The organism is Alloacidobacterium dinghuense, assembly GCF_014274465.1.
In the GTDB taxonomy this organism is placed as follows: domain Bacteria; phylum Acidobacteriota; class Terriglobia; order Terriglobales; family Acidobacteriaceae; genus Alloacidobacterium; species Alloacidobacterium dinghuense.
This window is the reverse complement of record NZ_CP060394.1, coordinates 865,071-922,741: the sequence shown is the minus strand read 5'-3', so window position 1 is coordinate 922,741 and position 57,671 is coordinate 865,071. Positions and strand designations below refer to the sequence as shown.

The window sequence follows — 57,671 nt, the reverse complement described above, 5'->3', positions numbered from 1 at the left end:
GCTGAAATCCAGCCATGCCTGCCCAGATGCTGTTTGGAAACTGCCGGATGAAAGTGTTGTAGTCCTGCACCGTCTGGTTATAGCGGCGACGCTCCACCGCGATGCGGTTTTCCGTACCCTCTAGCTGGTCCTGCAACTGCAAAAAGTTCTGATCTGCCTTCAGATTGGGATAGTTTTCTGAAAGCGCAAGCAATCGTCCGAGAGCTGAGTCCAACTGGCCATTTGCCGCAATCTTTCCCTGAGGATCGTGCGCATTGAGCAACGCGGAGCGTGCATTTGCAATGTCCGAAAACACGGTCTCTTCATGCTGCGCATAGCCCTTTACCGTGTTCACCAGATTCGGAATCAGGTCCGCGCGCCGTTGCAGCACCACATCCACCTGCGACCACTGCGCATGGACGGCCTCCTGCTTCGCCACCATCTGATTCTTCGCACTCACGTAGCTGCCAAAAACCAGCAGCACTGCCAAAAAGATCACGACCACAACCGCAATTGCGATCCACAACCCACGTCTCATCACGGGCAAATTCTCCTTGCAAAACCTGTGCTCTTCATCCAGAGACTACACGACTCAAGCCATTAGCCGAAGAGGTGAAGCACCCTACCAATCTCCGCCGGCGCCGCCACCACCGGTACTTCCGCCGCCGAATCCGCCAAACCCGCCATCACTGCCGCCGCTGCCACCACCACCACCCCAGCCGCCGCGACCGCCGCCGCCGAGAAACATCCCCAGCAGAAAACCCAGCAGTCCTGAGCCGCCGGCACGAGCCAGAAACAGAATGACGAGAAAAATAATGACGGCGAAAATAATCAGCTGGCCAAGGCTTAGTCGAATCGCCTGCTGCTGGGGCGGCCTACGTTTCTGAATCGACTGCAGCGTGACTCCCGCATCGCGCGCAATGATCTGCGAGATCTGGTCCACAGCCAGCGACACAGCATCGTCGTAATCGCCTGAGCGCAGATACGGCACCATCTGCCTTCCAATATTCCCTACCCTGGCATCCGGCAGAATCGCCTCAAGCCCATAACCAGTCGCAATCCATCGCTTGTGTTCCTGCACTGCCAGCAAAATCAGGACGCCTCGATCCTTCTGGCCAATCTTCCACGCATCCCAAAGCTGAACCGCGTAATCCTGAATCTCCTCGCCATCGAGCGTCTTGACTGTTACAATGGCGATCTGCGCATGCGCCTGATGGTCCACCTGTCCGCATAGCTGGTTCAGTTGCTGCTTTGTCTCCGGGGACAGAACATTGGCAAAATCGCTGACGTAATTCGTTGGCTTGGGAAGGTCTTTCACCGCCTCCGAGCGTCCCGTTGCTTGACCCGCAGCCATCGCAAACAAGATCAGAGCTGCAGCGGTCAGGAATTTTCGGATAGCGAGAGACCTCATCTCCGCTATTCTAAATGCCTGTCGGCGATCCCCATTCTTTCAACGTGCAAAAGGTGCATCGTGCATCTAAACTTGGCAGCAAAGGGAGTGCTCTCATGCGCCGCCTTCTCATCCTCCTGAGTGCTGTCCTGCTTCTATCCCCCCTCACGCTGCGGAGTTGGGCCCAATCACAAAGAGATCCACTCAATGATGAAGAGATCGATCAAGTGCGTGAGTTCGGTGATCGGCCCAACGAACGCATCAAGCTCTATTCGAAGTTCATCGAACAGCGCGTCACAGCCATCAAAGAGCTTTCTACCAACAAGAGAGCTGAAACCCGCGCCACCGAAATGCGCGCGAAGATCGAAGAATTCACCCGCCTCGTCGACGAACTGCAGGACAACCTCGACACCTATGATGGCCAGCACGCCGACGTTCGCAAGGCCCTGAAAGACTTGGTTCCGGAATCTGACAAATGGCAAGCGGCTCTCGTCCAACCACCTCCCGATCCAACCTATGACTTTGCCCGCAAGACCGCGATTGAAGCAGCGCAGAGTATCAGCGATCAGGTAAAGACCCTGCAGAAAGATCAGGAGAAATACTTCGCCGAACACAAGGACCAGGCAGGCAAGAACGGAACCGGCCCCTCGTAAGCCAGAGCGCAAAGGTCACGAAAAAAATCAACGCGTCTGTGCTACGCTCAGCTTAGGTGAACCCCGAGCTTTCGCGTTTGTTTGAAGAAGAGTATCGCGCCATCCGTCCGCGCGCTCCTATTCCACCTATCCATGTTCGCTTCTACCGATTCACGAGCCTGAACACAACCATTCGCCTGCGTGAAGGCCAGATCAAAGTCCACCTTTCCGATCTTCTCGAAGGTGCGCCCGACACAGTCCTGCGAGCAATCGCGCACATCCTGCTTGCCAAGCTCTACCGCAAGCCGCTCGATCCGTCTCATAACGCGCGATACCGCCGATTCGCATCGAGCGAAGGAGTGCTCCGGCAGACCGAGCGCATCCGCCAGACACGCGGGCGCAAAAAAATCTCAACCGCCAAAGGTGACTACTACGATCTCGACGAAGTCTTCGAAACGCTGAACCGCCGTTTCTTCCATGGCTTACTCGGCAGGCCTCTTCTCACTTGGAGCGAGCACAAGGCGCGCCGTCTCCTCGGCCACTATGACGCCGCCCACAACACCATCATGGTCAGCCGCGTCTTCGACCGCAAAAACACCCCACGTTACGCAATCGAGTACCTGATGTACCACGAGATGCTGCACCTCAGGCATCCCGTCAAAGTGCGCCGCGGACGCCGCTGCGTACACCCCCGCGAGTTCCAGGCAGACGAAAAACTCTTTCCAGAATTGGAACAGGCAAAAGCCTACCTGAAGATGCTCTAGTCTTTAAAAGCTGTCATCCTGACCCTGACTCTGAGTGCAACGAAGAGGAAGGGGAAGGATCTACTTTCTTCGGCGGAAGCACGAAAATGGGTGCCCCATCCTGTCGCGCCATTTGCGACAGGGTGGGAAAGCAAGACCCCAAAACGGCCGTCGAACGCTCACCCTCAAGGTCAGTAAAGCAAAGCCGCCTTCCGCTTCGCCTCAAACGCCTCCAGCTCTCCGCGCCAATCCTCAGCAATCTTCGAAGGATCATCCCCACGCATCAAGGCCTCCAGCACATGCTGGTTCGCAAGCAGCCTATTGATCCGCTCCAGCTTGTACTCCTGCGAATAAAGCTTATGCAAAACCGACGCGAGCACAATCCCTAATTCCGGCGCATCCAGCACATTGCGATCCATCAGCAGCACACGCACACCATGGCAAAGCTCACTGGCATAGGGATAAGGCTTCTGCGGCGTAAAATCCACGGCAACAAAACGCACACCCGGCAGGAACCGCGCATTCAAATCGTGCGCCAGCTTGCGCCCATCGACCCAGGGAGCGCCCAGAATCTCGAACGGCGTGTCCGTTCCGCGCCCCACCGAAATATTCGTTGTCTCCACCAATCCCAGCGCGGGATACAGCATCGCCTCCTCCAAGTCGCGCAGATTCGGCGAAGGATTGACCCAACTCAGCCCAGTCGAGTCATACCAGTCGCCGCGCTGCCATCCCTCCATCTTCACCACGGTCAGCGGAGCATGCAGGTCACGCTCGCCATTGAAGTAGCGCGCCAGCTCACCCATGGTCATACCGTGACGCACAGGAAGAGGCATGTAATCCACATAACTTTCCCTTCCCTTATCTGAAAGCGGCCCCTGCACAAACGCGCCGTTGATCGGATTCGGCCTGTCCAGCACAACGATCTCAGTCCCTGTCTTCGCAGCAGCTTCCAGAAAATATCCCATCACCGTCTCATAGGTGTAGAAGCGCACGCCCACATCCTGCAGATCAATGACGACCGCATCGAGCGAACGCATTACGTCGAGCGGTGGCCTGCGCTGCGCGTCCGTCGCCCCATAGAGACTCACAACCGGCAGTCCCGTCTGCGCATCCCTTCCGTTGCCGATATTTTCCGTGTCCTCGGCTCCTCGAATCCCATGCTCAGGACTGAAGAGTGTCTTCAATTCAATCCCATCAGCATGGGCAAGAATGTCGATCGTCCTGCGCCCGCTCGCGTCCACGCCAGTCTGATTTGTCAGCAGCCCAGCGCGCAGATGCCCGTCATGCTTCTTCGCCAATGCATGAAGCTCAGAAAAACCATCCGCCTCCAGAACATCAATCCCCGTCTTCACATCACCATTGCGCGCAACCCAGCGATGCATGCCGCTCAGCGACTCGTTATAGCCCGTCAGCTTCGCTGAAAGTTTCCCACCATCAGGAACAATGCCCAGCGCTGCCGCAGCAGCATCTGCAAGCTGCCTGCGCAGCGCAACTACGCTCTTTCCTCCATCCGGATGTACAGCATTCGTCAGCACAATCAAATACGAATCGGACACTGGATCGATCCAAAGCGAAGTACCCGTAAACCCCGTGTGCCCAAACGACCCCACCGGAAAAATCTCTCCGCGATTACTCGAGTATGGCGACTCAATATCCCAGCCAAAGCCGCGCAGCGCCGTGCCGGTTGCCGGCTGCTCCGGCGTCACCATCTTCTCGAGGATCGCGCGCGATACCGGAAACTTGCTCGGATTCCCCGCAAGCCGGTCCAGAAGATTCTGCGCATACACCGCAACATCATCAGCCGAGCTGAAGAGTCCCGCATGACCGGCAACTCCACCCATCCGCCGTGCCGTCGGATCGTGTACCACTCCACGCAGCATCACGCCATGTTCATACTGCGTCGGCGCAATGTGGTCCCGCCACTCCACAGGAGGAAGATAGCGCGTACTCTGCAAACCAAGCGGCGCGATGATATTCCGCTCAACATACTCATCTTCCGGCATGCCGGAGAGCTTCTCGACCAGTGCGCCCAGCACAATGTAATTAATGTCGCTATAGACAAAGCGAACACCCGCGGGCGTAGCCGGCTGCGTAGCGAGAGCCTGCCGAAACGCCTCGCTCTTCCCTTCCCAGGGCTGCTCCAGTGAAAGATCCGGCGGCAGACCGGAATAATGCGTAAGCAGTTGCCGAATCGTAATGTCCTGCTTCCCATTCGCAGCAAAATCGGGCAGATACTTTGCCACCGGATCGTTGAAGCTCAGCTTCCCCCGCTCGCAAAGCTGCATCACCGCCGTCGCCGTCATCAACACCTTCGTCAGCGACGCCATATCGAAGACGGTATCCACCGTCATCACTTCTCGCACAGGCTCAAGCGAACGCTGCCCATACGCCTTGCGGAAAACCGCATGGCCGGCATGACCAACCTCAACCACCGCGCCCGGAATCTGCTTCTGCTCTACCGCCTGATCGACAAGCGCATCAATCGAAGAAAAGTCGGGCGAAGAAAGGTCGGGCCGCTGCGCGAATAACCGGCCGCTGCTCCAACCGACAACAACAACCAGAAGAAGCCACCAGCGATACATCCTCATCTACATCGCACTCCCGACACGCTCATACTTACTGAAGAGGCTCGTCATATAGCCAATTCCGAACGTCACAACCGCACCGATGGCGACGTACCACGTCCACGCAACCTTTGGAAAAACAAGATCATGCCCCAGCACACTCGCATGAATCTCCGAACTCTGGCGCCAAAGCAGCAGATTCAACACGCATCCAGCAAGCAAACCAATCATCGTGCCCTTTTCATTCGCGCGTTCCGTGAGCGTACCGAGTAGAAAAACTCCCAGCATCCCACCCCACAAAACCGAAGCAATCGACAACCCGATCTCCAGAACATGTCCGCTGCCGCGAGAAACAATCGCCAAAGCCAGCAAGATCGCCGCCCATCCCAATGTCATCAGTCGCGACAACCGCGTCTTCGCAGCCTCACTCACATTCGTTCTCCGCAGAAGATAAAAATCCACCATCGAAGTGGAAGCCAGCGAATTCAGCGCCGCGCTCAGGTTCGACATCGCAGCCGCAAGAATCGCCGCAATCATCAGCCCTGAAATCCCAACCGGCATCTGCTGCACAATGAACTGCGGAAAAATGCGATCCGCGCTCGCGACGTGCGGCGCCACGCCCAGTTGCCGGTAATAAACAAACAATCCAGCGCCGATAAACAGAAAGAGCGTGAACTGCACGAGGATCACAACGCCGCTCGAGAGCAGCGCCATGCGTGATTCACGCAGATTCTTCGCCGCGAGCAGCCGCTGCACCATCAACTGATCGGTTCCGTGACTCGCCATTGTTAAAAAGCAACCGCCAACAACGCCGGCCCAGAACGTATACGTCTGCGCGACCGACAGCGAGAAGTGAAAGACAGTCAGCTTTCCAGCCGAAGATGCAACCGACAGCAGCGTGTGCGCTCCGCCCGAAATATGCCCGCAGATAGACCACAGGCTCACCACTGTGCCCACAACATACAGCAGCATCTGCAGCACATCGGTCCAGATCACCGCCTTCATCCCGCCTTCAAACGTGTAGAGCAGCGTGAGCAGAGACAGGATGACGATGGACGCAATATCCCCCGTCCCCAGCGCAACGCCAACCACAATGGCCACGGCGAAGACACGCACACCCTCCGCCGCGGCCCGCATCACCAGAAACAACAACGCTGTCAGCCGGTGCAGGCGCGTTCCGAATCGCTGGCCAATCAACTGATACGCCGTCATCAATTCGCCGCGAAAATACCGCGGCAGAAACAGAACGCAGATCACAATGCGGCCCAGCAGATATCCCATCACAAGCTGAAGAAAGCCGAAGTCCCCGGTGAACGCGATTCCCGGCACGCTGATGATCGTCAGGGTGCTCGTCTCTGCCGCCACAATCGAAAGTGAGATCGCCCACCACGGAATATTCCGGTCAGCCAGAAAATAGCTCTTGATCGACCGCTCTCCATCTTTACGAAAGCGCAGACCGAACCACGTGATCCCTATCAGGTAAAGAACCACCAGAATCAGATCGACTGTACGCAGCGGAATATGCATCAGTAATAGTTACAAACTATTTAGGCGCCGCAGCCTGCGCAATCCCAACAGCTTCCGGCGGCGGAAGCATGTGCGTCTCGCTCCACTGCTGGCGCGCCATCCGGAACTTGTCCGCGCGCGCGATCCACAACCGCATGGCCACATCGTACTCAGCCATCACATTATCCAACCAATATGGCCGATTCTCCTTGAGCCACGCGTCCTTGAATTCGTCCCGGATGTATCCATAACCCTCGCGCAGATCCAGCGCACGGCCCGAAAGACCCCACAGCTTGCCCGACATATGTTTCCGCGCCTCGGGATCGTTCTGCTCCTGATAAATCGTGCGATACGTATCGGCAATATCGCTGGCCGTCTGAAACTTGAACGCGATGAAATCCATCCGTCTCGCCCCCAGCTCCATTGCATCCACCGCATCTGTCTCGCGAAGCTTCCCCGCCTGCCGTGCCTGCGCAATCAACGTCAGCGCGCGTTCCGCATCCACTCTCACTTCATCCAGCACCGGCTTGATCTTCGCCGCCGTCTCCTGCCCTTCGCTGCTCCACGGATCGATCCAGAACAGCCCATCCTTCGCATCTTCCAGCCCGGCCTTCTCGAATGCCAGATGCGCCTGCATCAGCGCCATCTGCGCCTGGTCCAAATCCCCGGTCGCATCATCATGAAAAACTGCACCATAGTTTTTCTGGAACTCGGCAATATCGCTCGCGCCCGGCTGCCATCCTGCCGCAGCCCCAAACAGAACGCCGTACCAGTCTTCAGCAAACAGCCCTTCACCATCATCGTTCCAGATCGTGTTCAGTACGCCTGTGCTGCCCGCCTTCTGTCCAGCTGCCACAAACCCCTGAATATTCTTGAGCGCGAGGTTGTTATTCGGATAGACGCGGCTCCAGTTGTTCACCCCCGGCGACACCCACGTCTCCATCCCTGCCTTTGTATAAGGATCGAGCCACTTGCTGAAATCCTCTTCCGGTTCGTAGTGCCACGCCACCGCAATCATGTCCTTCGGCAACCGCGGCACCAGCGCCGGATCATTCATCGCCACATCGCCCCAGAACAGCAACCTCCGGTTCAGCGGCGCAAGCTCCGCGTGAATCTTCGTCAAAAAGTCGATATACACAGCGCCCAGCCCGCGCTGCTTCACTTCATCCGCAGTCTTTCCCTGCCCCAATTCGAACGTCTCATCCGCACCGATATGCAAAAACGGCCCCGGAAAGACCGCAGCCAATTCCGTGAACCACTGCTGAATCACCTCGAGCGATCCCGCCTCCCCCGGCGCCAGCACGGACCCGTTCGGAACTTCCGCAAGATGCGCATACTCCTGCCACGTCAAAACGTGGTGCAAGTGCCCAAAGGCCTCCTGCTCCGGCACAATCGTCACATGATACGGCTTCGCATACTCCACCAGAGCGGCAGCGTCCGCCTTTGACATCGAACCACCCGGCAATGCCGGCAGCGGATTCGACGCATACTGCATCGTGTTCTCGAAATAAGGCGAATACACATTCAGCTTGTAAGCCGCAAACGTGCGAATCTGCTTTTTCTGGAACTCAAGCGTCGGCACCGGCCCGCGCGAGAGATCGTCATGCACGCCGCGATACTTCATCGCTGGCCAGTCACGTATCGCGCATCCCTTGAAAACAGCATGATCGCCATTGCCGGAAACAAGCTGCTTCGCCGTCTGCGCTCCGTAGAAAAGGCCGCTCGCCGAATGCGCGACGATATACACGCCGCTCTTCGACGTAAACAGAACATAGCCTTCATCCTGCATCGCAGCATCGATCGCGAGCTTCTCACCCGCGAGTGCGCGCTTCCCAGCCGCAGAACTATCGCGCAGCAGATAGATATGCGCGCCCTTCCCTGAGCGTGCAATCCCCTGCTCCTTCAAAAACGCAAGCAGGTCATCCGCGGCAGACGAATCATCCGCATCTTTTTCTGGAGCTGAAAGCAAGACACCGCGAGACAACGCAACGTCTTCACGGCTCTGAAATTCACGCGGATCGGGAATCAGGGAGGGCCGCTGTGCCTGGGCAGCTACGCTCGAAACCGCCACACCCACAACAAGAGAGCAAAAAAGTGTCCGGATCACCGTGTCAAAGTTTCCAAGAGAGAAGTTTGCATCGTTGCAAAAAGAACTTAAGACAAGAGCATACCGATTGCAGCCTCAAACGCAAAACCAGCGATCCAATCTCGCCCCTATAAACAACAAGGCGCTCGAAAAATCGAGCGCCCCATGAGAAGCAATCAATATTAGCCCAGGCTACGGAGCACCCGATCCCGGCGAACGGCTCTGCGTAATGAAGTTCGCCGCGGTGGTCGTCGAACTGCTGCCTGCATATTGCGTCGTCGTGTGTACATCCACGCCGTTGCCCTGCAACAGAATCGACGCTGTAACGATATCGGTGTCGGTACGGATCACCGACATGTAAGGGCTGTCCTGCGCCACGGTGTACACCTTGCCAATCGGCGCGTTGAACGTGGATGCGATCGAGCGCGGATGCCCGTTCACCGGAATCGTTTCCTGAAGCGTAAAGCTCGAAAGATTGATTACGCTGACGGTGCCCGTTCCCTCGTTTGCGGTATAGGCTCTGCTGCCATCCTGCAACACAGTAACCGCCGCCGGATGGCTTCCCGCAGGCAATTGCACCGTTGCCAGCACCTGGCCAAAATTCGGCGTGTCGGTATAGCCCTCCACGGCTCCATTGATGGGCACACTGATGATGCTGACCGAATCACTATCGTAGTTTGCCGTAACCAGCAGTGAGGCCGGAGTGTACAGGTCCGCATGGACAGGACCAGCTCCGAGGCAAACGCTGGTGCCGGGATTGCACTGGATCGTGCCATTGCCCGTCAGATAATTCGTAACCGTCGTATCGAGCTGGTTTTTCGAGCTGTCGATGACTGAAACTGTCCCGCTTGTGCGGTTCAGAATAAAGGCGCGCCGGGTATCCGCCGTCATAACCCCATACACCGGGCAGATTCCAACCGGAATGCGGTTATTGACGGTATAGATCGATGCCAGAATTCCATCGACCTCTCCATTCGTCGTGGGTACGGCGCCGGAACTGGGATCGCATTGCCCCCATGTAACTCCACTACCGTCGGTGCTGTTTCCTTGACTGATCGAATAAATGTATTGGCTGCCGGCCGTACCCATGACACTGGTCACGCTCGGAGCAACCGAAATCTCCTGCTTAAGCGAAGATGGACTGCCGGTCAGCGCTCCGATCGCTGTCCGGTTCTGCTCCACAACATATTGCCCAGCAGCCGTCGCCAGCAAATTCGTCGGCAACGTACTCACATTGCCGGGATTCTCCGGCAAACTCGTAGTAAGCACATTCTTCGTCTGCAGCGTCGTGCTGATCGGAACCGTGCTGATCGTGCCATCGCAATTCGTGCTGTACGCGGTTGATCCAGTGGTGTCCAGTGCAAATGTCAGCGGTCCGTTGCCAATCGTAGCCAGCGCCATCAAGCTGTCACCAGAAAAATCGACCAGTTGCACGACTCCCGGCTGACCATAAGGTTTCGTGGGACAAGGACTGGACGGCCCAGCCGTCCCACCCGGTGTGAGTCCCGGCTGGGAAAATGCAACGACGAAGGATGTCGGCGCTGGCGCCGGACCGGTCGGGGGTATAGGGGTTACCACAGGACGATACTGGTTGCCGCAACCAGACACACCCGCCAAAGCCAGCAGCGCCCCAGCGGCAAACCATGGGCGCTTAGGCCCGGTGACACTTCGCACTCTCAGACACCTCATTCAGCAACAAATCCCGCACTGGCACTTTCAAGGACGCTTCAAGCCATAACCGTGCACTTCCACTGACCTCGGCGAACCGCAAAAGGTCAACTGGCAAACTGCGGCAAAGCCTGCAACAATCGAGACAAAATGCCTTAAAAACTAGATTGTAAATCACTCACACGTTTCGATTTGCCACACACCTCAGGAAAACTCGCATGCACCAGAGAAACCACTCCGGCCCATCCCTGCACTGGCAATCGCAACTGCTCCTCCTGATTGTAGTGCCTGCCTGCAGCATCTGGATATTCATCCGGGTCGCGAATGCATGGGCCTTCCACGATCCCGTCCTCCTGCAGATGGCAGCAATCAGCATCGTCTTCGGTCTGGTTGTCTGGGTGGCACGCGCTGCCACAGGCTACGCAGCGGCAACCGGAGCCATCATTACCGCCTGCCTCTATCTGCGCTTGCCCGGCTGGCGCACGCCGATCATCCCGCTTATCGTCATGCTCATCCTCACCTTGACCGCCACGCGCATTGGTCGAGCCCGCAAGGAGCAGCTCGGCACCGCCGAAGCCAGGCATGGACGCAACGCCGCGCAGGTCGCCGCTAATCTCGGAGGAGCTGCACTCGCCGCCATCCCGCTCACAGCAACGCAGCTTTTTGCGCCCTCCTCGCGAACAGCCATCGCATCCCTCGCCGCCATCTCCGCAGCACTGGCTGAAGCGGCCGCCGACACTCTCTCTTCCGAATTAGGTCAGGTCTTCGGTGGCCAGCCGCTCCTGATCACGACTCTCAAGCCAGTCCCCGTAGGAACCGACGGCGGCGTCACCCTGGCAGGAACAGCCATTGGCTGCATCGGCGCTGCCATCGTCACGGCAGTCGCAGCCATGACCTTCCGTCTCAACGTAAGCCAAGGAGCAGTGATCTTTTCCAGCGCAATCCTCGGCCTCTTCGCCGACAGCCTTTTCGGCGCCGTCTTCGAGCGACGAGGCTGGCTCAACAATGACGCCGTCAATTTCCTCTCAACGCTGGTCGCCGCCATCGCCGCCGGCTGGATCGTGTCTCGCCACTTTTTCGAGTAGGATCCCGAAAAACGATGCCCATCCCTTCGCACTTTTTCACGACAGGATGGGAAACAAGACCTCTTTAAGAGCTGTCATCCTGAGCGGAGCGCGACAGCGCGGCGTCGAAGGATCTGCTTTTCTTAGGCAGCAGCACGAAAAGGGGTGCCCCATCCTTCGCGTAGCGAAGGGTGGGAAAGCAAAACTCTCCCCAAGCCACCTCAAGCACCAGCACAAAATGCAATTGGGGAAAAAACGTCATTCTGAACGAAGTGAAGAATCTCCACAATGTCGATTCTTTCCCCTGAACAACGCAAGATTCAGCTCCCCTCGGCGAGATCACGAAAAAGGGTGCCCCATCCTGACGCAGTCAGGGTGGGAAAGCACGAACCCTCCCAGAGCCACCTCAAGCACCAGCACAAAATGCAATTAGGAAAAAATGGTGATCCCTTTGAGGGATGTTGGAGTTGGACCATTTGTCCTGCGAAGCAGGGCGACGGGTGAAAGAGCGGGGCTTCAGCCCCGCGTTAGGACCTCAACAAAAGGGGCTTCAGCCCCGGGCTTTTCCCTGCTTCTCTTTTGTCAGGGGGATGACAGCCAAAAAACGACATTCTGAACGAAGCCGGAAGCGCAGTGAAGATTCTCAATAATGTCGGCTCAGTGCAGGTGTAATCTCCAAGCCGTATAGCTGATAATTTCATGCGCCATGCGCGAAAAAGAATCCTGCCAACCGATGCTCCGCGCCACCGCTCGCGGCGATGTATAAACCGTAAGCCCAACCTTCTCGCACAACGCGTGAATACGAAAAAGGTGCGTCCCGTCGCTGACCACAATCACGCGGTTCAGGTGATTCGCCCGCGCAATCCTCGCCAGCCGCGCAGCCGATTCTTCCGTGTTTTCGCTCTGCGTCTCGGCAATAATCGCCGTCTCCGGCACACCATGCGCCAGCAGGTAATCGTGCCCAACGCTGCCCTCCGAGTGTTGATCGCCCACATCGCTCCCACCCAGCGTAATAATCAGCGGAGCCAACTCGCGGCCATAAAGTTCGAGCGCATGATCCAGCCGCGCCCGCAGCACCGGAGAAGGACGCCCGTCGTATTCTGCCGCGCCAAAAACGGCGATGGCATCCGCCGCGCTCGCCTCATCGCGATCGGCATAGTAACGAATCTGACCGTAGACCCAGGCAATCCATCCCACCACGATGATCAATACCAGCACGATCACGCGTCGCAGCAGACTGCCGCCCGCGCTCCTCTGCCGCAGATTTGTATCCGGAACAATCATCGACTTCAAATCAAAGCCTAAAAACGCTTCGAAAATGCTTCTTCAGGTAAAAGCACCGGGCCTCAGCCCGGTGAACCAGGACAGAAATCGAAAGGGCTTAACCCCCGGTTCATTCGGTTCGAAATTCATTTTCTCCGCTAAGGATGCAAAACAAGCGCAATCTCATGCGTCGCAATCGCGCCTTCACGCAAAATCTGCCAGCTGTTTTCGCCGCCGGAAAGATCGACAATCGTCGTCGGCAGGCTGCGCCCCGTCGGCCCGCCGTCCACAATCAGAGGAATCCGATCACCGATCTGGTCGCGCACGCACGCCGCATACGCACACTCCGGCGCACCTTGCAGGTTGGCCGATGTCGCCGTAATTGGCAATCCAAATACATTCGCAATCGCCCGCGGAATCGCCGCATCCGGAATCCGCAGCGCCACGTTGCCCGTATTCGCCGTCACCCGCAATGGCAATCGTGAGCTCGCCTTCACAATCAGCGTCAACGGACCCGGCCAGAACTTCTCCGCCAGCCTGTCGAAATTTGCATCCAGATCGCGCGCCAGCTCATACGCCTGCGACACGTTGTCAATCAGCAGCGACAGCGGTTTGTGCTTCAGCCGGCCTTTGATCTCGTAAATACGCTCTACCGCGCGCAGGTTCACCGGATCCACGGCCAGCCCATAAAAAGTGTCCGTCGGCATCCCGACCACTTTGCCGCTGTGCAGGCAGGAAACAACGTACTCAACGCGCTCCTTTTCCGGTTCATCCGGATGTATGCGCAAAATCTCCGCTGACAAGGCTACTCCTTCTGGAATACGACACGTGAGGCAGACGGAAACCGGCAGGGACACGGTAGAATCGCACCCATGCAAGCGGCTTCAAATCACGCGCATGTTCGCATTGTACAAAGCCGGCAGAACGCCCGGGTAAAAGAATTGCGCGCCGCCCTTCGAAATGGCGAAAAGACTGACTCTGGCCTCATCGCCCTCGAAGGCCAGCACCTCGTCGAAGAAGCCCTCCGCAGCGGCCTGCATATCGCCACCCTCTTCATCCGCAGTGGCAGCCTCGACCTGCTCAACGACCTCGTGGTGCGAGCCGACACCGAAATCATCGAACTCGCGCCCGACATCTTCGCCAGCGCCGTCACTACCGAAACCCCACAGCCCATTGCCGCCCTCGCCGAAGCCCCATCACTCGCCCTCGAAGAAATTCTCGCCGCTCGCCACCCGCTCATCGTCGTCTCTGCCGGACTCCAGGACCCCGGCAACCTCGGCGCCATCGTCCGCTCCGCCGAGGCCTTCGCCGCCAACGCCGTCGTCGCCCTGCCCGGCACCGTCAGCATCTGGAACTCGAAAGCCCTCCGCGCCTCAGCCGGATCTGCGTTCCGTCTGCCCGTCATTCCCGCATCCACCCAGGAACTTTTCTCCGCGTTCCGCTCCTTCTCCATCCGCTCCGCCGCCACCACCGTCGAAGGCGGCACACCCGCGCACCAGCTCGACCTCACCCAGCCCATCGCTCTTTTCATCGGAAACGAAGGCAGCGGCCTGCCTCCCGAACTCGTCAGCCAGTGCAATGACCGCATCACCATCCCTAGCCCCGGCCCCGTCGAATCCCTCAACGCCGCCATCGCCGCCGGCATCCTGCTCTACGAAGCCAGCCGCCAGCGCGCGCATCATGGCTGACACAGCGCCTCGCGCGAAACCATCTCCAGCAGCGGCTTCGTCTGAAAGAAAACTTCAGCAGGCTTCCCCCGCTCAGGCTTCATCGCCACCACACGAAACCCCGGCAACGAATTCAGATACTGCATAAAATAGCGCGGCCCATCCAGATTGAAACTGTCAGCTCCCGGATTCCGATACTTATAGTTGCCGTTCGGCAGCTGCTCCCATGACCGTTTGAAGGGCTTCGAACGCATGTAGCCCTCAAAGGTCATCCTGAAAGCAACCGTTGGATTCGCCGGCGGAAATCGATCGGTCGGTGTCGGCTTGAACGGCGGCGTAAAAGCGATATCCTCCACTCCGCCAAAGTTCACAAAGAAGTGAAGCTCGCGCCGGTTGTGAGCCTGCGTGCATTCAATCACAAGCGTCGGAGCCGACTGCGGCATAGCCTCTTCCCCGGAATCAGCCAATAGAAAATACCGCAGATACTGCGTGTCGGAACCGGCATCAGTCCCATGCAGGCTGAACAGCCCACTCCCAATCCGCACCAGCTGCGGAGAATCCTCCTGCGCCCATCCAGACGGCACAAGCAACACCAAAGCAAACAAAAGCGCACAAACAATTAAGCGCATCATGGTCTTTCCGAACAATGCCGGCACAAGCTGCAAGCTGGCATACCGCGAACTCCGGCACTCGCAAGAAAGTTGCCGATTACATCGTCAGGACGGCGCGGAAACGCGCCTTGCCCTCCGCAACGCGTTCATAAGCCTTCGTCGCTTCGGCCAATGGATAAGTTTCAATCACCGATTTAACTTTTCCTTGAGCTACGTAATCTAGGGCTTCGTAGAGATATTCGGGGCCATTTTGTTGGCTGCCGATGATCTTGATGCGCTTGAAGAGCAACTCGATCACCGAGACAGTAAGCGGTTCCGCGTCGGCGCCCATAACGATAAACCGGCCATCCGGGCGCAGGCCCTGAATGCTGTCTACCATGGATGGGGTCGAATTAGTGGTGCTGAGGATGATGTCAGCGCCGCCCGCTGCGGCAAGGCTCTTTCCGTCGCGGACAACTTCATCCGCACCGAACTCGCGAATCATTTTGTCCTTATCGGGTGAGTGCGAAATCGCGATGGTCTCAAAGCCCGCAGCCTTCGCGTATTGCACCGCCAGGTGCCCAAGCCCGCCGATTCCAAGTACAGCCACGCGCTCGTGCGGCTGCGGATCAGCCCAGCGGAGCCCACTATAAACCGTATACCCGGCGCAAAAGATCGGCGCAGCTTGCTCGAAGGAAACCTTGTCGGGAATCAGAAATGTAGCATCGGCGTTCATCGGCATGTACTCGGCGTGGCCGCCTTGCACATCGGCCCCGGTGCCCTTCATAAAGGGGCAGAACATTCTGCGCCCGCGCAGGCACCATTCGCACCGTCCGCAGGTGGACTGAACCCATGCCGACCCGACGCGGTCACCTACCTTGCGAGTGGTCACATCGGCAGCCACGGTGACAATCTCGCCCACCGGCTCGTGGCCAAGGACTCTGGGAAATTGTCCGGGAAGGTGTCCGAGCGTTTGGTGCACATCTGTGTAACAGATGCCGCTTGCGCGCATCTTCACCAGCACTTGACCTGGTCCCGGTTGAGGTTCAGGAACATCTTTGATCTGCCAGGAACTGTTCGCGGCGGGTACAACTGCGGCTTTCATATCTTTTCCTCCTGGAGCGATGAAACTGGAACGATGAAATGCGATTGTCTTTGAGGCCCGTGAAGATCTTGATGCTCGAGGGAACGCGCCCCTTCGCTGCCTGCGGGCCAATGGGATGAAGGTCGATGACGCCGCTGCACTTTTGACGCTCATTTTACGCCTTACGCAGGAGTCCTTGTCCGTTCTTCGCCGGGAAGAAAGGACTCGACATCGGGCAGGAGGAAAGAGTTTCATTCTCGGCTCGTCTGTGCGCCTCGAATTCGAGACCGGCAACGGCACTCTCGCCTTCGTCGGAACCCTGAGCCAGGATGGAAGCGAACTCAGCGGGAACTATAGTATCTCCGGCAGCACCTGTGATGGTGAGGGCGCCGCAGTACTGCTTGTGTCAAGCCCAAGCCCCTGGGATTATTGACGAGTGGAAATTCAATACTTCGCTGCTTCATCGCAGCAGTCGTGCGAGAAGTTCGCTGGAGGCTTGGACGTATTGTCAACCCGGAAGCTTCTCGGTCCACGGCAAAGTTCCGTATTGTCGGTGACACGCCAACTTCACTGAACATTCTTAAGACATGCATCCGGCACTTTCATATCTTGGTTTCAGGGAACCGCGCCCAGAATAGCGCTATGCTGAAACTGCCATGTTCCGGCGATTCTCAGCCGCGCTAGTTTTTGGGAGTCGTAATCAGTGAGCGATGCTCTGGAAAATCCGCCTTCATTCCTAAGCAATCCGGGAGAACCTGTGGCAGAGGTTGACCCGGATGACCTGAAGACGTTTTTGGCGGGAGATACTCTACTTTCAGTTAAGAGAGCAAGCAAGAGATCCCGGTCAGCATGTTTCTATCGGTATTGAAGCGAAGGCCATCGCCAAGCCGGTAGCGAACTTCGAGGCGGTCTGGTATCGCTCAATGATGATTCGACTGCTCAACGAATTCGCGCAAGAGCAGTTGGCTCCTTGGATCAAGGATGAAGAGGTTTCGGATGCTGTCTTCCGAACGATGGCGACGATTCCGATGGAATGGATCGGACACACTGAACGAGAAGACTTGCCCTTCGATGTGGAAGAGTTCTTCCGCCGATTGAGGGAGGGCGGTGTGCAGAATGGCTGACATCGCAAGCATTGATTGTCGGCAACCCGGAAGTTTCGCGGGCTCCCCGGTTGTTTCCGTATTGCCGATGATATCCTCACGAGTCTGTTGGTATTCCCCGCAGACCATCATCTCTGATTTTCAGCCAGCATCGCTTTTCCGCCATAGTAGGTGATCAGATAGAACGCAACTCCGAAAGAGATGATGTCCTTGAAGAGAAACAGGCCGAGATTATTCATGTAATGCATGCCGTGAAACACGATGGTGTCATCCGGAGTCGTGATCAACATGCTGCTTGTGGTGAAGAACATGCCGACTAGAATGATCCCGGCCAGAATGCCTGCTTTAGGTTTAAAGTAGCCAATGATCAGCAGGATTGCTGCTGTCCATTCAGTGGCCCCGATCATATCCCCCAGAAGATATGGTCCAAAGACCTTGAATTGAAAACTGGTAAGCGGGCTGTTACTGACGAGCGGGACTATGCCCTCTGCTCCAGGTGCTGTCATTTTGAACTTGCCTGCCCACAGCAACATCACGATCATTCCAATGCTGCAAACAAGGAAAGGGATATTTCGCTCCGCAACAAACGCTGCAATCTTCGTTAGAACACTCTTCGCCTGCAGTTTGTTACCTGTGTTCGCTTGAGATCCGCGCACACCTTCACCCGAAGCCTCAGCGGATGTGGGTTCAGTCATAAAAGAACTCCTTTATGCGATGATCCATCGTCGTCAAATATTGAAGGCCGATTTGAAACACTGTCAACACCATCGCGGTGACGATCCGACGAGAGTACCCGACAGCGTAGAATTTGTGCCAATTCCACGAAGAACGGAAAAACAATGCGCCGATACCATCACATCGGAATTCCCACTACCGAAGCGAAGCCTGGCGAGACCCACTTGAAGCACCTGAAAGTCTTTGTCGTCAGCCACGAGAAAAGCGAATTTGGCATGGAGTGGATGCGCTTTGAAGCCGACGCGGCGGTCCCAGATCTCGTCCGGCAGGTTCCGCACGTCGCGTTTGAAGTGGCTGATCTCGCCTCCGAGCTTGCTGGCCGCGAAATCCTGATTCCTCCCAACAGCCCATCCGACGGTGTCCGCGTCGCGTTCATAGTCGAAAATGGCGCGCCCATCGAACTGCTCGAATTCACCGACCCCAACCACCCTGCCCGCCTCCAGCAGAGCAAGCACCCTCCATCCTCGACAGCGCCTTCTGAATATTCACCTGTAAACCCCAAAAAAACTGCCCGTCAGATTTCGATTGGCGTATACTTCAGGGCTGATTCTGCTGTTGCAATAAACAGAGGATTCATGAAAATCGCGGTCATCATCGCCCGCATCTTGTTAGGCGTCATCTTTGTCGCCTTCGGCCTGAATGCCTACCTGCACTTTCTCCCCAAGCCGTTTCCTCCGGGCATTGCAGGTATGTTCGTGGGCGCAATGTTCCAGGCCCACTACATCCTCTTCGTGGGCGCGCTCGAGGTGATCAGCGGCGCCTTGTTGCTGGTAAACCGCTATGTTCCGTTCGCCTTGGCTATCCTCGCGCCGATCATTGTCAATATCATCGCGTTCCTCCTTTTGTTGCCGCCCGTGGGATGGCAACCTGGAGTTCTCGCGGCGATCTTGTGGGTCTTCCTGTTCTTCCACTACCGCAAATATTTCTCGGGAATATTCGTGCAGCGGACATCCTGATCGGCAATCGCCATTCGTCTGAATCTGAGATCGTGAAATTCCTTCCTTGTCGGTCGGGCGAGCGTGAAACTCCGGTATTGTCGGTCACCCATCCACTATCGCGATGAGTCGTCCGAAATACGAGCATGTTAAGCAGTTCATGTGCGACAAAACGAGTAGAGCTGTCTCGATTTCGAGTGTGTAGCCGATAACACGGAAACAACCCGGCGAACAACAACCATGGATCATTATGAAAAGAAGTGGTGCCAATGGATGATTGTTGGTCGGGCTTGGGTCGTCCAAATAAATCACGGAAGTTTGTTCAGTTTTTTCATGATTTGTTGGGCAAGGTCAGCGCAGGGATCACGCTCCACGGGCTGCGGTCCGGGAGGAGGGGGATCCTGCGAGAGGAGGAGGCGGATAGGCGATGCGCCCTGGGCGATGACCTTCCTGGTGGCACTGTTCCAAAGGGAGAAGTAGAGGATGTCTCCGAGACGGGGGTTGTGCCACAGCTGAACAACGTAGCTACACTGCAGGCGGTGGACCTCGGGCAGGATGTCCTGCTGGGCTGTTGCGGCGAGTACAGTGATATCGAGGCTTGCACCGTCCTGCAGTCTCCGGGCCGCCAGTTGCTCGTACACCCCGGTGGCGTAGGGACCGGCGGCGGGCTCATACGGGGGTTCCGTTTGCAACTTAGTATGGACGATGCAAAGTGCAAGAGGCTTAGGTTGGGCAAAGACCGGCGACGTCACGACGGAAATGACGCTGAGAGCAGTGAGAACCCGGAGTTTCACCACGCACCCCAATATATTGGACGGTCAGGGGCGCGTTCTGGACGTATCTTCATCAATCCGGACTTTTCGGTCGACCTGGTCCAAACCCTGTGTGCCCCATTGACTGCCCTGAGCCCGATGAAGGGACTCGCAGAGACATGGGATCGCATCAAAAGTTGTCAAGCCCCTCCGGCCCAACAAATCTCCTAACCCGCACATTTCAAACAGAAGAAACTTAGGCCAGTTTGGCGTACTATTTCCCCCTGAATTGTTAAACTGGATATAGAGAGAAAAAAGCCCGCCAAAGATGGCGGGCTTTTCGTGTTTAGGGGAAATGGCTTTTTCAAAGGCGCGAAGCGCAGGGTAGAAGCACCGGGCTCGCAGGGTAGAAGCACCGGGCTTTAGCCCGGTGAAACGAAACCTGCAGTCCAAGGGGCTTTAGCCCCCGGGTTTCCACCGCCTCACGCGAGCCCTAACCCAAACCATCTGACGAATTTAGCGAAAACATACGGGGGGAGTCACAATTCACGACCAGGCAAGAGACAGGTGCCGGGTGCCCCATCCTGTCTCCTCGCGATGTTCGAGGAGATAGGGTGGGTCTAAAAAGACCGCGCATAGCGCGCACCATATATATAAGCACCATAACCACCAGCAAAAAGAAGAATTTACGAAAAATATAGGGGAGACCAAACCCATGTATAACGAGTGCCGACACATCTTCACCAGCGGCAAAAAGTGCCAGTCACCCGCCCTCAAGGCCGAGGACTTCTGCTACTTCCACCACAAGACCCGCCGCCGCCCATCGCCGCAAAACCAGCCCTACGAGCCCTACACCGAACCCAAGGAAACCACCCTCAACCTCTCGCCACTCGAAGACGCCGACGCCATCCAACTCGCCATCTCCGACGTGGTCCTGGCCTTAGCCGCCAACCGCATCGACTCACGCCGCGCCCGCATCCTCATCTACGGCCTTCAAGTAGCCTCGCAGAACAACCGCCACCGCGCCGCCATGGCCGTGAAGGAAGCAGCTATCGAGCAGACGGTTCGCGAAGCCCACGAACACGCAGACGGCACCCTCATCGGCCCGGAAAAACAGAGCCCGGAACCGGAAGAAGCCGCCGCCAGAAAACGCCCACCCAGCCTCGGCGAAATCCTCCTCCGTCAAGCCGAAGAACTGAGCGCCCGAAAAGCGGAAGAGGCCAGGCTGAATGCGGAAGCCGAGCAAGCCGCACAAAGCAAGCCTGTCCTGCTCCCGAAAATCGAGGCTGTCGCCGAAACGCAACGACAGCCCATCAACGAGAGCGTCGGGTGCCCCATGTCTCGCAGAGACATGGGATCGCTCTACGAGGGAATACACTCAAATCAAAGACACAGGTCGTATGAGCCTCTTCGGCAACACACCCGATCTCGCCACGCCGGCAAAAAGCGCTCCACTCGCCGAGCGCATGCGCCCGCACACGCTCGATGAATACGTCGGACAGGAGCATCTCCTCGGCCCGGGCAAGCCGCTGCGCGTGCAGATCGAGCGCGACGACGCCTCCTCCATGATCTTCTGGGGACCACCCGGAGTCGGCAAGACCACGCTCGCGAAAATCATCGCCGAGACCACGAAAGCGACCTTCATCGAGTTCTCCGCCGTTCTCTCCGGCATCAAGGAAATCAAGCAGGTCATGGCCGACTCCGAAAAGGCCTCGACCTACGGCTCGCGCACCATCCTCTTCATCGATGAGATTCACCGCTTCAACAAAGCGCAGCAGGATGCCTTTCTCCCCTACGTTGAGCGCGGAACCATCCGACTCATCGGAGCGACCACCGAGAACCCGTCCTTCGAAATCATCTCTGCGCTGCTCTCGCGCTGCCGTGTCTACACCCTGCGCGCGCTCACCGATGAGCAGATCCTTCATCTGCTCGAACGCGCACTCGCCGACGAAACGCGCGGCCTCGGCGACTTCGGGATCGAAGCCAGTCACGAAGCGCTCGAACTCCTCGCCAACTACGCCAACGGAGACGCGCGCCACGCACTCAATGGCCTCGAAGTCGCCGCAAGACTGGCGCAATCCGCGAAAAGCCGCATCACGAAAGAAATCGCGACAGAAGCCCTGCAACAGCGCGTCCTGCTCTACGACAAGCAGGGCGAGGAGCACTACAACCTCATCTCCGCCCTGCACAAATCCGTCCGCAACAGCGACGCCGACGCCTCGCTCTACTGGCTCGGCCGCATGCTCCAATCCGGCGAAGACCCGATGTACGTAGCCCGCCGCGTCATCCGCATGGCCGTCGAAGACATCGGCCTCGCCTCGCCCGAAGCCCTCAACCTCTGCCTCTCCGCCAAGGACGCGATGGATTTCCTCGGCTCACCCGAAGGCGATCTCGCGCTCGCACAAGCCGTCGCCTACCTCGCCCTCGCGCCCAAATCGAATGCCCTCTACACCGCCTACGGCGAAGTCCTCTCCGACATCGAACACACCCGCGCCGAACCCGTCCCGCTGCACCTGCGCAACGCGCCCACCGGACTGATGAAGAACCTGGGCTACGGCAAGGACTACAAATACGCCCACGACGAAGCAGGCCGAGTGGCCGACATGGAATGCCTCCCCGAAAGCCTGCGAAACCGCACCTACTACCACCCCACAAACGAAGGCCGCGAAAAACTCCTGGCCCAACGCATGGAAGAAATCCGCAAGATCAAAGAAGCCAAGGGGTGAAGCGTCCCAACTAATGGAAGAGTCATTGATATCGCCCCTACGGCCCGAAGCGCGATTCGTTTTACTGATACTTCACCGAACACCCATAAGGTCGAGTCGAAGACGTAGCCACCGGCTGACCCGCCATCGCCTCGGTCAGTGCGGCCGAGACATAGTTCTTCGACACCTTAACGTCGCCAACATCGGTTGTCGCATGATCATCGATCGCGCCAGCATAAATCAGTCTCCCTGTAGGATCGATCACAAACATATGCGGCGTCGTCTTTGCCGCATAATCATGCCCGATTACTCCCGTAGGGTCGAGCAGAGCCGCCGTAGGCGCAGCATTCTCCTTGCGCAAGTAGGCATTCTCCTGCACCGCCGTCATGTACCCCTGCTCGCCCGGAGCTGAAGAAAGCACCGTCAACCAGACCACGCCCTTCGCCGTCCACTGTTTCTGCAGCGCCTGCATGTTGCCGCTCTCATAATGCTTCAGCGTGTAAGGACAGCCATTGTTCGTCCACTCCAACACAACATACTTCCCTCTGTATTCGGAAAGCTTGTGCGCCTTACCGTTGGAATCAGTTCCGGTGAAATCAGGAGCGGTATCGCCCACGCGGACTGCGTAAGCAGCAATAGAAAGAGCAAGCGCCGCCACCAACATGCCCATCGACAGGAAGGGTTTGCGAATCATACTCACCTCATGAGAAAGGCCCGTATCACTTGCAGGTGTCTACTATATTGACGCTACTCGGCGCCATGCGTCGATCAATGTGTAACGAATTTGCGACGGGAAATCCAAACGTGACCAGAAAAGTCGAAGCAGTCAGGCGGGCGCGGATTAAAAGCCCGCGCCCCAAACAGCCCTGGATGACGCTACTTCACCTGCGGCACAGGCAACGGATTCCGCTCCGCAAACTGCCACTGATGCCAGTACGGATAGACCGGCTGCACTGCGCTGGCTTTGTCGAGCTTAGCTACCTGCTTTGCCGTCAAATTCCATTCGGCAGCGGCGAGATTCTGCTTCAGTTGCTCCTCGTTCCGGGCGCCCATAATCACGCTGGCAACAGTAGGCCGTTGCAGCAGCCAGTTCAGCGCGACCTGTGGAACCGTCTTTCCCGTCTCCTTGGCGACCGCTTCCAAAGCATCCACCACGGTGTAGAGATATTCGTCATCCACCTGCGGTCCATAGTCCGCAGTCTTGTGCAAGCGGCTCGTCTCCGGCAGCGGATGCCCGCGGCGAATCTTCCCCGTCAGACGTCCCCATCCCAGCGGGCTCCAGATCAGCGACGAAACCTTCTGATCCAGCCCCAGCGGCATCAACTCCCACTCGTACTCGCGGCCCACCAGCGAGTAGTACACCTGGTGCGCCACATATCGCGCCCACCCATAGCGATCAGAGATAGCCAGAGACTTCATCAAATGCCAGCCGGAGAAATTCGAGCATGCAATATAGCGAACCTTGCCCTGATGCATCAGCGTATTCAACGTATCCAACGTCTCTTCAATCGGAGTCGTCGCGTCAAAGCCGTGCATGTGGTAGATGTCAATGTAGTCCGTGCCCAGCCGCTTGAGGCTCGCGTCGCATTGCTGAATCACGTGGTAGCGCGACGACCCCAGATCATTCGGCCCATCCCCCATCTTGAAAGTCGCCTTGGTAGAAATCAGAACCTTATCGCGCCTGCCCTCGATCGCCTTTCCAAGGATTTCCTCGGCCAGTCCAGTCGAATAGATATTCGCCACATCAAAGAGGTTCACTCCAGCATCCAGACACAAATCGACAAGCCGCGTAGCCTCGGCCACATCCGAGCTGCCCCATGCTTTGAAAAATTCGTTGCCGCCGCCAAAAGTTCCCGCGCCAAAACTGAGCGCAGAAACCTTCAGTCCCGAATAGCCAAGCTGTCTATATTCCATTTTTGACTCCTACAATTAGTAAGTAAGTGAATATAAATGCGCCTAAAAACATAGCTTAGCTAGATTGCATCATTTTTTGTACAGAGTTTGTACAAACACCACGCATAATTCGCCCCTCAAAAAACAAAGGACTACGAGACTACCGTCCTCATAGTCCTTCGAATGACGCGTTGGTGGATACTCATTGCCGTGAAGTTGGTTTCTGTCTCAACATCGACGGGCAAGCCGTGCCCTGCGGTCAGTGCTAGTTGTCGTCCTGGCTCATGCGTCAGTGTGCCGCGTAGTTTACGAACCCGTTCACCTTCGTACCATCGGAAAAGAATCCGACGATATCCCCATTATCGTTGACACCGTTGATGAATGTACCCATGACGCCAAAGGCGGGAGTCTGCGACGAACCTGGGGCGTCAAATTGAACGGATCGGCCGTGGTTGAAGATGAACCCGTGGACGTTGCCACTGGCATCAGTGAAGGAACCGACGACTTCCCCTTTGTTATTGCAGCCGAAAGGCGACGTGCTGATGGCTGGCACGCCATTGATTTCGACATTGAACATGAAAAGCAAGGGGCCCAGGAGGCCAAAGAACCCGTGATTGTTGCCATCGCCATCGGTCCAAAAGCCGCAGACCTGGCCGAGGTCGGTGAAATTGCTGGCCTGCGTGGCGACGGCGCCTTTAAACATAGACGGTGGAATCTCGATGAATGTCGACTTGCTGGGCGTCTGAAAGTCCAGCAAGACAATGAAGCCATGCTCGTGGCCGTTGTTGTCCATCCAGAACCCTGCTGCGTCACCAAAATCGTTTATCCCGAGCAGATTCTGGACTGGCGTTGTGACGTTCGGCGCAGAGCCTGCGGGGTCATCGACAGTAGATTGGGTGCCATTAGAGTCCAGGAAACCATGGGTAAAACCGGTCGCATTGTCCGTGTAGAATCCCACGATGTCCGGAAATCTCTTGTTATTGATACCGATCGCCTGTGTCTGTGAGGCGAAGTCCCCGGACGGTAGATTCGTAAAGTTATCGGGTGCGTAATGATTCTTGGGAATTAGCACATAGCCATTATTCGCAACAACCGTGCCATCGCCGAAATAACCGACGATGACGCGTGCGCTGTTGATGCCAAGCAACTGATTGAAGTTAGGGTCGCCGGGGTTGTCGAGTACGAAGAAATGCTGGTCGCCTGTCGATTGTGCAAGAGCATAGGGGAGCCAACCGATGATGGCCACCAACACCAGTAAGCACCGGGCAAAGGCGGTTAAAATCCTGTGCCCGGAATTGTCCGCGCAGATACTAAGCATGGGAATCTCCTTCCTGACGTTGAACATCTGGATTGGCGGTTCGGCGAGATCGAGCGAGTCACCGCGAACTGTCTTGGAGCCCAGGGGTCGAGGTAGGCGATAGGAATCGCATGGTGAATTGCGGGCCAGGGGAACAATGACTATCAGTCGCACATGCAGCGGAGGTACACTCCACGGCACGCACGCAACGCCGTTGAACCTTCAGCCTGTCTGCGTTTCCGTATCTCCAGGTCGGCGCACAAGCAGCGCCGCATCCAGTGGTCCAGTGAGCAGGCGCTGATCTGACCGACCTCCACATCTACCGCTGGATTCCAGTGGCGTCAAGTGAAAATTCGTATATTGACCACAGGAACAAAAACGGGAGGTTCAGCCCTCATTGCGGCAGCCATCGCAGCACGCCAGACGGATTCAACTTGCAGGAGGAATAACGGGCGGAATCGGTCCCTTGACCTTCGGCTTGCGAAACGCGTAAATGACGGCCAGCAGTGGCGGAGCCAGCAGGACACCCCAGAACGGAATGACGATCCCCAACACAATCGGCGCCAGAATCGAAGCCCAGATCGGCACGCGCGCTGTGCGCTTCATAAGCATCGGTTGCAAAACCAGTTGATCGACAACCACAATCACCGCGTACAGCCCGAGAACGAATCCAAGACGCTCCAGATCCTTCCAACTTGCCACAATGGACAAGACTGGCCCAATCAGCGCAATTGCGCCGCCGATATTTGGTATGAAGGTCATCAGGCCGCCAATCAGCGCCCAAACTGGAAAGAGCGGCACATGCAGCAGCCACAACCCGATTAGCCACATCAAGGCAACGCACAGGGCCTCAATCGAAACCGCGCGCCACCAGTTCACAAGCGCACTTCCAGCCATTCTTCCCGTGGTCTTGATGTCGAAGCCGCCGCCCATAAGTGCTCCTAAGTATGCTTTAGACTCACGGCTTCTGGCAAAAGATTGGACCACGGACCGACGCAGTCATGCGCAACATCCAGATCTCAATCTTGCAGATCATCAAACAGCGTTGTGAGCGTACCGTAACCCTAACTTATTGATCTTGAATTCGCAGCAGAGCCCGGCCAAAACTGCTAGCCTAGAAATATGAAGTTTGGCGTCCTCGTCTTTCCCGGCTCGAACTGCGATCACGACACCTATAACGTTATCTCCGAGATCGCCCACCAGCCGGTAACCTTCCTGTGGCACGACTCTCCCAGTCTCGAAAACTGTGACGCCATCCTCGTCCCCGGCGGCTTTGCCTACGGCGATTACCTCCGCACCGGAGCCATTGCGCGCTTCTCGCCCGTCATGCAGTCGGTCAAGAGATTCGCCACCGACGGAGGCCTCGTGCTCGGCATCTGCAACGGCTTCCAAATCCTCACTGAAGCAGGATTACTCCCCGGCGCGCTCATGCGCAATGCAGGACTCAAGTACATCTGCAAACAGGTTTACCTGCGCACCGAAACCACTGGCACGCCGTTCACCCAGACACTCAACAAAAACGAGGTCGTAAAAATCCCCATCGGCCACATGGAAGGCAATTATTCCTGCGATGCCGAAACACTAGCCAAACTCGAGCGCGAAGACCGCATCGTCTTCCGCTACTCGACGTCTGACGGCAAGATCACTCCGGATGCGAACCCAAACGGCTCACTCGGCAATATTGCAGGAATCCTGAATGAGGGCCGCAACGTACTTGGAATGATGCCGCATCCGGATCGCTCTTCGGAAAACCTGCTTGGATCTGTAGACGGGTACAAAATTTTCGCATCTATGGTGATAGCGCTTCAGGAGAAAGAGGGCCAGACCCCCACGACCCATGAACTAGCGGTATCGTAAGGGGGTTCGACTGCACAATGATCGATATTCATCATCACCTGCTCTTTGGACTCGATGACGGCTCTCTTGATCTAGACACCTCGGTCGCGATGGCCGAGATGGCAGCCAACGACGGCATCACTCACATCGTCTGCACGCCCCACGCGAATCATAGATACAATTTTGATCCGGCAGAGAATGCTGACCGCCTCGCGCAGTTGCAGCAGCGCCTCGACGGCAGGATCACCTTTGGTCTCGGCTGCGACTTCCATCTCTCCTTCGACAACATCGAGGATGCATTCGAGAACAAGACGAAATACACCATCAACCAGAAGCAGTATCTGCTGGTCGAATTCGCCGATCTGATGATCCCGCAGGGCATCGCTGACACCTTCTATGAAATGAAAGTTGCCGGCATGCATCCGATCATCACCCACCCCGAGCGCAACCACACCATCCAGAGACATCCTAATCGAATGGTGGAATGGCTCCGCGAGGGTTGCCTTGTACAGGTCACGGCATCGTCGCTTACTGGCCGATTCGGTAAGACCGCGCAGGCTATGGCATTCAGTTATCTCGACAAGAACTGGGTACACTTCATCGCGACCGACGCACATAATCTCACCTCGCGGCCTCCCGTCATGAGCGAGGCTTACAAACTCGTCGAAAACATGTACGGCAAAGAAACGGCTGAACGGATTTGCGTCACAAATCCCCAGGCGGCCTTTTATAGCGCCGACTTCCCGCCACAACCAGAAATGCTCGGCCTGTACGAAGAAGAAGAAATGCGCCCGCGAAAAACTTTCTTAAGCCGACTCTTCTCGACCAAATAAACGCCATCCAGGTTTATGGACGCCTGTCCGGCTCCGGACAGGTCTGTCCATAAACGAACGTTGGACAGCTCCTTCCCTCAATTACGAAGGATTTCGTATTAACGGCTTAGACTCTTCCGGAACATGGCGACCCGTTTGCTCGTATGGCAACAAGAGACCTTCTATGCAAACCCTGAGACAAGACATTGCCTATGCCCTGCGTCAGATGCGACTTTCTCCTGTCTTTACTCTCACCGCCATGCTGACGTTAGCCCTCGGCATCGGCGCCACGACGGCCATCTTCTCTCTGATTCACACCGTCATGCTCAAGTCGTTGCCGGTTGTCGATCCATCGAGACTCTACCGCATTGGTGACGGGGGCGACTGCTGCGTCGAAGGAAGTCCGCAGGGCAACTGGGGCATGTTCTCCTATCCGTTCTATGAGCTGATGAAAAAGAACACGCCCGAGTTTGAGGAACTCGCCGCATTTCAGGCCGGTGGAAGCCAGATCAGCACGCGTCGCGGAGAAGCTGACCGCACCGCAAAGCCTCTGCGCGGCGAATACGTCAGCGGAAACTACTTCTCCACCTTTGGCGTAGGCGCCTTCGCCGGGCGCACCATTCAACCCGCAGACGATCAGGAAACTGCCGCGCCCGCCGCCATGCTGAGTTACCGCGCATGGCAGCAACAGTATGGATCAGACCCGAAGGTTATAGGCTCATCCTTCATTCTCGATGGCCACCCCTTCACCATCGTCGGCATCACTCCTCCCGGCTTCTTCGGAGATACCCTGCGCAGCGACCCGCCCGACCTCTGGATCCCGATCCTGCAACAACCCGTCCTCGCCGGACAAAAGTCCTTTCTGCATCATTTTCAGGCATGGCTGAGGGTCATCGGCAGGCTCAAGCCAGGAGCGACGCCTGATGCAGTACCCGCGCGCATGACAAGCCTCATCCGCCAATGGCTCATGACTGGAGCTGACTTTCCCGCCGACTGGATGTCCGGCATCAAAGCGGGCCTTCCCAAACAATTCGTCAAGGTTGTTCCTGCTGGCGGAGGCGTCGGCCTCATGAAAGAGGATTACGGCGATAACCTCCGTATCCTGCTCGCCGTCTGCGCTCTGGTGCTGCTCATCGCCTGCGCCAATATTGCGAATCTGCTCCTCGCCCGAGGAACCGCACGGCGCGCGCAAACCTCCGTCCGTCTCGCTCTCGGAGCATCGCGCAAGAGACTCATTCGCCAATCACTCACGGAAAGCCTCGTCCTGTCCGTCTTCGGTGGATTCGCTGGCCTGGTCATTGCCTATCTCGGAGTAAAACTTCTCGTCGCGCTCACCTTCCACAGCGCCAGGTTTGTCCCGATAGACGCAACCCCATCCCTGCCCGTGCTCGCCTTCGCTTTTCTTCTCTCCGTCTTCACCGGCGCGCTCTTTGGAACAGCTCCTGCCTGGTTAGCGACGCACGCTGATCCGGCTGAAGCTCTGCGGGGCGCCAACCGCAGCACACATGACCGTTCATCCCTCTCCCAGAAAGTTCTCGTGATCTTTCAGGCCACGCTCTCTGTGGTCTTGCTCGCCGGCGCAGGCCTGCTTACGCGCAGCATCGAGAAGATGCAGCATCAGGACTTCGGCTACGAGCTCGACCATCGTGCGCTCATAAGCCTGATCGGCCCATTCAATTCCTACCCGCAGCCAAAACTCGATGCCATGTATCGCGAGATGCAGGAGCGCCTCGCGCACATTCCCGGGGTCGAAAGCGCCGCGCTCGCGCTCTACGCGCCGCTGCAGGACAACTGGGGCGAAATCGTTATCCGTGAAGGCCACGGTATGCCCAACATGAACGAGGAAGTCGGCTCATCGTGGGACCACGTCAGCGTTGGCTACCTCGAAACCATGGGTCATCACATTCTGCGCGGTCGCTCCATCACCGAACAGGACACTGCCTCCACCCAGAATGTCGCAGTCGTCAACGAGGCCTTCGTCAAGCGCTTCTTCAAGCCCGGTGAAAATCCGCTCGGTCAGCGCTTCGGCCTCGATCTGCCGCAGTACGGCACTACCTTTCAAATTGTAGGCATCGTCAACGATGCAAGGTATATGTGGGACAACCTCTATGGGGCAGCCCCGACGCGACCCATCTTCTTCGCGCCGCTCGCCCAGCACGTGAAGTATGACAACGCCATGATGCAGAGCATCGATGACGGCTCCCACTACATCGAAGGCGCAGTGCTCAAGATTCACGGCAGCATGGAAGGCCTTGAGCCTCAGGTGCGCCGCGTCCTCAGCGAGGTCGACCCCAACATTACCCTGCTCAACCTCGAACCAATGGAAGACCACATCGACGCGAACTTCGATCAGCAGCGCGCGATGGCCCAGATGACTGGACTCTTCGGCATCCTCGCCCTCCTCCTCGCCGCTGTTGGCCTCTATGGTGTTACGGCATACGCAGTCGAGCGCCGCACCAGCGAAATCGGAGTACGCATGGCCCTCGGCGCCGATCGCACAAAGATTGTCAGGCTCGTCCTGCGCGGAGCCTTCCTGCAAATCATCATCGGACTGGCTATCGGCATTCCTATATCCATCCTTACGGGTCACCTGATTGCTCACCAACTCTATCAGGTCAAAATCTGGGATCCGCTGGTCCTCTCTGGCTCGATCATCGCCCTCGGAGTCTGCGCTCTCATCGCCAGCATTCTCCCGGCGCAACGAGCAGCATCCATTGATCCGGTAAAGGCCCTGCGCACTGAATAGAACGGAGACTTACGATGCAGACTCTGCGGCAAGACTTATCCTATGCGCTCCGTCAGATGCGCCTCACTCCCGTCTTCACGCTGACCGCGATGCTCACGCTCGCCCTCGGCATCGGAGCCACCACCGCCATCTTCTCGCTCATCCACACCGTCATGCTCAAGTCGTTGCCGGTCGTCGACCCGTCCCGCCTCTACCGCATCGGTGAAAACAACAGCAACTGTTGCGTACAGGGCGGCCCGCAGGATGATTGGGGCATGGTCTCCTATCCGCTCTATCTGCGCCTCAAGGATTCCGCGCCCGAGTTCGAGCAGATGACGGCGTTTCAGTCCATGTCTTCGCAATTCAGCGTACGGCGCGGCGAGAGCGATCACGAGGCAAAGCCTCTGCGCGGCGAATTCGTCACCGGAAATTACTTCTCCACCTTCGGCCTTGGCGCATTTGCCGGACGCGCCTTCACCGCCGCTGACGATCAACCAACCGCTGCTCCGGTAGCCGTCCTGAGCTATCGCGCATGGCAGCAGGAATACGGCTCCGATCCATCCGTCATCGGTTCCACCTTCATCGTAGAAGGCCATCCATTCACCATCATCGGCATCGCACCTCCCGGCTTCTTTGGCGAGACGCTGCGCAGCAACCCGCCCGAGATCTGGCTTCCGCTACAGCAGGAGCCAATGGTCAATGGCGGCAATTCCCTGCTGAAGCAATCCATCTCAGCTTGGCTCCGCGTCATTGGCCGCGCCAAACCGGGTGCAGACATGTCCGGCGTCTCCGCGCTACTCACTGGATTTGTCCGGAACTGGATGATGCACGATAGCGGCTACCCCGCTGAATTCATGCCGCAGGTTGAACAGTCCCTGCCAAAACAGTTCCTCAGAATCACTCCCGCCGGCATCGGTGTGGGCGAGATGCGGCAGAGCTATGGTGATAGCCTGCGCATTCTCATCACCGTCTGCAGCCTCGTGTTACTCATCGCCTGTGCGAATGTTGCGAACCTGCTCCTGGCCCGCGGCACCGCCCGCCGCGCACAGACGTCAGTCCGTCTTGCGCTCGGTGCATCGCGCCGGCGGCTCATTCGCCAATCGCTGACCGAGAGCATCCTTCTCTCCGTGCTCGGAGGAATCGCCGGAATCCTGGTAGCCTACGGCGGCGTAAAGGTCATCGTGGCGCTTGCCTTCCGTAGCTCGCATGCTGTGCCCATCGCGGCAACGCCATCGCTGCCCGTGCTCGCCTTTGCTTTCGGCCTGTCCCTGCTTACGGGAATTCTCTTCGGCACAGCACCCGCATGGCTCACCTCGCGTGCCGATCCCGCCGAAGCGCTCCGCGGCGCAAACCGTAGCACCCAGGATCATTCTTCATTTCCGCAAAAGATTCTCGTCATCGTGCAAGCCGCGCTCTCCATTGTTCTGCTCGCCGGAGCCGGCCTGCTCACTCGGAGCCTCGGCAAACTCGAACATCAGAATCTGGGATTCGAAACCGACCGCCGCCTCAGCATCCTGATGAATTCACCCTTGGCAAGCTATTCCGAACCACAGCTTGACGCGCTCTATCGCGAGCTACAGGACCGCCTCTCCCATCTGCCCGGCGTAAAAAGTGCCGGCCTCGCGCTCTACACGCCGTTCATCGATAACTGGGGCGAACTCATCGTTCTCGAAGGACACGGCGCGCCGCAAATGGATGAAAATGCCAACTCGTCGATTGACCGCGTGAGTCCAGGCTTCCTCGAAACCATGGGGCAGCCCATCCTGCGTGGGCGTAGCATTTCCGAGCAGGACACGCGCACTGCGCGTAACGTTGCCGTTGTGAATGAAACCTTTGTCCGGCGATTCCTTAAGGATCAGGATCCCATCGGCAAACACTTCGGACTCGACCTGGCAGAAAACAGCACAAGCTACGAGATTGTAGGCGTCGTGCGGGATGCAAAATACACAGACAGTCGCAGTCCTGCACATTCCATGGTTTTCCTGCCGCTGGCGCAATACGTGAACTACAAGAACCCATTGATGCTGATGTTCGACCACCGCACGCACTACATCACGGGCGCCGTCCTGCACCTGCGCGGCAGTGAATTTGGCATGGAACCCTTAATTCGCAAGGCCTTCAGCGAAGTCGACCCGAATCTGACCATCCTGAACATTCAAAGCATGCAGGAACAGGTCGAAGCCAACTTTGATCAGGAGCGGGTCGTTGCGCAGATGACCGGACTCTTCGGAATCCTTGCGCTCGTGCTTGCCGCCATCGGCCTCTACGGCGTCACCGCCTACACCGTCGAACGCCGCACCAGCGAGATAGGCGTACGCATGGCCCTCGGCGCAAATCGCAAGGACGTAGTGAGGCTCGTCCTGCGCGGAGCTTTCCTGCAAATCGTCATCGGCCTGGCCATCGGCATCCCCATCTCCATCGCTTGCGGACGCCTTATCGCCGCTCAACTCTATCAGGTCAAAAGTTGGGACCCGCTCGTACTCACAGGATCAGTCATCGCTTTAGGAATCTGCGCCCTCATCGCCAGCATCCTGCCAGCCCAACGAGCGGCATCCATCGACCCGGTAAAAGCGTTACGCATGGAGTGAGTACCGCCTCAGAGATGTCATCCTAAGCGGAGAGAGCGGGCCGATCCCTACCGCGACGTCATCCTGAGCGCAGCGCCGCGAAGTCGAAGGACCCGCCCGAACAATGTTCGTGCGAAGCCTTGCGGCAAGCGAGGCCGCTTTTTCTCGACATCAGCACGAAAACGGGTGCCCCATCCTGACGCAGTCAGGGTGGGAAAGCAAAATCTTAATAAGCCGAGGTAAATCGAGAAACGAAAGCTACAACCCCAACCCGCCATCCACACTCAAAATCTGACCGGTAATAAAATGCGGCCCCGTTGCAAAGAACATCACCGCCGCCGCCACATCTTCCGGTGTGCCATTCCGTTTCATCGGCGTCTTCTTGGCAAAGTGCTCGTAATCCTCTGCAACCTCGCCATTCACAATCATCCCGGGCGCAACGCAGTTCACGCTGATCTCCGGCGCGAATGCCTTCGACATCGTCTGCGTCAGCATGTGCAGTGCAGCCTTCGATGTACAGTAGTGTCCATGCGTAGGCCAAGGATGCAGCCCGCCTAGCGAACCGATGTTGATAATGCGCCCGCGCGCCGCCTTCAAGTGCGGGTGCGCAGCTTTCGCCATCAGAAACGGGCCGCGCGTGTTCGTCTCGAACATCGCATCCCACTGCGCAATGCTGATCTGTTCCAGAACCGCCGTCTCGAAAACACCTGCATTGTTCACCAGTAGATCCAACTGACCAAAATGCTTCGCAACCGCGGCAACCGCGCCTTCAACACAGGCTGGATCGCGCACATCGCAACGAACCGCGTGCGCATCTCTGCCGAAAGCCTTCAATTCTTTAACCGTATTTTCCGCCTCGGTCTCAGAATCGCGATACGTAATCGCGACATTTGCTCCTGAGCCCGCCAGCGTCAATGCAAGGATGCGCCCGATGCGCTTGGCCGCGCCTGTGACAAGTGCTACTCGGCCCTGTAAACTATCCATAGATTTGATTTTACCTGTCAGTGTGCACCCGCAAGAACGAGGCGCGCGCGACAAATTCCGATGGCCCCTGCAACCTATCCGGTGCAGATGTCATCTCATTGGTTACCTTGAGGCTGCATATGGCTCCCCCATTGTCGCGTATCGCCCCGATTGTTCTGGCTGGCAGCCTTATGATCATCGGGTCGTTGCTGGAAAGCTGCGCGCATTCCACACATACCTCATCTCTCAAGGGCGGGGCTCCTGTTCTTCTCGATGAAGACAATCCGCGCGCACATGGCGGCACCAATCCCAATGCACCATACTTGATGGCAGCCGGCAGTCCCCAGCTTGTCAAGCGTTCCGAAACGACAACAACCGCATCTGGTCCATGCGAAAGCAAAGACCTCGCGGTCACGGAAATCGCCGCGGCGGTGAACGGCAATTACCGCGCCGTTAAGCTTGCTTTTGATAACGAAGGCATCACGCCATGCCATATCGGCGGCTACCCCACCATTTCACTGCTCGATAAAACAGGAACTCCGGTGGCAAACCTCGTCGTCGATCGCGTCTCTGAATCATCGATCAGCGCGCGACTCTCGCAAGGCCCCATGCAAACGTCAGCCGCAAAACCCGACGCCCAGGTCACGATTGCTCCCAAAGGCGAAGCATGGTTTCAGATCGGCTGGTCTACCGGACAGGACTGCCCGGTCGTTTCGCGTATCAGCGTAACCGCACCCGGCGCAACCGAAAGCTTTTCCGTAAATCACCCGCTCACCGTATGCGAGGGCCGCGTGCAGATTACGACACTGCGCTCCGACCAGGGCGAGTAGCCCCATCACCGAATCATAATCTGAACTAGCCGACGTCTTAGTGAGGCTGAGCAGGCTGATCTGACGGTTTTGCCGTCTCATCCTGGCCGCCAAGCTGCGAGCCATCGTGCTTCTCGTAGATGGAGTACTGCTTCCCGGGCCGCAGCAGCTTTACGTCAATGTCTTTCGAAGAAGCATCAAGCTGGTAATCTGCTCCATAGGTCTGATACCCATTGGCAATAATCTGCAGGCGAACGGTATCCCCGACCGGAATCACGTCCAGAACCGCCTTGCCCTCTTCGTTGGTCTTCAGTTCCATGTTGCCTTCATCCTTGCCATTCTTGATCGGATGAAAGATGACGCCGGCATTCTCCACCGGTTTCCCGGTGGTGGCCTTGGTGACGGTCACCGTTACCTTGCACGTCGGCGGCGGAGCCACGTATTTGCGCCCGCGCTTTACATCCTGCGCTGACAGCAGAAGCGGAAACAAACAGAGCGACAGAACAGCGGTCTTGCGGAACAGCAACCCTCGGGACAATACGAAATCCATGTCTAGATTGTAAGCATTTTCACCGCCCCCGGGAAACCTACAGACTAAGAACGTTTGTCGGTCGTACTCAGGCATGCCGATAACCGCTAACCGATCTGTCTCCGATGCGTAGAATGACATGGGAGACCAGCATTCCTTGTCATCATTCCTCATAAGCATCCTTGGAGATCGTAGAAAACTCGTTCACCTGCACTGGTTAGTTTTTAAGTTATTTTGGATCATCTTTTCGACGGCCGCAATTGCACAGGCTGATAACTCGAAGTTATGCACGCGAATCCGCTTGACCGGAAGCGTTACTGTACGCGGATACGTATTTAGGACCTACGAGGCGACCAACCCCGACGATGATCCTGCCTGTTTGCGGATTTACCGCAACGGCAACGTTGTTTATCGCATGGCCGATGCTGCCGAGCAGTACTATCTTGGTCAACCCGGCAACACTCAGTTCAAAATACCCCGAATTTCAAATGGCGAAGATCTGACCGGAGATGGGCGGCCTGACATGATTGTGACCTCATGGTCTGGGGGAGCACATTGCTGCTTCAATCACTACATATTTGAACTGGAGCCGAAGCTTCGTCTTCTCGCTACCATTAAGGATGGGGATAGCGACCTTGCCCATTTTGAAAAGTTGAATTCAGATCATGGCTACTATTACATAACGAATGATATCTGGTCCTACTGGCCAGCCTCATTTGCGTCATCCGTTAGCCACAAGGTAATTCTCAGGTGGGATGGAGAGAGGTTCCGGCTGGACCTGGATAAAATGCGCTACCCAACCCCGACTCCTCAGCAATGGAAAGCAGCACTAAAAGACGTTGATGACGCGCTGAAGGAGGATGGCGAAAGGCGTGGAGCGCTGGGAGTAACGTTATGGGATACGGTCCTCGACTTCATCTATACGGGGCACTCTGAGTTGGCTTGGAAGTTCGTGCGCGAAGCTAACCCGGACGCACTAACAGGAGATAATGCGTCGCTCGAAGAGTTCTGCGTAATGCTTAAAGACAGTCAGTATTGGCCAGCTTTGGAACCAACACTGAAGAATATGCCGGAAGAATGCGCGAAGGCCAAGAGCAAGGCCGACGGCAAGGAATGAGTCAACTCAGCCACAGCGTCGTTTTACTGAGGAACCCTAAGCGTCGCTGGGGGAGAGGAATCAACCAAATTCCCCTCTCCCGTTCAACGCTCAGCCTACTTCACTTCCTTCCCCAACGTGAAACGCAGCCCCGTACGGTAGTTAAATGGCAGCGAAGGATATCCAATCGGCCCGATATGCTGATTGCTGGTCCCATTCTCCAATTGTGTGTAGATCGCGATCCACTTTTTCAACTGATACACCGCGCCCACACCCAGCTTCGCAAATCCAAAATCCAGATTCCGGTTCGGCAGCAGCAGCGAGTTCCCAAAGTTTGCATCGCTGAAGCCGAGAAACGTCGAGTCATCGCTGCGGCTGGAAAATGCCGCATTCCCCACCACAGTCCACTGCTTCCCTGTATAGGTCACTGTAATAAATCCGGTATGCGGAGGACGCCGGAAAGGCCGCGCCCCGCGCAACGGCGAAAACACACCAATCGGAACATTCGGGAACGACGACTCCGTGTTGTACGTCGGATTCAGCGCGTCCGATGAAAACGAATTCTGCACCACGGAATCCAGATACGTGTATCCGCCCCGCAGAAAAATATCCCGCCCAATCCCGAACTGCGCCTCGCTCTCAATTCCCTGCGCGCGAAAATCCAGCGAGTTCAGCGTCGGCGAAACAAACGACGTATTCAGCAGCGTAATCAACTGCTGCACCTGCTCCGGAGGAAGGTTCGGCAGCAACTGAGTCAGCGCCGCAGGAGGCACCGACTCAATCTGGTTGTTGAACTGATTGTGGAAATACGTCACGCGCATCAGCAGGCGCTCGCTGAAAAAGCTCTGCTCTACCCCGCCGTCATAGCTGCGCGAATGCTCCGCCCCAATCGGCTGGATACCATATTGCTGCGCCGCCTGCTGTCCGCCATACGAGTAAAGGAATTGATACAGCGAGTCGAACTGATCCGTAATCGTCGGCTCCTTTACGCCCTCCGCAAAGTTGAAGTTCAGCTTCGTGCCGTGAAAATGCCCAGCTCCCGGACGCACCGCATAGTACGAGAGCCCCACGCGTGGCGTGCCCTCCGTGCCATACAGCCCGTTCTTCTCAATGCCACCACCGAGCGAATAAAACAGCCTGCTTCTGAAGTCGCCGCCAACCTGCAGCATGTAGTCATAGTTCGCGCGCACCAGCGTGTCATTCACAAAACCTGGATAGCGATCCGCCCCGCGCTCATTCTCATAGCGGAACCCCGCAATCCCCAGCAAATGCGGCGTGACCTGATAATCCATCTGCGCGTAGATGTTGTCGCGGTTCGACACCAGTTCCGAAGTCACCGGATACGTCCCGGCGTAATTCAGAATCGCCTGCCCGCTCACCGCGTATCCATTCGCGCCTGTAATCGTTACCGGATTGCCAAGATAAATCCCCTCATCCGGCTCATAGATCCCCGTCGGCGACCACTGTGTCGACTCCTCCCGCTTGCGCGCTAATCCATAACGCGCCAGCGCATGCCAGCGATCCGAAAAGTCATGATCGATCGTCCCCGCGAGAAAAATATCCTGGTCCGATTGCTTCGCATCATTCGCAATCTGGTAGAACTGGTACGCATTCGGTAGCCCGGTCGCAATATCCGCATTGCGCGCGCTCACGCGCAGCGTCGTCGCACCCGACAAGGCGTACCCGAGATTCATACTCTCGTTGATATTGTGATACTCACTGTCTGGAATCGAATTCTGCGTCTGCAGGTCACCAAAGGCGCCGTAATAGTCGAACGCCCGATGCGTCCCGCCCAGCTGCACTTCATTCCGATACGTCCCGAAATTCCCCGCATCGCCCTCATACAGGAGCGAAGGAAACGGAGTCGAGCCACGCGGCGTGCTGAAGCCGATCACGCCCGCAGCAGCGTCCGATCCATACAGCACCGAGTTCGGCCCGCGATACGCCTCGGCACTCTGCACACCGGTCGACGCAATCGTGGAAAGATCGAACCGCCCGCCGATGTCTTCAATCGGCACGCTGTCAAACAGAATCTTGTTCGAATCCGAATTCCCGCCGCGCACAAAGATGCTCGTCAGCCCGCCGCGCTGCCCTGTCTGCACCACATTCACGCCGGCCACTTGCCGCATCGCATCCACGAGGTCCGCGCGATTGATAAAGTCTGTCTTGTTCAGCGTCGTGATCGACGCGCTCAATTGTGCCTGCGGCAGCGGAGTGCCCGTCGCCGTCACCACAATCGATTGCCGCACCCACTCCGGCTCGAGCACAATGTTTTGTTCCACCGCTTCAAGCGAGCCTCCATAAAAGCTCTCCGTCGTCAGTTGGCGAAACGACTGCCCACCTGCCAGCACATAAAAGCGTCCGGTCACCGGGTTCGAAAGCTGATAGCTTCCATCACTGTTCGTTTTCCCGGCGATAATAACTTTGCCATTCTGAATCAGCGATATGTTTGCATTGGCAATCGGCTGCCCTAGCGGATCGGTAACGCGCCCGGTGACAACCACAGCGCGTAACGGTAAAGCAGCCAGCAACAGGGAGACAGAAAACAGGGCGAGACGGCCAGCAGGCCGCAGCTTTTTCAGCATATTTCTCCTTCGTTCCCCTCGGAACGCGGTTCGAACGGCAACTTGGCCGCAATGGCCAATCCCGTTTCTCTTCCCGCATGAAACCGGTCTCCTGACTCGCGCGCTGTCTGTCAAAACCGCCTTCCCGGATCTTCCCAGTGGCATTCAGGTCTGACATTTCCCTGCGCATCTCCATCTGACAGACGCAGGGTCGCGCTCACAGTTGCGGGGCAGTGACGGATTCTCACCGTCTTCCCGAGCATCTCATGCGTTAATCGTTGTCGTGGACCATGCAGAAGCGCGCGAGATGATCCCGAACCTTCATTACATGGAGAATGATTTGATTATTCCGGCAAGCGAACATGCTGTCAAAATTGCTTTTCGATGAAAGATGAAACGTCTTTACAGGGGAGCCACTACCTGCGATTGAAGTCAAAATACACTGCAGAATACGACTTGTGCTGCTTACCACTGTTTAACAAGTGTCGTAGGCTGTCTGATTACCATGCATTGTTTAGTAGAATTCGCAGAAGTAGAAATCGGAACCTGAGTGCCATCAGGAAGATCACGATAATTCATAGGTGATGTGTCCAATACGATGCCTGCTGGCCTATCATACGGCCAGGGAATAGCCAATCCAGCGCCAACATGACGATAGCCGTTTAGCTCTGCACGGGTAACCGACGGAGGTGGACCTGCTGCATATTTTCCCCCCACATCAAATTCCCATCTCACTTCATGCAAAAATACCTGATCTTCAAAAGTGTGGCCTGGCGTTTGTCCATCCCCTACGTACACTCTAGCTAAAAGACAGGTCTTAAATGAATCGTGAAAATCAAGGGCGACCAGGTTCTCGTTTGGCGAGACAAAAGGACAAACCAGCGGAAAGCTGCAATGAGGTTCGTCAGTCACCTCGATCCGGAAATCCTTGGAGGGATTTATTTCATCACTCTTGACGGTCACGAGATTAATCGCTTCGCCCTTGAACCAAGGCTTCCCTTCGCCATCTTTGACCGGATATTGAGGGTGCCGCTCTACGTAAATATGTTTGTCGTAGTAACCCACGCGACGGCAGTCGATTAGCGTCTGCACGAATCCCAGCCTCAATATGCGACTCCTCGGAACGGCCCCGGGATCGCTTTTGATTTTCCCTGAAGCGCTTATCGTGATTTGACCTCTTGGCTCTATGTATGCCGAGTCAACCACTTGCGGAAGACCCAAGATCATCATTCCGATACGACTTACGTCAAACCCGCCTGGGGAGGAAACATCGACGTCATAATCAATATCGAATCCAGGGACGCTAGCGTGGTGCATTCTTGCTCACCAGCTCCACACGTTTCAGCGCATTTTCTACAAGGAGCAGGCCATCATAACATCGGGCTAAAGGAGGTAACAACAATTCCCCAACGACCACTTTGTCGGCGCCTATCTAGCAACCGAACGAAATAGACTGCCCGACAAAAGCAACCGGCTCATTCATCCAGCGTCTCCCGCAGGCATTCCGTCCTGGTATGAAACTCTTTTGCCAGATCGCGCAGCATCTTTGGCGTGGGCTCGCGGTTGCAACAGACGAAGTCGGATGCGTCTTCATAGACCCACCGGTGTCTGTCAGCAATTTCCCAGATGTTGGTGCCGCACTCTACACAACGGATCGAAACTTCTCTTACAAGGCTTTCAAGCGACATTTCTTTCAACACAACAACGAATGGAAAAAAGCCAGCGAACCCGTTTCCTTAGTCCGCTGGCGATATCTCGTTAAGTTCTCTTACTGCTGATGGAAATGTAGCTGGATGGGGCCCTATTGACCATCCCTCTTTAGTTCGGACGATCGCCACTTGTTGTAATCGGAATTGGTTACCCTCGGATGGATGGACAACGCAAATTCACCTCATCAACATCCCATGAATGGCGTCTGATTTCTGGCGCTAGGCGTGTGGGGGGACACGCCTCAAAACAGAACACAAAAGGTGTAGGACACTGGGGTGGTTGCTCTTCAGCCGCCCCGACTTTTGTTCTCGCGCCACATTAAGGGTTGGGTTGATTCTAATCCCTCAGACCAGCTTCTCAACAGAAAAGAGCAATCGATGCGGGGCCCCTGCCGGAAACCCATAACAAGCCTGCATTCCTGATATCTGGTATGAGGTGCGACAGATCAACCTCTGGTCCGCCGCCGCCGCTTGTAGTATCTGCGCTTGCACTGCTGGCCACTCCATGGAAAAATTCCAAGCATCCTACGAGTAAACAAAGTGATACCTGGGTGACGGATCCTCAGCGGTCCCACCAATGTTCATCACCTTGCCCGTGGCCGCCAACCTGCTCAGACTTTCAGCAACTGCGTCCCGATTCATCTTCAGATGCCGCGCCAACTCGTCCGCTCGCACGGCAAAAAAACCTCTTCTCGATACGGCTCGCCCTTCTGTGCTCCAGACATTGCGGTTTTCGAGGGCGGCTAGAACTGTGGCATCGATTGCTGTGGTCATGGTTTTGTGGATGAGACGCTATGAACGAACTACTTCATCGCAAACCACTTCATCGTAGGAGTAGATGCTTAAGCCGGTCTTAATGGCAGTGTGGCCTCAATGCTGATCCAGACTTTACAACGCCAGGTGCGGACGCTATGAGCCGACATTGAGCCTGCGGCGCCGAATCTCGTCGTCAACGATGGGCACTCTCCAGTGCTCGCATTCAACATCACGCAGCCCAAGGTAGTCCGCTTCGCGGAATGCCAGGAGCTCTTCGTCGGGTGCGGTCGTTACCTTTTCTCTCCAGACGAAGGAGTCATGCATGCTGAACTTTGTATCAACCATTGTGTTGCTGCGGAAGACTATCTTTCGGCTGACGATTCGGATGCGGAACAAGCGCCATACGAGGCCAGCTATAGCGATTCACATGTGAAATTTCCTCAGTCTATTTTCGCCTTTTATTCGCTATACTGGGTGAGCCATGTTTCAAGAACCACCCGCCCGCATCCACCCCTACGTCATCACCTGTAAACAGTGCAAAGAGAACATCGCGGCGCCCGTACAGACAATGCCCGACTCGTGGATCATCCACACGTGTCCTCTGTGCGGTGAACGTCGCCGCTACCTGCCAGCGGAGATATTCAAGGGCAGACTGTCGTTTGATTTCGACGCATGGGCACGCAAGGTGGGACGCCTTTGATTGCCACCTGCTTCCATGCGACGGGCCTTGATGAACTTCATGCATCGCTTGACTCTGCATTGTCAAACGAAGATGCTCTAGACCCGGGATGAACCGATTAAGCCTGAGTAAGCCCGCCATTCATCCTCCATGCATTTCACATAGACGGGAGGATCGTCTACTGAGCGGGGCGATCTCTGCTGTCTTGCCATGAAGCCTCCCGTGCTCGTCGGCTTTGCATCTAACCGCATACATGCAGGCGATCAGGCTTCGTTGTGTTTCTTCTGGAAATTTGCGTTAAGAAATGGCGAGATGAGTCTCGACGTCTCAGTGCATTTTCTTTATTGATGGAACTTAAGTGTGCTGATTTTTTGCTGGATATAGCCAGTCACACATTCGACATCGAACGTCGCGAAAGTCTCTGGAAAGACGCCATAAAATCTTACAACACCGTGGTTCTAGTTTTGGCAGCGGAATCGCTCTCAGTGAAAGAACGCGCCAATATCAACCGACGTCTCGATAGCCTCGGAACGCGCCTGCAACGCCTCGGAGTCGTGATCGAGCGAAACGATCACGGTGGACTCAAGGCTGGGTAAGAATCGCAGAGCACATTTCCTTGGCGACAACTTCCCGCTAACGCTGGGTCACGGGCAGACGGCCACGGACCACGGTAACGTGAGGACGGAAGCTTTGCTTCGATCTGGCAACCGCCAGCGACACCAGCGAATAAAGCAGATGGTTTGAAGTGCCACCTCTACCGCCAGTCAATTTTATGCTTTGGAATTTTACTTGTAAGTGATTGATTTTATGGTGACTCTGGGAAGATTCGAACTTCCGACCTGCGGTTTAGGAAACCGTCTTGGGTCACCTGCACAGAGTAGCAGAGACCTGCACGGCGCCAATATATGACTTATTTTAAGTCTCTTATCTCAAACTCATGCTCGCATTGTGATGCACGAAATTGCCGGAAAGTACAATTCAAACTGACACCAGAACTGACACCAGAATTTCTCAGCGTTGCTTTCGGATTTTAAGTCTAAAAATCCCCATTTTGCAGGAGGTTGCAGCCGAGCGCAAAGTCTCGCGTAAGGCAATGTTTACGCCCGTGAACATCAAACGGCAATCTATTATAGAAACAAAGATTAACGGATTCCGCTTCGGAAGCGCTCTACAGTACCCATTTGGGGATGACGTGTCAATCTCCATCCGCTGCGCAGCAGCGCACTCAACATTCAGAATCCCATTAGGAATCCCGAATCACCACCAGCGCGACTTTCCGGAACGCTTCTAATTCTTGAATGGGCATCGAACTATCGGACGGTACTCCAATGCTTTTCATTGCTAAGACCCATGGCCCCTGAGCGAGGTCCACCGGAGATATAGGCAATTTCGGCCCGCTGGAAAGCTGCCACTAATCAGCCCCCACCGCAGCGACTTGGAAGCACCGATAAAGTGCGAGAATTTCACAGGATTTGCAGATTTTCTGAATAACAACGCGAGAGCTACGGCGATATAGTAACCTATGTAGCTTAGACTATAGTTCAATCGATTCCAGACTTCAGCTGCTGCCGAATTACGATTCTCGTCGTTTTGCCCCATTGGTGTCTTCTTTCTACGATCTGCCCTCAAAAATCAATCTACCCCCGAGGCCGATTCATGCCAGCAGTACGTTCTTTCGCAATTATCCTTCTCCTTGCCTTGTCCACCGGGATTTCATCTCTGGCCGTGACACTTTCTGCGCCACAGTTCAGTGTGCCTGGCGGAACGTATCAAGCCTACAAATCTGTCACCATCACAGATGCCACGCCTGGCGCGACGATCTACTACACCGTCAGCGGCGTAACGCCGACCATCTATTCGACGCAATACACTGGACCGATCTCTGTCAACCGGAACATGACACTCAAGGCGATCGCGGCCGTTCCGGGTGGACCGGTCAGCGCCGTTGCGACCGCTACTTATTCCTTCGTCCCGCCAGTGGCGCCCGTTTTCAGTACACCTGGAGGAACTTATCAGGCCTACAAGTCGATCGCGATCAGTGACGCAACGGCCGGTGCCGCAATCTATTACACCGTCAGTGGCGTAACGCCGACCGTCTATTCGACGCAATACACCGGATCGATCACCGTCAACCGGAACATGACGCTCAAGGCGATCGCGGCTGTTCCGGGCGGTCCGGCTGGCCCCGTTACATCCGCAACGTATGCCTTCGTTTCGGCTGTAGCTCCCACTTTTAGCGAGGCCGCCGGCGTATACCAGGGCCCGCAGTCGATCGCAATCAGCAATGCGACATCTGGGGCTACGACCTACTACACTGTCACCGGCGTAACCCCCACGACTTCGTCAACCCGATACACGGGTCCGATCACCGTGACTAGCAATATGACGCTCAAGGCTGTCGCCGCAGTGCCAGGCGGCCCCGCCGGACCCGTATCAACCGTCTCCTATACGATCGTTCCCCACTCGACGCCGGTCCGGACGCCCAACTCCTCGGCGGCCTTTTTCGCCATGAACATCGACTATCTGACCGCTGGAACTCCATGGCCCGAATTGCCGATCCACACCATCAGGCTGTGGGACACCGGAACAAAATGGGGCAATCTCAATCCCAGCGCAACCACGTACACATGGAAGAATCTGGACGCTCAGGTGAGCATGGCTCGCGCAAACGGCTCCCAATTGCTCTATACCTTTGGCGGAGTTCCGCCCTGGGCGCTACCAAAAAATGTGCCAATCCAATCGATCACAAGGTCGGGCGGATTCGTGACCGTGACGACATCGTCGGCTCACGGGATGTACTACAACCCGACACAGCCGGCTTCTTCTCAGAGTCAGGTCACCCTTGCCGGAGTTTCCAACTCCAGCTTTAACGGCACGTTTTATCTGACTGGAACTCCCACCGCCAACACCTTCACCTACGCGCAATCGGGCGCCGACAGCTCTTCATCCGCGGGCACCATCAGTGCTGTGTGCGGCGGCGCCTACGCTCCGTCCATGTGCGCCGAGGCGCCCGCCAGTTTGAGTCTTTGGGATGAGTTTGTGACCCAGTTGATTTCGCATCTCGGGGCGGGAGCGATTCAATATTGGGAATTCTGGAACGAGGCGAATGACCCCTTCTATTGGCAAGGCGATCCCAAAACTCTCGTTGCCATGGCTAGTGATGCGAAATCAATCATTCGGGCCGTTGATCCTGCCGCGGTCTTTCTTAGTCCCTCGACCACCGGAAACTACGAAACTCAGGCCGAGTGCGCAGGCAGCGTTCAATACTGTGGAACCACTTGGCTCGACAACTGGCTGGGGTTGGGGGGCAACAGCATCATCAACATCGTGTCCTTTCACGGCTATCCTACTATCGGCGGGGCCCCGGAGCCCATCCAGGGTAGCGTCTACCAGCTCCAGGCCGTGGCAGCAAAACACGAAAATGGCTCCCTTCCCATCTGGGATACCGAGTCGAGTTGGCGAAACAATACGAATCTTCCCGAAGAATCCGACCAGGCTGGCTGGCTCGCACGGCAGCTCCTTCTCGAGCAATCGATCGGCGTGCAACGGACCTTCTGGTATGCGTACGACAATCCAGCGTGGGGAACACTCTGGACCAGCACCGGCGGTCTGAACACGGCGGGCGAAGGCTATCAACGGGTGTCCCAATGGATCACCGGCGTCACCGTAAGTCAGCCGTGCGCCGAGATTCCAGCGAGCCCCACGACATTTGTCTGCAGCTTTACGCGCGCCGATGGATATGTCGCTCAGGCCGTCTGGAACACAGCGGGAACAGCGAACTACACCGTTCCAAGCCAATACGTCCAATATCACGATCTCACCGGAGCTGTGCACGGTGTCATTGGAGGATCCGTGGAAATTTCCAAGGATCCCATTTTGCTCGAGAACGAAAGCGTCTTCTAAAGGACCACGAGCAAAGCTCACGCAGAAACACCGCAAACGGTTTCCTTCGTTCTTCTCGGCTGATGGAAGGATGTGGGGAACCGGAATGCGCAAGCTTTCCGGTGCGATCAAGGAAGGATGGTTAAGCGGGATTGAAGTATTTGGAAGGGAGATTACAGTACGAATACAGCAGTTGCGTTCGAGAAACAGCAGGATGCGGGTGCGTCGCAAACATTTGTCGCCCGTTCAGGTTTTCTTTCTGAGGACGCCCATGATTTCCCCGAATCACCGAAGCGATGCCGTGGACGGCTGACGCGTCAAACAACTGCTGCAGCGAGAGGTCGACACCGAACGCCGTGCGCACGCGCGTCAGGAGCTGCATCCCAAAGAGCGAATGCCCTCCTGATAGGACAGGTTGTCATGCTCACTGATGGACCGTCTGCCCAGAAGATCCTGGACGATCCGCGACAGTCTGATCTCGACTTCATTAGTGACCGATTGCGTCCGCACGACGGACTGGCCGGCACTCGATGGGCCGGGAAGCCGAGAGAGATCGACCTTGCCGTTGGCCGAAACTGGCAAAGTCTCGAGTTGCACAAAAATCGAGGGAACCATGTAATCGGTAGCGCGCCCCATAAATACGCCTTGAGGTCGTGTTCCCCGGGAACTGCTGATTTATCGGCCAGCAGAAAATGTGCGACCAGATGTGTCGAACCCTCCGGCGAGGTGCGCGTACCGGCCACCGCAAACGCGACCGATGGATGGCGGGCCAATATGTTGCTACGGAACCCTATTGCGTTGCCTGCTTCAACGCGTTTGATTGCGGAAGCCGGATATCTGGCAATATGCCGGCTTCAACTGTCGCGCCTGCCTCAGACCTTGAACTGACTGGTCAGCATAGGGCCGATAGACTACCTCACTGCAAACTTGAAACTCGGCTCAGTCAATCGCCAGTTCCACGCCCGGTTGTGGCCGCCCTTGCCTGGACGTGCTGAGCACAGCTCTCAGATGCCCGACAAGCCGGCGCGCGGTATATCCGGCCCCATAGGCGAAGCGCATCATTGGACCAAAAGAATTCGCCGAGGCAAGGCCGACCATATAAAGTCCAGAGACCGAAGTCTCAAAATGCCGGGAAAGGACCGGCGTGTCTTCGGCTGTATTGAGGCTCCGGCGCAGCGTTTCGGATAAGAAGGACAACTTCGTCATTGAAACTCGATATCCGGTAGCGGAAATCAAATGGTCCACCGCGATATCTATATTTTTCGAACTGCTCTTCTGCAATGTGAGACGCAGCATGCCTGAGTCTGCGCGTGCACCCCGGACCGATGTCTCGAGATACATGGGGATCTTCCCCTCGACCCGATCCCGAACAAACCAGCCTGGCGCTGGGCCAAGGTGATTTTGAACCACGCGCAGCCGAAATTCCTCGGACATGGAGTGAAAGAGCAGTGGCACGTCAGTGCATAAGCGCGAACGCCACCCGATGCCCAGTCCGGAGCGGGGGTGTCGTACCCTTTGCCACAATGGGCGCGGTTCCTTGAGAAACGTGTGGAATGCAATCTTTGCACTGCGAGCAATTAGCTCGACACGAGCGCCGTCCTCATGAAGCAGAGCGGCGAGCTCGAGCGCTGATGCTCCCGCTCCCAGCACGGCAACTCTGCGTCGTTTGAATCCGCTCAGATCTTGGTGCTCCGAGCTGTGCGTTACCAGTTCACGGGGCAATTCGGCCAGTTCAGGAGGCACGTACGCGAAGGAAGTGATGCCGGTGGCTACTACAACTCGTCGGGCGTTCACAATTTGTCCGTCCGCTGTGGCCAGTTCAAAGCCGCCGTCGATAGAACGAACGCTGGTGATGTGGGTCTCTTCGAGTTTGGGCACAAACCGGTTGCGGAATTCGAGACCATACGCCACGAATGTCTCCAACGGAACCGGAGAACCAATGTCCGCATACGGACGCCGGGTCTCTTGACAGTAGTGCCGGAGAGTAAAGGTCGATCCAGGATCGTACAAGCTGGAGGCAAATCCTTCGGACTTGAGAAGCATGCCCTGCGGCATGTGATCCCTCCAGATCTTCATTGGTGTCCCGAAGATTCTGAATGACAGGCTGGTTTGAGCGAGATGCGCGGCGATCGACAGGCCATAGGGACCAGCTCCGATGACCACAACGTCAACAAACATGTCTCTGCCCTTTCCTGAAAGTAGATCGAACCAAAGAACTACACATTCCGTGCGACGTATGACCCTTCAGGCGATTGCACGGTACGTTTGTGAAGTTTGCGCTTTTGCCTATTTATAAAGTTTGCATTCTGCTTATTTGTTGGTTATCGTTTGGTAGGTTTTGCAAGAGCGAGCGGTTGGACGATCAGTATCAGCCTGATGTTCTCTTGAACGCAAGCCTTTGGTGGCCTACGTCGCCCCGCTTGGCCATCGCGTTTCTCAAAGCAGGATGCAGAGTTTCAGCCATCTGTCCCAGCGGCCATCCCCTTCGCTTTGTCTCCGGAGTTCATGCTATCCATCCCTATCGGAGATTCGACTCCATCGGATCCCTTCGGACTGCTCTTCAGGCTGCAAAACCGGACCTCATCGTTCCCTGCGATGACGGTTCTGTCTGGCAACTTCATGCACTGCACCAGGCTGAACCGGAGTTTCGCCCTCTGATCGAGCGTTCCCTCGGCGCGCCGGAGGCTTATCCGATCCTGGAAAGCCGCAGCCTGACCCTCCAGGTCGCTTCGGAACTTGGAATCCGTATACCGGCTACTCGGGCGATCGATTCGATTGAAGGACTTCACGCTCTAGATCTCGAATGGCCGGCGATGCTCAAGATTGACGGCACGTGGGGTGGCGACGGCGTGGTTCCCGTTGCCAGCCCTCAGCAGGCGACAGAGGTATTTCCTTCGCTGAGCGGCGCGCGACGTTCAGCCATCGCATGGAAGCAATTCCTGGCGAATCGTCATCCTCTAGCCCGTTGGCTCTGGAGCCGCCGGCACGGCACTCTCGCCACGCTGCAAAAAGTCGTAGTTGGCCGCGAGGTGACAACAATGTTCGCGTGTTGGGACGGCGAGGTTCTGGCCAGCGTAACCGTAGAGGTCCTGGCCTCGCAGCGGCCCGGCGGCGTAGCCACCATTCTCCGCCTCGTGCGCAATGATGAAATCGATCGCGCATCATGTCTCATGGCCCGGAGGCTTAGGCTCAGCGGCTTTCATGGCCTCGATTTCATCATCGAGGAAGACACGAATGCGCCCTGCTTGATCGAAATGAACCCGCGCGCTACGCAACTTGGTCATTTGAACGTGAGTCCCGAGGGCAACCTCGCTGAAGTTCTCGCTGCAAGTCTCACTAACCGTCCAACTACCGGCTCGCCGGTATCCTCGCTGAAAGAAAACGACGTCATCGCCCTTTTTCCTCATGCCTGGAAGACCGATCCGGGCAGCCAGTTCCTTGTGACTGGCTACCATGATGTCCCGTGGGACCAGCCCGAGCTGGTGCGGGAGCTGCTCAGAAAGCCGTGGCCGGATCGTCGCCTGCTCAATCGCATCCTCGCTGTCTTCAAAATTGTGGCACCGCGCGACACGAAACAAACTGGCCCTGCCGACGAAGAGGACCACGCGCAGATGACAGGTTAAACCAACGACGTCTGTTAAGCGGCAGTGCAACCCCTCCCGTTTTGTTCTCCCTTGCACGCGCGCTCTGCGGCCTGATAGATATCGATGAGTTCGCAGTAGTTCTGAGGCATCGTGTACCTGGCTTCGAAGACCTGACGCGCGACAGACCGCATTGCCTTCGCTTCGGCCGGATGATCGAACACCCAACGCAGTTTGTCAGCCAGATCGGCCGCATTTCCGGTCTCGAACAGCATCCCCGCTTGCCCGTCTTCGCAAACCTCGGCCATGGCGCCCAGTCGCGACGCAATCACCGGCGTACCTGCCGCAAAGCTCTCCATCGCGACTCTGCCAAATGTCTCGTACCATTGCGAAGGAAAAACCAGTAGGCGCGCGTTGCCCATCATTTCCGCAGTTTCGGCGCGCGACTTCGATCCCACCCATTCAACATTCGCGTTCGCGGCGCAGAATGCGCGCACGTCGTTCGCCATGGGACCATCGCCAACGACTTTCAGTTTCCAGTTCCGGTTCAATTGTCTCCAGGCCTGCAGTAAGGTATCGAGGCCCTTCTCGGGGCTGAGCCGGCCGACGAACAGAGCATAATCGCCTTTCCCATCGCCGCAGCCCGGATCGGGATAGACAAAGTTGCTTTTGACAACGAGCTTCTGCTCCGGAAACCCCGCCTGGATAAACTTGTCACGCACGAACTTTGTCAGCGCGATGTAGATGTCAACTGCATTCAGCCAAGTTCCTCTCATCGTGTGAAGGGCGGTCATGGCAGCTACGGCGGCAGTAGCCGCACGGCTGCCGCGATAGCAGCCATGAAGGATACCGGGATACTTGAACGCCTTGTCGATGCAGTCCTCGCAGGGGCGGCCATCGCGATAGAAGAAAACACTCGGACAAAGCAGACGGTAGTTTCTCAGTGTTTGCACCACCGCTACCCCGTGCTTTTTCGCGGCGTAGTAAACCGATGGCGACAACAATGGGAAAAAATTCTGAACATGCAGCACGTCAAACTTGCGCTCCTGCAACATCCGGTCGACGAGTTTGTACGAAGGCGTGGACCAAAGCGACTCCAGCGCGACCTGAATCTTTCCCTTCGCGCTCATCTGTGCATAGTCCATATGAATCGTCTCGATTGAATGCCCATTGGAACGAAGCATTCTCACTTCCGATTCGTAACTCTCATCTTCTCCACCGCGAAACTGGTAGCTGTTGTGAAGCATGAGTATGTTCACGCGCGCTCCCCTTTGACCGCCGCCGACTCAGACCGATGAGTTGCAGATTCATTCGCCAGAGGAAACACACCCTTCACTCGTTCCAGTACGGAGCTCCGCGCCGAATGAATAAAGAGAAAATTATTGATGTAGTCGGGCGATTTGCCTCCGTCCACCGGCAATAGTTCGTCGCAGACTTGAAACTCCTCCACCGAGAATTCCTCAATTCTTCGCAGATGGTTCCTGTGAATAAAATATCCTCGATAGCCGAACGCCCAAAAGAATTCGAAGACGTCGTGCGGCGAGCCCGCGTGGTGCCGTGCCTCGGACTCGACGACAACGGTGGGCTTGGACGCCTCAACAATTCCCTCTAACCCTCGAAGCGCGCTCATCTCGTGACCTTCCACATCTACTTTCAGTGCCCCCACTTTGCTGCGGTCTATCGCAAGCTTGTCCAGTCGGCGCCGCTCCACTGAGATCGTACGCGTGGCAAACTCCCTGTTCACGTCGACCTCGAGCGAGCATCGAGAATCAACATCCCTTCCCGATTGCAGCGGAATATGGAATTCGCAGCGACCGTTCTGATCGGAAGCGGCGATGTTCAAGATCTTCACCTTTGCCGGCAGAGACCGCTTCAGCCGCTCTGCCATTGCCGGATGCGGTTCGATGGCGAGGACGCTGTCGCTGTATTTCGCAAACAGGTATGCATAGATCCCACGATTCGCGCCCACATCGACTGACAGTTCCGAGCGGCTGCAGATGAAGCGCGCGAGCTTGAGCTCAGGTTCCCTGCGCATGAGCGCCTTCCAGACCACCAGCGGCATCAGCAGCTTGTCCGGAATCATTTCCTTGATGGCCATCCTCGCCCTCGAAGTTGACGGATTGCTCCGCGCTATCGCGTGCTCATCACTTGTCGATAGAAGCTGAGCGTCTGCGAGCGAATCGTTTCCCACAAATATTCCTGGGGCATCGGACACTCCAACGGTCTGCGTCGTCCGGCCCATTCAAGGGCAGATTCGAGTTTGGCTGCATCGATCTCCCCTGAAAATGTCCGGATCCAGTCGTCACCGAAATCGACCGTCAGTTCGCTCATCGCACCGAGGTCCGGCACCAACACGGGACGGTTGAACGACAGCGCAAGAAGCGCTGCTCCAGAATTCAAAATGTGTCGGTAAGGCAGCACGACCAGATCGGCGGCCCCGAAGTACTTGCCGACCAGCGCAGGGTCGATGTACGCAAGTTCGAGACGCACGCGTGAATCGCGTGCCCCTTCCTTCGCGATAGCTGCACCCAGAGCATCATGCTTCGGCCGGCCGGCGATCAAAAGATGCGCCCGTTCGTTCTGGACGCCCCGGAAGGCCCGCACCAGCACATCCACATTCTTGTAGCCGCGGATCTCGCCAAAGAAGAGGATTACGCGCGTGTCGCTGTCAATCCCGAGCGACGACCTCGCATCTGGTGGGCACTGCGCATACTGATTGCGATAGTGTCCGTGGCGGATGATCGCGGTGGGTAAGATCCGGAGTTGACCGAATTTCTCGAGCGCCATCTTCAGAGCGGTCTCGCTCAGGCTGATTACCCCGTCCACGCGGCGAATGAAACGGCGATAGAACATCACTTCAAGCCTGGGATGTAGTTCGTCGTGCGCCTTGAGGTTGTGTACCGTCCACACAATCTTGCCGCCACGCAGCGAAACCCAGTCGATCATCGCGAGGAATGCGGTGAGTTTTGCCGATGCGAGAGTAGGGTTGCGAATATTCAGGAGGGCTTCGGGCCAGTGGACGTGCCAGATGTCGTGACGGTGCCGGAGATTCAGCACCGAGAATTCTGCCACCCGCACATCCCGTCCCATCTCGGCGTAGAGCGAGACCGTGTAGGGATTCTGCGGGTCGATGGGCCAGACAAACACGTGCAATGGCGCGGCAGAGCGCGTCAGGGCATCGGAATTCGAATTGGCGAGCGCGTGGATGGAAGACATTCGTAGAATGCGTAGTGCTTTCGAGCTTAGTGCTTCAGTACATAGCCCTGTCCGTTGACGAGAATATGAATCGTTTGGCCCACGCTGATGAGCGCGTTGAAATTTTGCCTGCCGACGATCTTTACCGGCGCGGGCCCGAAGTTCTTGACGTCGACCGACCATGGACCGCCATCGGCGTCGGGTACCGGAAGCGTCGCAGGAAGATAGACTGTCGCCGGCGCATTACTTAAGTCGACAAGCGACCCTCGCGAATTCGAATCGATCGTATTCGAGTGGGGCTTCAAGTGGACAACCGGCTTGTCCTGCATCGTGATCGCCTGAGCGGCAATGAAGATCAGCGCGAACAGCAGGGATTTCATGACAACCTCATACTTTTCTTGATCGGCCCCCGCCAACCCACATTTCCAGAAAATTGCCGGCACCCGACAACGACCAAATGCCGCGGACAATCAGGACGAAAACGCGGGCTCTGCCTCAGCCGGCTGCGCCTCAAGCTCCTCTTCCGTCGTCCGTGCTGCCTCACGGGCAGTTCCCGCTAGCCAATAGCTCGCCGCACAGTACGCAATCCATGGCGTGGTGTTCACCACAAGGAATGAATTCTCCGTCAGGTTGTAGAGCGCTGTGAAAATGACCAGAAGCAGTGGCCAGGAATATTCCATCTCTCGATTGCTGCGCGCGATACGAAGTGAGAGAAGGAAGTTGCGCGACAGGCTGAGCAGAATCATCACCAGCCCGACGATGCCCAGCCCCAGCCACACCTCCAGAAAGCCGTTGTGGGCGTGAGGCACGGCGCTGTCCCAGTTCACCGCGTCACTCACCCGCTCGCCCTGCCAACTGTTCCAGAAGGCCGAAAAGCCATAACCGAGAATTGGCCGGTCGCCAATCTGCTGCAGAACGTGCTGCCACAGTGGGATGCGGCCTGACAGCGAAGATGAGCGGCCCAGTGCCGCCAGCAGGTCTTCCGAGGAGTTGACGATCCAGATTGTCGTGAAGGCCAGAACCGGACCGAGAACCGCAATTGCCGCAAGTAAACGTCGAGTCCGAAGGTAAAGGAGTTTGCGCAACGGCAACAGGATCAGCATCAACATCGTGACCACCGCTGCCGTCGCCGACTTCGACAACACCAGCAGCACACAGCAGAGTAAAAACATTCCAACGTGCACCACCCTCCGGCCGCGTTCGTACAGCGCCATCAGGGCAAAGCAGAACGCCCCGAGAGACATCATATGCCCCAGCGTGTTCTTAAGAAAATAAACTCCCTGCAGTTCGCCCGTTGGCATGAAGGCAACGGAAGGAACCAGAATCGCTACGGCAACGCTGCCCAACGCTCCCAATCCGATCGCGTAGCCAACCGCTTTGAGTTGTTCTTTCGGCTCATTGAGCAATCCGAGGTAGAGGCCCGCGATTGTCGATCCGACCAATGCAATCGAGCGGCGAAGCGACTCTGCCGGCTCGACGGACCAGGCCACAGACAGTATTGCCAAAACGCACAAAGCGGCCAGCCATCGATCTTTTAGCACGAGACTAAGCGCAGAGCTGCGGAATTTCACAAGAAAGAGGATCAGAACCAGATAGATCAACCCGAATATCACCTGGGTCACTGACTGGCCGCGATCGGCGGCAGAAGCCTCAGGGTTCACGATAAAGCTCTGTCCGGCTCCCGTTGCCAGCAAGAGAAGGATGAAGATTACGATTCGTTCGAACTTCCGCACAGAATGCTCCTTCGGTTCAGCCTGTCCGGCCTCACGCGCGGCCCTTAATCGTTCGCGCCCGAGCGTGGCTCCGCGTCCACTTGCCTACGCTGGAAATTGCGGTTGAAGATGACTCCTCCATCGGAATCAAGCATCAGCCACGGCTTCAAATCGGTGCTCTTTTGAATGCAGCAGAAAAATTTGTTTCCCTGGCGCCGCAGCACCGGCACAAAGTTCAACACTCGCTGCAACGCGCGCAGTGCCCGGAGGAAGTTAGTTGCGCCAACCATGCCAGTGATAAGGCCAATTCTCGTTTGCTTGCGAGAGGCGAGATTTTCCTCGCTGGCGTTGAAATCCCAATAGGGGTCAGCATGAATGCGCAAGGTGTATTCCGGCAGGAATGCACTTGTCAACTGGTGAACCTCCCAGGCATTCCACCGAAGAATGAAATTAGGAATCTGCGAATTGCGCACTCCGCCACACACATAATCGTTATTCACGACGGCAAATATCTCATAAGGGAAAGAGAAGCGCATGCGGCGGAGCAACCTCATGAAGGTCGAGTCGTTCGGTTCCATCATCAACACATGGCGCCTTGAGACTCTCAACATTTCGCATAGGGCCCGATGTGGACTCCGACAATGATGGATCACTTCATGGAAAAAAACGATGTCGTAGGAGTTATCGGGGAGTTGAATATCTTCGGCATCGACGACTACAACCGGAAGATCATTCCGCCCGTCGGAAACGTCGGGAGCGCCACTTATATTCGAAAGGGTAATGCGGCTGAATCCGCACGAGCGCAGGAATTTGGCATCGTTTTGCGTTCCACCGACCACGAGAACCCTGTCTGCGACGTCGACTCCGGTCTTATCGATGCATGCCTGCAACACGCGCAGGAACTGGGAGCGATCCTTTGATGTCCTTTTCGGTAGAGCCACACGGGATTCTTCAATTTCAACACACGGCTCACAGACGGAAACCTGATTTCCGGTCATTCCTCTCCCCTTTCCTGGCCTAATGATCAAATCGATTGAAAATTTCGGCCCACTGTCCAGACGCGAAATCGACTCCTGTCGTGGTCCGACATCTCAAGTTGCTGCCTCAATTTGCAGCCTAGGGATACTGAAGCAGAGAATCAAAGTGAAGCACCTCTCGATTTCCCGACGTGCTCGGGCCCAGTCACTGGATCAGTACCGGCGCGATGCCCACAGTAATTGGATTGCTCTGAATTTGAGTTCTGTTGCCATTCAGAGCTTCTACCTCGTGCGCCTGCCAGGCAGGCGGAACTGGCACGGTTGTTTCTTTTGCTGCGCTCCACATCACATGCGACACGCTATTCTCGCGCTGAAAGGCGCAGGTCCACAAACCGTCTCGGGCGCCCGAACATCCGGTGAGCACAGCGCCTGTCATCCACTTCTGGATTGTGGCGAAAGCAACCCCCGCCGGCTTGAGTGTGGCGTTGTCCGGGCCAACCAGTTCGATCTGAGTGCCATGCTGAATTTCCCACGCATACCAGTAGAAGCGCGATACACCCGCGGCCCAGTTCAGTATGTAGGCCCGAGCCAGCCACGCTGCACCGGTTTCCGGAGGCAGCATCGTATTACCCAGCCAGCCAGCTTCGGTATCCCAGAGAGGCTTGGAACTGAGCCCGCGTTCGGCCATAACCGCCTTGACGGAATTGATCAACGTGACCATCGCTTCGGGCGGGGCATTCGCGCCCACGTAGAAGTGATAACCGATTACGTCGGCATACTGCCCGCCGCCTTTGCTAAGAAAGGCATCCAGAAACTCCACTCCCTTCGCCTCCTCAGCTGCCGGAGAAACGACGGTACACGTGGGATCGATTTGTTTCAGGGTCGTGTAGGCCTCCCGCGACATCTGCACCATCGTCTCCACGCTTCCGTTCCAGCTTTGCGGCCGGTTGGGTTCGTTCCAGAGCTCCCAATTGTGAATCCTCCCCTTGTACCGAGTCGCCACCGTCCGTACGAAAGTTCTCCAATCCTCCATGTTGCGGGGCGGCCCGGAAAGACCAGGCGGCTTGGTTACTTCGACATCAGTCGGCGCATTCGGCGTGCTCGAAGCCCACCGCGGCGTATATGAAAGGTGCATCAGGATCTCGGTGTGATGTTCTTGGCTCCAATTGACATACTTATCGAGCAGGCTGAAATCGAAATTGTTCGGCTGCTCTTGAATATCGGCCCAGTTTACGTGCCACGTTCTCCAGCCACCCAGGGGCACAGACGGCCACGGCACATGGTTTTTCGGGTGGAAGAGGATGTTCATCGAAAAATAAGAACTTGGAATCGGCTGACCAGGCAGATTCCCGGTTTGATCCGATATCGGCGATGCGCTGCGGGCGTTCAGTAATGCGACCGCCGACAGCATAAACAAAAGCCGATGCACGAATTTGGCTTGCGCCCGAACAGGCCAGCTACCAGCCAACTTTTTCTCCTTCTAACGATCCAGTCGATGGACAGTCTCTGCGGACCTATGGCTCCGTCTGAACCACCTCGCGGGTCGAGCGGGACAAGACATAAACGGCGGTCCCCACGGATATGGCCAGCAGCGCATCGGAGGCGATGCTCGACCATGCAGCT

Annotated in this window: 52 protein-coding genes and 1 riboswitch (2 of these 53 cut by a window edge); of the genes, 19 read left to right on the top strand and 33 right to left on the bottom strand. The window is 56.5% G+C overall.

Annotated elements, in window-relative coordinates:
• Positions 1 to 517: the 5' portion of a LemA family protein gene (locus H7849_RS03785; RefSeq protein WP_186744264.1), read on the bottom strand. It extends 62 nt beyond the left edge of the window; 517 of the gene's 579 nt are visible here — the first part of the coding sequence; it begins with the start codon at positions 515 to 517; its stop codon lies beyond the left edge, outside the window.
• An 84-nt stretch (positions 518 to 601) separates the two neighbouring features.
• On the bottom strand, positions 602 to 1,390 hold the full coding sequence (locus tag H7849_RS03780) for a TPM domain-containing protein (RefSeq protein ID WP_186744262.1): 789 nt from the start codon (positions 1,388 to 1,390) through the stop codon (positions 602 to 604).
• Positions 1,391 to 1,485: 95 nt separating this feature from the next.
• On the opposite strand from H7849_RS03780, the gene H7849_RS03775 reads away from it, so the two are divergent.
• Both H7849_RS03775 and H7849_RS03770 read left to right on the top strand, forming a co-directional pair.
• Positions 1,486 to 2,022, top strand: a complete 537-nt coding sequence (locus H7849_RS03775) for a hypothetical protein (RefSeq protein WP_186744260.1) — start codon at positions 1,486 to 1,488, stop codon at positions 2,020 to 2,022.
• 56 nt (positions 2,023 to 2,078) lie between these two features.
• The gene (locus H7849_RS03770) at positions 2,079 to 2,765 is read left to right on the top strand and encodes a M48 family metallopeptidase (RefSeq protein ID WP_186744258.1); all 687 of its coding nucleotides are present in this window, start codon (positions 2,079 to 2,081) and stop codon (positions 2,763 to 2,765) included.
• 170 nt (positions 2,766 to 2,935) lie between these two features.
• Here H7849_RS03770 and H7849_RS26675 read toward each other — a convergent pair whose 3' ends face one another.
• The 4 genes from H7849_RS26675 to H7849_RS03755 form a co-directional block, all read right to left on the bottom strand.
• On the bottom strand, positions 2,936 to 5,332 hold the full coding sequence (locus H7849_RS26675) for an exo-beta-N-acetylmuramidase NamZ domain-containing protein (protein ID WP_251106591.1): 2,397 nt from the start codon (positions 5,330 to 5,332) through the stop codon (positions 2,936 to 2,938).
• Complete coding sequence (locus tag H7849_RS26670; RefSeq protein WP_251106590.1) at positions 5,333 to 6,835, bottom strand: sodium:solute symporter; 1,503 nt, start codon at positions 6,833 to 6,835, stop codon at positions 5,333 to 5,335.
• Between the two features lie 16 nt (positions 6,836 to 6,851).
• Positions 6,852 to 8,921: a glycoside hydrolase family 20 zincin-like fold domain-containing protein gene (locus H7849_RS03760; RefSeq protein WP_251106589.1), complete on the bottom strand. Its 2,070-nt coding sequence runs from the start codon at positions 8,919 to 8,921 to the stop codon at positions 6,852 to 6,854.
• A 171-nt stretch (positions 8,922 to 9,092) separates the two neighbouring features.
• The gene (locus H7849_RS03755) at positions 9,093 to 10,574 is read right to left on the bottom strand and encodes a YncE family protein (RefSeq protein WP_186744256.1); all 1,482 of its coding nucleotides are present in this window, start codon (positions 10,572 to 10,574) and stop codon (positions 9,093 to 9,095) included.
• A 212-nt stretch (positions 10,575 to 10,786) separates the two neighbouring features.
• Between H7849_RS03755 and H7849_RS03750 the strand changes: the two genes are divergently transcribed.
• Entirely contained in the window at positions 10,787 to 11,653 is an 867-nt protein-coding gene (locus H7849_RS03750) for a DUF92 domain-containing protein (RefSeq protein ID WP_186744254.1), read from the top strand.
• Between the two features lie 636 nt (positions 11,654 to 12,289).
• Here H7849_RS03750 and H7849_RS03745 read toward each other — a convergent pair.
• Positions 12,290 to 12,916, bottom strand: coding sequence for a YdcF family protein (locus H7849_RS03745; RefSeq protein ID WP_186744252.1), 627 nt, complete (start codon positions 12,914 to 12,916; stop codon positions 12,290 to 12,292).
• Positions 12,917 to 13,053: 137 nt separating this feature from the next.
• Positions 13,054 to 13,698, bottom strand: coding sequence for an L-threonylcarbamoyladenylate synthase (locus H7849_RS03740; RefSeq protein ID WP_186744250.1), 645 nt, complete (start codon positions 13,696 to 13,698; stop codon positions 13,054 to 13,056).
• 69 nt (positions 13,699 to 13,767) lie between these two features.
• Between H7849_RS03740 and H7849_RS03735 the strand changes: the two genes are divergently transcribed.
• Entirely contained in the window at positions 13,768 to 14,583 is an 816-nt protein-coding gene (locus H7849_RS03735) for a TrmH family RNA methyltransferase (RefSeq protein ID WP_186744248.1), read from the top strand.
• On the opposite strand, the gene H7849_RS03730 is transcribed toward H7849_RS03735, so the two are convergent.
• Positions 14,574 to 15,194, bottom strand: coding sequence for a hypothetical protein (locus H7849_RS03730; RefSeq protein ID WP_186744246.1), 621 nt, complete (start codon positions 15,192 to 15,194; stop codon positions 14,574 to 14,576). The two genes, H7849_RS03735 and H7849_RS03730, sit on opposite strands and share 10 nt — an antisense overlap.
• Positions 15,195 to 15,270: 76 nt before the next feature.
• The gene (locus tag H7849_RS03725) at positions 15,271 to 16,257 is read right to left on the bottom strand and encodes an alcohol dehydrogenase catalytic domain-containing protein (protein WP_186744244.1); all 987 of its coding nucleotides are present in this window, start codon (positions 16,255 to 16,257) and stop codon (positions 15,271 to 15,273) included.
• A gap of 902 nt (positions 16,258 to 17,159) precedes the next feature.
• Between H7849_RS03725 and H7849_RS03720 the strand changes: the two genes are divergently transcribed.
• Positions 17,160 to 17,360 carry a hypothetical protein gene (locus H7849_RS03720; RefSeq protein ID WP_186744242.1) on the top strand — a complete coding sequence of 67 codons (201 nt, stop codon included), beginning with the start codon at positions 17,160 to 17,162 and terminating at the stop codon, positions 17,358 to 17,360.
• 107 nt (positions 17,361 to 17,467) lie between these two features.
• Here H7849_RS03720 and H7849_RS03715 read toward each other — a convergent pair whose 3' ends face one another.
• Entirely contained in the window at positions 17,468 to 18,034 is a 567-nt protein-coding gene (locus tag H7849_RS03715) for a DUF417 family protein (RefSeq protein ID WP_186744240.1), read from the bottom strand.
• A gap of 144 nt (positions 18,035 to 18,178) precedes the next feature.
• On the opposite strand from H7849_RS03715, the gene H7849_RS26665 reads away from it, so the two are divergent.
• Positions 18,179 to 19,030: a DoxX family protein gene (locus H7849_RS26665; protein ID WP_251106588.1), complete on the top strand. Its 852-nt coding sequence runs from the start codon at positions 18,179 to 18,181 to the stop codon at positions 19,028 to 19,030.
• Between the two features lie 287 nt (positions 19,031 to 19,317).
• Here the strand turns inward: H7849_RS26665 and H7849_RS03705 are convergent, their stop codons facing one another.
• Positions 19,318 to 19,803, bottom strand: a complete 486-nt coding sequence (locus tag H7849_RS03705) for a hypothetical protein (protein ID WP_186744238.1) — start codon at positions 19,801 to 19,803, stop codon at positions 19,318 to 19,320.
• Between the two features lie 673 nt (positions 19,804 to 20,476).
• On the opposite strand from H7849_RS03705, the gene H7849_RS03700 reads away from it, so the two are divergent.
• Both H7849_RS03700 and H7849_RS03695 read left to right on the top strand, forming a co-directional pair.
• Entirely contained in the window at positions 20,477 to 21,250 is a 774-nt protein-coding gene (locus H7849_RS03700) for a hypothetical protein (RefSeq protein ID WP_186744237.1), read from the top strand.
• Positions 21,162 to 22,487: a replication-associated recombination protein A gene (locus tag H7849_RS03695; protein ID WP_186744235.1), complete on the top strand. Its 1,326-nt coding sequence runs from the start codon at positions 21,162 to 21,164 to the stop codon at positions 22,485 to 22,487. Before H7849_RS03700 ends, H7849_RS03695 begins: the two co-directional genes overlap by 89 nt.
• Before the next feature lie 61 nt (positions 22,488 to 22,548).
• Here the strand turns inward: H7849_RS03695 and H7849_RS03690 are convergent, their stop codons facing one another.
• The 4 genes from H7849_RS03690 to H7849_RS03675 form a co-directional block, all read right to left on the bottom strand.
• Complete coding sequence (locus tag H7849_RS03690; protein WP_186744233.1) at positions 22,549 to 23,160, bottom strand: thioredoxin family protein; 612 nt, start codon at positions 23,158 to 23,160, stop codon at positions 22,549 to 22,551.
• 182 nt (positions 23,161 to 23,342) lie between these two features.
• Positions 23,343 to 24,380: an aldo/keto reductase gene (locus tag H7849_RS03685; RefSeq protein ID WP_186744231.1), complete on the bottom strand. Its 1,038-nt coding sequence runs from the start codon at positions 24,378 to 24,380 to the stop codon at positions 23,343 to 23,345.
• A gap of 268 nt (positions 24,381 to 24,648) precedes the next feature.
• Positions 24,649 to 25,677, bottom strand: coding sequence for a hypothetical protein (locus H7849_RS03680; protein ID WP_186744229.1), 1,029 nt, complete (start codon positions 25,675 to 25,677; stop codon positions 24,649 to 24,651).
• A 408-nt stretch (positions 25,678 to 26,085) separates the two neighbouring features.
• The gene (locus H7849_RS03675; protein ID WP_186744227.1) at positions 26,086 to 26,589 is read right to left on the bottom strand and encodes an AI-2E family transporter; all 504 of its coding nucleotides are present in this window, start codon (positions 26,587 to 26,589) and stop codon (positions 26,086 to 26,088) included.
• A gap of 189 nt (positions 26,590 to 26,778) precedes the next feature.
• Between H7849_RS03675 and purQ the strand changes: the two genes are divergently transcribed.
• From purQ to H7849_RS03655, 4 genes are all read left to right on the top strand, one after another.
• Positions 26,779 to 27,513, top strand: coding sequence for a phosphoribosylformylglycinamidine synthase subunit PurQ (gene purQ, locus H7849_RS03670; protein ID WP_186744225.1), 735 nt, complete (start codon positions 26,779 to 26,781; stop codon positions 27,511 to 27,513).
• A 17-nt stretch (positions 27,514 to 27,530) separates the two neighbouring features.
• The gene (locus tag H7849_RS03665) at positions 27,531 to 28,325 is read left to right on the top strand and encodes a tyrosine-protein phosphatase (RefSeq protein ID WP_186744223.1); all 795 of its coding nucleotides are present in this window, start codon (positions 27,531 to 27,533) and stop codon (positions 28,323 to 28,325) included.
• A gap of 163 nt (positions 28,326 to 28,488) precedes the next feature.
• Positions 28,489 to 31,050, top strand: a complete 2,562-nt coding sequence (locus H7849_RS03660; protein WP_186744221.1) for an ABC transporter permease — start codon at positions 28,489 to 28,491, stop codon at positions 31,048 to 31,050.
• Between the two features lie 14 nt (positions 31,051 to 31,064).
• Positions 31,065 to 33,617, top strand: a complete 2,553-nt coding sequence (locus H7849_RS03655) for an ABC transporter permease (protein WP_186744219.1) — start codon at positions 31,065 to 31,067, stop codon at positions 33,615 to 33,617.
• Between the two features lie 237 nt (positions 33,618 to 33,854).
• Here H7849_RS03655 and H7849_RS03650 read toward each other — a convergent pair whose 3' ends face one another.
• A complete protein-coding gene (locus tag H7849_RS03650) occupies positions 33,855 to 34,580 on the bottom strand; it encodes an SDR family NAD(P)-dependent oxidoreductase (RefSeq protein WP_186744217.1) in 726 nt (241 codons plus the stop codon).
• A 119-nt stretch (positions 34,581 to 34,699) separates the two neighbouring features.
• Between H7849_RS03650 and H7849_RS03645 the strand changes: the two genes are divergently transcribed.
• Positions 34,700 to 35,389: a DUF4232 domain-containing protein gene (locus H7849_RS03645; protein WP_186744215.1), complete on the top strand. Its 690-nt coding sequence runs from the start codon at positions 34,700 to 34,702 to the stop codon at positions 35,387 to 35,389.
• A gap of 37 nt (positions 35,390 to 35,426) precedes the next feature.
• Here H7849_RS03645 and H7849_RS03640 read toward each other — a convergent pair whose 3' ends face one another.
• Positions 35,427 to 36,038, bottom strand: a complete 612-nt coding sequence (locus H7849_RS03640; RefSeq protein ID WP_186744213.1) for a carboxypeptidase-like regulatory domain-containing protein — start codon at positions 36,036 to 36,038, stop codon at positions 35,427 to 35,429.
• 16 nt (positions 36,039 to 36,054) lie between these two features.
• Here H7849_RS03640 and H7849_RS03635 point away from each other — a divergent pair, with 16 nt between their 5' ends.
• Positions 36,055 to 37,014, top strand: a complete 960-nt coding sequence (locus H7849_RS03635; RefSeq protein ID WP_186744211.1) for a hypothetical protein — start codon at positions 36,055 to 36,057, stop codon at positions 37,012 to 37,014.
• 95 nt (positions 37,015 to 37,109) lie between these two features.
• Here H7849_RS03635 and H7849_RS03630 read toward each other — a convergent pair whose 3' ends face one another.
• The 4 genes from H7849_RS03630 to H7849_RS03615 form a co-directional block, all read right to left on the bottom strand.
• Positions 37,110 to 39,578, bottom strand: coding sequence for a TonB-dependent receptor (locus H7849_RS03630; protein WP_186744209.1), 2,469 nt, complete (start codon positions 39,576 to 39,578; stop codon positions 37,110 to 37,112).
• Positions 39,579 to 39,642: 64 nt separating this feature from the next.
• Positions 39,643 to 39,839: riboswitch (cobalamin riboswitch) on the bottom strand.
• A 183-nt stretch (positions 39,840 to 40,022) separates the two neighbouring features.
• On the bottom strand, positions 40,023 to 40,664 hold the full coding sequence (locus H7849_RS03625) for a hypothetical protein (protein ID WP_186744207.1): 642 nt from the start codon (positions 40,662 to 40,664) through the stop codon (positions 40,023 to 40,025).
• Between the two features lie 1,127 nt (positions 40,665 to 41,791).
• Positions 41,792 to 42,040 (bottom strand): hypothetical protein, encoded by a 249-nt coding sequence (locus H7849_RS03620; protein WP_186744205.1) that lies wholly within the window; start codon positions 42,038 to 42,040, stop codon positions 41,792 to 41,794.
• 135 nt (positions 42,041 to 42,175) lie between these two features.
• A complete protein-coding gene (locus tag H7849_RS03615) occupies positions 42,176 to 42,367 on the bottom strand; it encodes a hypothetical protein (RefSeq protein WP_186744203.1) in 192 nt (63 codons plus the stop codon).
• 136 nt (positions 42,368 to 42,503) lie between these two features.
• Between H7849_RS03615 and H7849_RS03610 the strand changes: the two genes are divergently transcribed.
• From H7849_RS03610 to H7849_RS03600, 3 genes are all read left to right on the top strand, one after another.
• Complete coding sequence (locus H7849_RS03610) at positions 42,504 to 42,722, top strand: hypothetical protein (RefSeq protein ID WP_186744202.1); 219 nt, start codon at positions 42,504 to 42,506, stop codon at positions 42,720 to 42,722.
• Between the two features lie 326 nt (positions 42,723 to 43,048).
• Positions 43,049 to 43,297: a hypothetical protein gene (locus H7849_RS03605; RefSeq protein ID WP_186744201.1), complete on the top strand. Its 249-nt coding sequence runs from the start codon at positions 43,049 to 43,051 to the stop codon at positions 43,295 to 43,297.
• Between the two features lie 1,060 nt (positions 43,298 to 44,357).
• Positions 44,358 to 46,604, top strand: a complete 2,247-nt coding sequence (locus tag H7849_RS03600; RefSeq protein WP_186744200.1) for a chitobiase/beta-hexosaminidase C-terminal domain-containing protein — start codon at positions 44,358 to 44,360, stop codon at positions 46,602 to 46,604.
• Between the two features lie 121 nt (positions 46,605 to 46,725).
• Here the strand turns inward: H7849_RS03600 and H7849_RS27295 are convergent, their stop codons facing one another.
• The 3 genes from H7849_RS27295 to H7849_RS03590 form a co-directional block, all read right to left on the bottom strand.
• Positions 46,726 to 46,965, bottom strand: coding sequence for a hypothetical protein (locus H7849_RS27295; protein ID WP_432756521.1), 240 nt, complete (start codon positions 46,963 to 46,965; stop codon positions 46,726 to 46,728).
• Entirely contained in the window at positions 46,953 to 47,219 is a 267-nt protein-coding gene (locus H7849_RS03595; RefSeq protein ID WP_186744199.1) for a hypothetical protein, read from the bottom strand. Before H7849_RS03595 ends, H7849_RS27295 begins: the two co-directional genes overlap by 13 nt.
• A 303-nt stretch (positions 47,220 to 47,522) precedes the next feature.
• Positions 47,523 to 48,761, bottom strand: a complete 1,239-nt coding sequence (locus tag H7849_RS03590; protein WP_186744198.1) for an FAD-dependent oxidoreductase — start codon at positions 48,759 to 48,761, stop codon at positions 47,523 to 47,525.
• Positions 48,762 to 48,967: 206 nt separating this feature from the next.
• On the opposite strand from H7849_RS03590, the gene H7849_RS03585 reads away from it, so the two are divergent.
• Complete coding sequence (locus tag H7849_RS03585) at positions 48,968 to 50,206, top strand: ATP-grasp domain-containing protein (protein WP_186744197.1); 1,239 nt, start codon at positions 48,968 to 48,970, stop codon at positions 50,204 to 50,206.
• Positions 50,207 to 50,220: 14 nt separating this feature from the next.
• Here the strand turns inward: H7849_RS03585 and H7849_RS03580 are convergent, their stop codons facing one another.
• The 6 genes from H7849_RS03580 to H7849_RS26660 form a co-directional block, all read right to left on the bottom strand.
• Positions 50,221 to 51,423 (bottom strand): glycosyltransferase family 4 protein, encoded by a 1,203-nt coding sequence (locus H7849_RS03580; RefSeq protein WP_186744196.1) that lies wholly within the window; start codon positions 51,421 to 51,423, stop codon positions 50,221 to 50,223.
• Positions 51,420 to 52,262: an FkbM family methyltransferase gene (locus H7849_RS03575; RefSeq protein WP_186744195.1), complete on the bottom strand. Its 843-nt coding sequence runs from the start codon at positions 52,260 to 52,262 to the stop codon at positions 51,420 to 51,422. The genes H7849_RS03580 and H7849_RS03575 overlap by 4 nt, the downstream gene beginning before the upstream one ends.
• Positions 52,263 to 52,294: 32 nt before the next feature.
• Positions 52,295 to 53,380 carry a glycosyltransferase family 4 protein gene (locus H7849_RS03570; protein ID WP_186744194.1) on the bottom strand — a complete coding sequence of 362 codons (1,086 nt, stop codon included), beginning with the start codon at positions 53,378 to 53,380 and terminating at the stop codon, positions 52,295 to 52,297.
• A gap of 26 nt (positions 53,381 to 53,406) precedes the next feature.
• Positions 53,407 to 53,739, bottom strand: coding sequence for a hypothetical protein (locus tag H7849_RS03565; protein WP_186744193.1), 333 nt, complete (start codon positions 53,737 to 53,739; stop codon positions 53,407 to 53,409).
• Positions 53,740 to 53,829: 90 nt separating this feature from the next.
• Positions 53,830 to 55,092, bottom strand: coding sequence for an O-antigen ligase family protein (locus H7849_RS03560; protein WP_186744192.1), 1,263 nt, complete (start codon positions 55,090 to 55,092; stop codon positions 53,830 to 53,832).
• A 44-nt stretch (positions 55,093 to 55,136) separates the two neighbouring features.
• Complete coding sequence (locus H7849_RS26660) at positions 55,137 to 55,742, bottom strand: class I SAM-dependent methyltransferase (RefSeq protein WP_432756538.1); 606 nt, start codon at positions 55,740 to 55,742, stop codon at positions 55,137 to 55,139.
• Between H7849_RS26660 and H7849_RS26655 the strand changes: the two genes are divergently transcribed.
• The gene (locus H7849_RS26655; RefSeq protein WP_251106586.1) at positions 55,728 to 55,991 is read left to right on the top strand and encodes a hypothetical protein; all 264 of its coding nucleotides are present in this window, start codon (positions 55,728 to 55,730) and stop codon (positions 55,989 to 55,991) included. The genes H7849_RS26660 and H7849_RS26655 overlap by 15 nt on opposite strands.
• Before the next feature lie 262 nt (positions 55,992 to 56,253).
• On the opposite strand, the gene H7849_RS03550 is transcribed toward H7849_RS26655, so the two are convergent.
• Both H7849_RS03550 and H7849_RS03545 read right to left on the bottom strand, forming a co-directional pair.
• Positions 56,254 to 57,516 carry an endo-1,4-beta-xylanase gene (locus H7849_RS03550; protein ID WP_186744190.1) on the bottom strand — a complete coding sequence of 421 codons (1,263 nt, stop codon included), beginning with the start codon at positions 57,514 to 57,516 and terminating at the stop codon, positions 56,254 to 56,256.
• A gap of 46 nt (positions 57,517 to 57,562) precedes the next feature.
• On the bottom strand, positions 57,563 to 57,671 hold the 3' portion of the coding sequence (locus H7849_RS03545) for an oligosaccharide flippase family protein (protein WP_186744189.1). Its footprint extends 1,160 nt past the window's final position; only the last 109 of its 1,269 coding nucleotides appear in the window; its start codon lies off the right edge, out of view; it ends in the stop codon at positions 57,563 to 57,565.

What these genes read in the sequence shown, in the direction of transcription:
- H7849_RS03615 (WP_186744203.1), bottom strand. Translation starts at nt 42,367, where the DNA reads ATGGTTGATACAAAGTTCAGCATGCATGACTCCTTCGTCTGGAGAGAA.
- H7849_RS03640 (WP_186744213.1), bottom strand. Translation starts at nt 36,038, where the DNA reads ATGTCATTCTACGCATCGGAGACAGATCGGTTAGCGGTTATCGGCATG.
- H7849_RS03680 (WP_186744229.1), bottom strand. Translation starts at nt 25,677, where the DNA reads ATGCTTAGTATCTGCGCGGACAATTCCGGGCACAGGATTTTAACCGCC.
- H7849_RS03665 (WP_186744223.1), top strand. Translation starts at nt 27,531, where the DNA reads ATGATCGATATTCATCATCACCTGCTCTTTGGACTCGATGACGGCTCT.
- H7849_RS03775 (WP_186744260.1), top strand. Translation starts at nt 1,486, where the DNA reads ATGCGCCGCCTTCTCATCCTCCTGAGTGCTGTCCTGCTTCTATCCCCC.
- H7849_RS03685 (WP_186744231.1), bottom strand. Translation starts at nt 24,380, where the DNA reads ATGGAATATAGACAGCTTGGCTATTCGGGACTGAAGGTTTCTGCGCTC.
- H7849_RS26655 (WP_251106586.1), top strand. Translation starts at nt 55,728, where the DNA reads ATGGAAAAAAACGATGTCGTAGGAGTTATCGGGGAGTTGAATATCTTC.
- H7849_RS03600 (WP_186744200.1), top strand. Translation starts at nt 44,358, where the DNA reads ATGCCAGCAGTACGTTCTTTCGCAATTATCCTTCTCCTTGCCTTGTCC.
- H7849_RS03590 (WP_186744198.1), bottom strand. Translation starts at nt 48,761, where the DNA reads ATGTTTGTTGACGTTGTGGTCATCGGAGCTGGTCCCTATGGCCTGTCG.
- H7849_RS03690 (WP_186744233.1), bottom strand. Translation starts at nt 23,160, where the DNA reads ATGATTCGCAAACCCTTCCTGTCGATGGGCATGTTGGTGGCGGCGCTT.
- H7849_RS26665 (WP_251106588.1), top strand. Translation starts at nt 18,179, where the DNA reads ATGCGCCGATACCATCACATCGGAATTCCCACTACCGAAGCGAAGCCT.
- H7849_RS03715 (WP_186744240.1), bottom strand. Translation starts at nt 18,034, where the DNA reads ATGACTGAACCCACATCCGCTGAGGCTTCGGGTGAAGGTGTGCGCGGA.
- H7849_RS03750 (WP_186744254.1), top strand. Translation starts at nt 10,787, where the DNA reads ATGCACCAGAGAAACCACTCCGGCCCATCCCTGCACTGGCAATCGCAA.
- H7849_RS03620 (WP_186744205.1), bottom strand. Translation starts at nt 42,040, where the DNA reads ATGACCACAGCAATCGATGCCACAGTTCTAGCCGCCCTCGAAAACCGC.
- H7849_RS27295 (WP_432756521.1), bottom strand. Translation starts at nt 46,965, where the DNA reads ATGCAGCTCCTGACGCGCGTGCGCACGGCGTTCGGTGTCGACCTCTCG.
- H7849_RS03735 (WP_186744248.1), top strand. Translation starts at nt 13,768, where the DNA reads ATGCAAGCGGCTTCAAATCACGCGCATGTTCGCATTGTACAAAGCCGG.
- H7849_RS03745 (WP_186744252.1), bottom strand. Translation starts at nt 12,916, where the DNA reads ATGATTGTTCCGGATACAAATCTGCGGCAGAGGAGCGCGGGCGGCAGT.
- purQ (WP_186744225.1), top strand. Translation starts at nt 26,779, where the DNA reads ATGAAGTTTGGCGTCCTCGTCTTTCCCGGCTCGAACTGCGATCACGAC.
- H7849_RS03655 (WP_186744219.1), top strand. Translation starts at nt 31,065, where the DNA reads ATGCAGACTCTGCGGCAAGACTTATCCTATGCGCTCCGTCAGATGCGC.
- H7849_RS03565 (WP_186744193.1), bottom strand. Translation starts at nt 53,739, where the DNA reads ATGAAATCCCTGCTGTTCGCGCTGATCTTCATTGCCGCTCAGGCGATC.
- H7849_RS03695 (WP_186744235.1), top strand. Translation starts at nt 21,162, where the DNA reads ATGAGCCTCTTCGGCAACACACCCGATCTCGCCACGCCGGCAAAAAGC.
- H7849_RS03645 (WP_186744215.1), top strand. Translation starts at nt 34,700, where the DNA reads ATGGCTCCCCCATTGTCGCGTATCGCCCCGATTGTTCTGGCTGGCAGC.
- H7849_RS03730 (WP_186744246.1), bottom strand. Translation starts at nt 15,194, where the DNA reads ATGATGCGCTTAATTGTTTGTGCGCTTTTGTTTGCTTTGGTGTTGCTT.
- H7849_RS03725 (WP_186744244.1), bottom strand. Translation starts at nt 16,257, where the DNA reads ATGAAAGCCGCAGTTGTACCCGCCGCGAACAGTTCCTGGCAGATCAAA.
- H7849_RS03720 (WP_186744242.1), top strand. Translation starts at nt 17,160, where the DNA reads ATGATGATTCGACTGCTCAACGAATTCGCGCAAGAGCAGTTGGCTCCT.
- H7849_RS26675 (WP_251106591.1), bottom strand. Translation starts at nt 5,332, where the DNA reads ATGAGGATGTATCGCTGGTGGCTTCTTCTGGTTGTTGTTGTCGGTTGG.
- H7849_RS03570 (WP_186744194.1), bottom strand. Translation starts at nt 53,380, where the DNA reads ATGTCTTCCATCCACGCGCTCGCCAATTCGAATTCCGATGCCCTGACG.
- H7849_RS03780 (WP_186744262.1), bottom strand. Translation starts at nt 1,390, where the DNA reads ATGAGGTCTCTCGCTATCCGAAAATTCCTGACCGCTGCAGCTCTGATC.
- H7849_RS03650 (WP_186744217.1), bottom strand. Translation starts at nt 34,580, where the DNA reads ATGGATAGTTTACAGGGCCGAGTAGCACTTGTCACAGGCGCGGCCAAG.
- H7849_RS03675 (WP_186744227.1), bottom strand. Translation starts at nt 26,589, where the DNA reads ATGGGCGGCGGCTTCGACATCAAGACCACGGGAAGAATGGCTGGAAGT.
- H7849_RS03575 (WP_186744195.1), bottom strand. Translation starts at nt 52,262, where the DNA reads ATGGCCATCAAGGAAATGATTCCGGACAAGCTGCTGATGCCGCTGGTG.
- H7849_RS03700 (WP_186744237.1), top strand. Translation starts at nt 20,477, where the DNA reads ATGTATAACGAGTGCCGACACATCTTCACCAGCGGCAAAAAGTGCCAG.
- H7849_RS03605 (WP_186744201.1), top strand. Translation starts at nt 43,049, where the DNA reads ATGGAACTTAAGTGTGCTGATTTTTTGCTGGATATAGCCAGTCACACA.
- H7849_RS03610 (WP_186744202.1), top strand. Translation starts at nt 42,504, where the DNA reads ATGTTTCAAGAACCACCCGCCCGCATCCACCCCTACGTCATCACCTGT.
- H7849_RS03660 (WP_186744221.1), top strand. Translation starts at nt 28,489, where the DNA reads ATGCAAACCCTGAGACAAGACATTGCCTATGCCCTGCGTCAGATGCGA.
- H7849_RS03595 (WP_186744199.1), bottom strand. Translation starts at nt 47,219, where the DNA reads ATGGGGCGCGCTACCGATTACATGGTTCCCTCGATTTTTGTGCAACTC.
- H7849_RS26670 (WP_251106590.1), bottom strand. Translation starts at nt 6,835, where the DNA reads ATGCATATTCCGCTGCGTACAGTCGATCTGATTCTGGTGGTTCTTTAC.
- H7849_RS03630 (WP_186744209.1), bottom strand. Translation starts at nt 39,578, where the DNA reads ATGCTGAAAAAGCTGCGGCCTGCTGGCCGTCTCGCCCTGTTTTCTGTC.